Source organism: Pseudomonas sp. NPDC089407 (genome assembly GCF_044900445.1).
In the GTDB taxonomy this organism is placed as follows: domain Bacteria; phylum Pseudomonadota; class Gammaproteobacteria; order Pseudomonadales; family Pseudomonadaceae; genus Aquipseudomonas.
Genome location: NZ_JBJDNB010000041.1, coordinates 1 through 54,774, shown reverse-complemented (window position 1 = coordinate 54,774; position 54,774 = coordinate 1). Strand labels below are relative to the sequence as shown.

The 54,774-nt window shown below is 63.0% G+C and carries 53 protein-coding genes, 1 tRNA gene, 1 pseudogene and 1 riboswitch (1 of these 56 only partly in view); of the genes and pseudogenes, 32 read left to right on the top strand and 23 right to left on the bottom strand.

Annotated elements, in window-relative coordinates; genetic code table 11:
* The 5 genes in view from ACI2KG_RS25260 to ACI2KG_RS25240 are tightly spaced (at most 40 nt apart) and all read left to right on the top strand, a layout consistent with a single transcriptional unit that may run on beyond the window.
* Window positions 1–114, top strand: the final stretch of a protein-coding gene (locus ACI2KG_RS25260; protein WP_404663717.1) for a monovalent cation:proton antiporter-2 (CPA2) family protein. 1,083 nt of this gene lie to the left of the window's left edge; 114 of the gene's 1,197 nt are visible here — the last part of the coding sequence; the start codon falls outside the window, past its left edge; it ends in the stop codon at window positions 112–114.
* 40 nt (window positions 115–154) lie between these two features.
* Complete coding sequence (locus tag ACI2KG_RS25255) at window positions 155–1,252, top strand: AI-2E family transporter (protein ID WP_404663716.1); 1,098 nt, start codon at window positions 155–157, stop codon at window positions 1,250–1,252.
* A gap of 13 nt (window positions 1,253–1,265) precedes the next feature.
* Window positions 1,266–2,780 (top strand): efflux transporter outer membrane subunit, encoded by a 1,515-nt coding sequence (locus ACI2KG_RS25250; protein WP_404663715.1) that lies wholly within the window; start codon window positions 1,266–1,268, stop codon window positions 2,778–2,780.
* Window positions 2,777–3,868, top strand: a complete 1,092-nt coding sequence (locus tag ACI2KG_RS25245) for an HlyD family secretion protein (RefSeq protein ID WP_404663714.1) — start codon at window positions 2,777–2,779, stop codon at window positions 3,866–3,868. Before ACI2KG_RS25250 ends, ACI2KG_RS25245 begins: the two co-directional genes overlap by 4 nt.
* Window positions 3,858–4,868 (top strand): DUF2955 domain-containing protein, encoded by a 1,011-nt coding sequence (locus ACI2KG_RS25240; protein ID WP_404663713.1) that lies wholly within the window; start codon window positions 3,858–3,860, stop codon window positions 4,866–4,868. Before ACI2KG_RS25245 ends, ACI2KG_RS25240 begins: the two co-directional genes overlap by 11 nt.
* 253 nt (window positions 4,869–5,121) lie before the next feature.
* On the opposite strand, the pseudogene ACI2KG_RS25235 reads toward ACI2KG_RS25240, so the two are convergent.
* The 9 genes and pseudogenes from ACI2KG_RS25235 to ACI2KG_RS25195 all read right to left on the bottom strand — a co-directional run.
* Window positions 5,122–5,927: pseudogene (locus tag ACI2KG_RS25235) on the bottom strand (SulP family inorganic anion transporter); the annotation flags it as partial.
* 496 nt (window positions 5,928–6,423) lie between these two features.
* Entirely contained in the window at window positions 6,424–7,524 is a 1,101-nt protein-coding gene (ychF, locus tag ACI2KG_RS25230) for a redox-regulated ATPase YchF (RefSeq protein ID WP_095115861.1), read from the bottom strand.
* 24 nt (window positions 7,525–7,548) lie between these two features.
* Window positions 7,549–8,133 (bottom strand): aminoacyl-tRNA hydrolase, encoded by a 585-nt coding sequence (pth, locus tag ACI2KG_RS25225; RefSeq protein WP_009686183.1) that lies wholly within the window; start codon window positions 8,131–8,133, stop codon window positions 7,549–7,551.
* Window positions 8,134–8,212: 79 nt separating this feature from the next.
* Entirely contained in the window at window positions 8,213–8,812 is a 600-nt protein-coding gene (locus ACI2KG_RS25220) for a 50S ribosomal protein L25/general stress protein Ctc (RefSeq protein WP_404663712.1), read from the bottom strand.
* A gap of 120 nt (window positions 8,813–8,932) precedes the next feature.
* Window positions 8,933–9,874, bottom strand: coding sequence for a ribose-phosphate pyrophosphokinase (locus tag ACI2KG_RS25215; RefSeq protein ID WP_003247410.1), 942 nt, complete (start codon window positions 9,872–9,874; stop codon window positions 8,933–8,935).
* A 48-nt stretch (window positions 9,875–9,922) separates the two neighbouring features.
* Window positions 9,923–9,997 (bottom strand) — tRNA-Gln (locus tag ACI2KG_RS25210).
* Between the two features lie 21 nt (window positions 9,998–10,018).
* Entirely contained in the window at window positions 10,019–10,879 is an 861-nt protein-coding gene (ispE, locus tag ACI2KG_RS25205; RefSeq protein ID WP_404663711.1) for a 4-(cytidine 5'-diphospho)-2-C-methyl-D-erythritol kinase, read from the bottom strand.
* 4 nt (window positions 10,880–10,883) lie between these two features.
* Window positions 10,884–11,501, bottom strand: a complete 618-nt coding sequence (gene lolB, locus ACI2KG_RS25200) for a lipoprotein insertase outer membrane protein LolB (protein WP_404663710.1) — start codon at window positions 11,499–11,501, stop codon at window positions 10,884–10,886.
* Window positions 11,502–11,505: 4 nt separating this feature from the next.
* Complete coding sequence (locus ACI2KG_RS25195; protein ID WP_404663709.1) at window positions 11,506–13,227, bottom strand: tetratricopeptide repeat protein; 1,722 nt, start codon at window positions 13,225–13,227, stop codon at window positions 11,506–11,508.
* A gap of 538 nt (window positions 13,228–13,765) precedes the next feature.
* Here ACI2KG_RS25195 and hemA point away from each other — a divergent pair.
* The 6 genes from hemA (at window position 13,766) to ACI2KG_RS25165 (ending at window position 19,115) form a co-directional block, all read left to right on the top strand.
* Window positions 13,766–15,043 carry a glutamyl-tRNA reductase gene (hemA, locus tag ACI2KG_RS25190; RefSeq protein WP_012270484.1) on the top strand — a complete coding sequence of 426 codons (1,278 nt, stop codon included), beginning with the start codon at window positions 13,766–13,768 and terminating at the stop codon, window positions 15,041–15,043.
* Window positions 15,040–16,122: a peptide chain release factor 1 gene (gene prfA / locus ACI2KG_RS25185; RefSeq protein ID WP_404663708.1), complete on the top strand. Its 1,083-nt coding sequence runs from the start codon at window positions 15,040–15,042 to the stop codon at window positions 16,120–16,122. The genes hemA and prfA overlap by 4 nt, the downstream gene beginning before the upstream one ends.
* A complete protein-coding gene (prmC, locus tag ACI2KG_RS25180) occupies window positions 16,122–16,952 on the top strand; it encodes a peptide chain release factor N(5)-glutamine methyltransferase (protein WP_404663707.1) in 831 nt (276 codons plus the stop codon). Before prfA ends, prmC begins: the two co-directional genes overlap by 1 nt.
* Window positions 16,946–17,701 (top strand): molybdopterin-synthase adenylyltransferase MoeB, encoded by a 756-nt coding sequence (locus ACI2KG_RS25175; protein WP_404663706.1) that lies wholly within the window; start codon window positions 16,946–16,948, stop codon window positions 17,699–17,701. Before prmC ends, ACI2KG_RS25175 begins: the two co-directional genes overlap by 7 nt.
* Entirely contained in the window at window positions 17,694–18,491 is a 798-nt protein-coding gene (gene murI, locus ACI2KG_RS25170) for a glutamate racemase (RefSeq protein ID WP_404663705.1), read from the top strand. The genes ACI2KG_RS25175 and murI overlap by 8 nt, the downstream gene beginning before the upstream one ends.
* 105 nt (window positions 18,492–18,596) lie before the next feature.
* Window positions 18,597–19,115, top strand: a complete 519-nt coding sequence (locus ACI2KG_RS25165) for an acyloxyacyl hydrolase (protein WP_400619120.1) — start codon at window positions 18,597–18,599, stop codon at window positions 19,113–19,115.
* Between the two features lie 160 nt (window positions 19,116–19,275).
* Here the strand turns inward: ACI2KG_RS25165 and ACI2KG_RS25160 are convergent, their stop codons facing one another.
* The 5 genes from ACI2KG_RS25160 to ACI2KG_RS25140 form a co-directional block, all read right to left on the bottom strand.
* Window positions 19,276–19,977, bottom strand: coding sequence for an SDR family NAD(P)-dependent oxidoreductase (locus tag ACI2KG_RS25160; protein WP_404663704.1), 702 nt, complete (start codon window positions 19,975–19,977; stop codon window positions 19,276–19,278).
* Between the two features lie 15 nt (window positions 19,978–19,992).
* The gene (gene phrB / locus ACI2KG_RS25155; protein ID WP_404663703.1) at window positions 19,993–21,417 is read right to left on the bottom strand and encodes a deoxyribodipyrimidine photo-lyase; all 1,425 of its coding nucleotides are present in this window, start codon (window positions 21,415–21,417) and stop codon (window positions 19,993–19,995) included.
* Entirely contained in the window at window positions 21,408–22,307 is a 900-nt protein-coding gene (locus ACI2KG_RS25150) for a MerR family transcriptional regulator (RefSeq protein ID WP_404663702.1), read from the bottom strand. Before ACI2KG_RS25150 ends, phrB begins: the two co-directional genes overlap by 10 nt.
* Window positions 22,297–23,265: a YbgA family protein gene (locus ACI2KG_RS25145; protein ID WP_404663701.1), complete on the bottom strand. Its 969-nt coding sequence runs from the start codon at window positions 23,263–23,265 to the stop codon at window positions 22,297–22,299. The genes ACI2KG_RS25150 and ACI2KG_RS25145 overlap by 11 nt, the downstream gene beginning before the upstream one ends.
* A 99-nt stretch (window positions 23,266–23,364) precedes the next feature.
* Window positions 23,365–24,351 carry an NAD(P)/FAD-dependent oxidoreductase gene (locus ACI2KG_RS25140; protein WP_400619107.1) on the bottom strand — a complete coding sequence of 329 codons (987 nt, stop codon included), beginning with the start codon at window positions 24,349–24,351 and terminating at the stop codon, window positions 23,365–23,367.
* 188 nt (window positions 24,352–24,539) lie between these two features.
* Here ACI2KG_RS25140 and ACI2KG_RS25135 point away from each other — a divergent pair, with 188 nt between their 5' ends.
* Together ACI2KG_RS25135 and hemH are read left to right on the top strand one after the other, a co-directional pair.
* Window positions 24,540–25,445 carry a TIGR01777 family oxidoreductase gene (locus ACI2KG_RS25135; RefSeq protein ID WP_404663700.1) on the top strand — a complete coding sequence of 302 codons (906 nt, stop codon included), beginning with the start codon at window positions 24,540–24,542 and terminating at the stop codon, window positions 25,443–25,445.
* A gap of 13 nt (window positions 25,446–25,458) precedes the next feature.
* The gene (gene hemH / locus ACI2KG_RS25130; protein ID WP_404663699.1) at window positions 25,459–26,472 is read left to right on the top strand and encodes a ferrochelatase; all 1,014 of its coding nucleotides are present in this window, start codon (window positions 25,459–25,461) and stop codon (window positions 26,470–26,472) included.
* Between the two features lie 115 nt (window positions 26,473–26,587).
* On the opposite strand, the gene ACI2KG_RS25125 is transcribed toward hemH, so the two are convergent.
* Together ACI2KG_RS25125 and upp are read right to left on the bottom strand one after the other, a co-directional pair.
* Window positions 26,588–27,862: a uracil-xanthine permease family protein gene (locus ACI2KG_RS25125; protein WP_400619099.1), complete on the bottom strand. Its 1,275-nt coding sequence runs from the start codon at window positions 27,860–27,862 to the stop codon at window positions 26,588–26,590.
* Between the two features lie 2 nt (window positions 27,863–27,864).
* Entirely contained in the window at window positions 27,865–28,503 is a 639-nt protein-coding gene (upp, locus tag ACI2KG_RS25120; RefSeq protein ID WP_201207388.1) for a uracil phosphoribosyltransferase, read from the bottom strand.
* Between the two features lie 162 nt (window positions 28,504–28,665).
* Between upp and ACI2KG_RS25115 the strand changes: the two genes are divergently transcribed.
* The 4 genes from ACI2KG_RS25115 (at window position 28,666) to ACI2KG_RS25100 (ending at window position 30,671) form a co-directional block, all read left to right on the top strand.
* Window positions 28,666–29,223 carry a hypoxanthine-guanine phosphoribosyltransferase gene (locus ACI2KG_RS25115; protein ID WP_404663698.1) on the top strand — a complete coding sequence of 186 codons (558 nt, stop codon included), beginning with the start codon at window positions 28,666–28,668 and terminating at the stop codon, window positions 29,221–29,223.
* Between the two features lie 2 nt (window positions 29,224–29,225).
* On the top strand, window positions 29,226–29,699 hold the full coding sequence (locus tag ACI2KG_RS25110; protein WP_404663697.1) for a WbuC family cupin fold metalloprotein: 474 nt from the start codon (window positions 29,226–29,228) through the stop codon (window positions 29,697–29,699).
* Window positions 29,700–29,841: 142 nt separating this feature from the next.
* Window positions 29,842–30,312, top strand: coding sequence for a hypothetical protein (locus ACI2KG_RS25105; RefSeq protein ID WP_400619089.1), 471 nt, complete (start codon window positions 29,842–29,844; stop codon window positions 30,310–30,312).
* Between the two features lie 68 nt (window positions 30,313–30,380).
* Entirely contained in the window at window positions 30,381–30,671 is a 291-nt protein-coding gene (locus ACI2KG_RS25100; RefSeq protein ID WP_201207385.1) for a PA4642 family protein, read from the top strand.
* Between the two features lie 334 nt (window positions 30,672–31,005).
* Here the strand turns inward: ACI2KG_RS25100 and mqo are convergent, their stop codons facing one another.
* Window positions 31,006–32,514: a malate dehydrogenase (quinone) gene (gene mqo, locus ACI2KG_RS25095; protein ID WP_201207384.1), complete on the bottom strand. Its 1,509-nt coding sequence runs from the start codon at window positions 32,512–32,514 to the stop codon at window positions 31,006–31,008.
* A gap of 600 nt (window positions 32,515–33,114) precedes the next feature.
* Window positions 33,115–33,348, bottom strand: coding sequence for a hypothetical protein (locus tag ACI2KG_RS25090; RefSeq protein WP_201207383.1), 234 nt, complete (start codon window positions 33,346–33,348; stop codon window positions 33,115–33,117).
* A 205-nt stretch (window positions 33,349–33,553) separates the two neighbouring features.
* Here ACI2KG_RS25090 and ACI2KG_RS25085 point away from each other — a divergent pair, with 205 nt between their 5' ends.
* The gene (locus tag ACI2KG_RS25085; protein WP_201207382.1) at window positions 33,554–34,138 is read left to right on the top strand and encodes a YajG family lipoprotein; all 585 of its coding nucleotides are present in this window, start codon (window positions 33,554–33,556) and stop codon (window positions 34,136–34,138) included.
* 118 nt (window positions 34,139–34,256) lie between these two features.
* Here ACI2KG_RS25085 and ACI2KG_RS25080 read toward each other — a convergent pair whose 3' ends face one another.
* Window positions 34,257–34,463: a hypothetical protein gene (locus ACI2KG_RS25080; protein ID WP_003247353.1), complete on the bottom strand. Its 207-nt coding sequence runs from the start codon at window positions 34,461–34,463 to the stop codon at window positions 34,257–34,259.
* A gap of 160 nt (window positions 34,464–34,623) precedes the next feature.
* Here ACI2KG_RS25080 and ACI2KG_RS25075 point away from each other — a divergent pair, with 160 nt between their 5' ends.
* The gene (locus ACI2KG_RS25075; RefSeq protein ID WP_404663696.1) at window positions 34,624–34,884 is read left to right on the top strand and encodes a hypothetical protein; all 261 of its coding nucleotides are present in this window, start codon (window positions 34,624–34,626) and stop codon (window positions 34,882–34,884) included.
* A 117-nt stretch (window positions 34,885–35,001) separates the two neighbouring features.
* On the opposite strand, the gene ACI2KG_RS25070 is transcribed toward ACI2KG_RS25075, so the two are convergent.
* A complete protein-coding gene (locus ACI2KG_RS25070; protein WP_404663695.1) occupies window positions 35,002–36,168 on the bottom strand; it encodes a 1-acyl-sn-glycerol-3-phosphate acyltransferase in 1,167 nt (388 codons plus the stop codon).
* Between the two features lie 124 nt (window positions 36,169–36,292).
* On the opposite strand from ACI2KG_RS25070, the gene ACI2KG_RS25065 reads away from it, so the two are divergent.
* From ACI2KG_RS25065 to ACI2KG_RS25050, 4 genes are all read left to right on the top strand, one after another.
* Window positions 36,293–36,475 carry a CPXCG motif-containing cysteine-rich protein gene (locus ACI2KG_RS25065; RefSeq protein ID WP_400619067.1) on the top strand — a complete coding sequence of 61 codons (183 nt, stop codon included), beginning with the start codon at window positions 36,293–36,295 and terminating at the stop codon, window positions 36,473–36,475.
* Window positions 36,475–36,735, top strand: coding sequence for a DUF2007 domain-containing protein (locus ACI2KG_RS25060; protein ID WP_400619064.1), 261 nt, complete (start codon window positions 36,475–36,477; stop codon window positions 36,733–36,735). Before ACI2KG_RS25065 ends, ACI2KG_RS25060 begins: the two co-directional genes overlap by 1 nt.
* Before the next feature lie 15 nt (window positions 36,736–36,750).
* Window positions 36,751–37,371 carry an SOS response-associated peptidase gene (locus ACI2KG_RS25055; protein ID WP_404663694.1) on the top strand — a complete coding sequence of 207 codons (621 nt, stop codon included), beginning with the start codon at window positions 36,751–36,753 and terminating at the stop codon, window positions 37,369–37,371.
* Window positions 37,372–37,516: 145 nt separating this feature from the next.
* Window positions 37,517–38,335: a M48 family metallopeptidase gene (locus ACI2KG_RS25050; protein ID WP_404663693.1), complete on the top strand. Its 819-nt coding sequence runs from the start codon at window positions 37,517–37,519 to the stop codon at window positions 38,333–38,335.
* Window positions 38,336–38,462: 127 nt separating this feature from the next.
* Here ACI2KG_RS25050 and ACI2KG_RS25045 read toward each other — a convergent pair whose 3' ends face one another.
* The 3 genes from ACI2KG_RS25045 to ACI2KG_RS25035 all read right to left on the bottom strand — a co-directional run bounded on the left by ACI2KG_RS25045 (window position 38,463) and on the right by ACI2KG_RS25035 (window position 41,333).
* Entirely contained in the window at window positions 38,463–39,047 is a 585-nt protein-coding gene (locus tag ACI2KG_RS25045) for a TMEM165/GDT1 family protein (protein WP_016484894.1), read from the bottom strand.
* An 88-nt stretch (window positions 39,048–39,135) separates the two neighbouring features.
* A riboswitch (yybP-ykoY riboswitch) is annotated at window positions 39,136–39,275 on the bottom strand.
* 39 nt (window positions 39,276–39,314) lie between these two features.
* Window positions 39,315–40,313: a methyltransferase gene (locus ACI2KG_RS25040; RefSeq protein WP_404663692.1), complete on the bottom strand. Its 999-nt coding sequence runs from the start codon at window positions 40,311–40,313 to the stop codon at window positions 39,315–39,317.
* A 54-nt stretch (window positions 40,314–40,367) separates the two neighbouring features.
* On the bottom strand, window positions 40,368–41,333 hold the full coding sequence (locus tag ACI2KG_RS25035) for a 2-hydroxyacid dehydrogenase (RefSeq protein WP_404663691.1): 966 nt from the start codon (window positions 41,331–41,333) through the stop codon (window positions 40,368–40,370).
* Between the two features lie 295 nt (window positions 41,334–41,628).
* On the opposite strand from ACI2KG_RS25035, the gene ACI2KG_RS25030 reads away from it, so the two are divergent.
* The 9 genes from ACI2KG_RS25030 to ACI2KG_RS24990 all read left to right on the top strand — a co-directional run bounded on the left by ACI2KG_RS25030 (window position 41,629) and on the right by ACI2KG_RS24990 (window position 54,596).
* The gene (locus ACI2KG_RS25030; RefSeq protein WP_404663690.1) at window positions 41,629–43,311 is read left to right on the top strand and encodes a fatty acid--CoA ligase; all 1,683 of its coding nucleotides are present in this window, start codon (window positions 41,629–41,631) and stop codon (window positions 43,309–43,311) included.
* Window positions 43,312–43,643: 332 nt separating this feature from the next.
* Window positions 43,644–45,530, top strand: a complete 1,887-nt coding sequence (locus ACI2KG_RS25025; protein ID WP_404663689.1) for a DUF1302 domain-containing protein — start codon at window positions 43,644–43,646, stop codon at window positions 45,528–45,530.
* Between the two features lie 25 nt (window positions 45,531–45,555).
* Window positions 45,556–46,920 carry a DUF1329 domain-containing protein gene (locus tag ACI2KG_RS25020; RefSeq protein WP_404663688.1) on the top strand — a complete coding sequence of 455 codons (1,365 nt, stop codon included), beginning with the start codon at window positions 45,556–45,558 and terminating at the stop codon, window positions 46,918–46,920.
* A gap of 586 nt (window positions 46,921–47,506) precedes the next feature.
* Window positions 47,507–50,224, top strand: coding sequence for a LuxR C-terminal-related transcriptional regulator (locus ACI2KG_RS25015; RefSeq protein WP_404663687.1), 2,718 nt, complete (start codon window positions 47,507–47,509; stop codon window positions 50,222–50,224).
* Window positions 50,225–50,383: 159 nt separating this feature from the next.
* Window positions 50,384–51,991 (top strand): response regulator, encoded by a 1,608-nt coding sequence (locus ACI2KG_RS25010; RefSeq protein ID WP_400619040.1) that lies wholly within the window; start codon window positions 50,384–50,386, stop codon window positions 51,989–51,991.
* Window positions 51,988–52,680 (top strand): sensor histidine kinase, encoded by a 693-nt coding sequence (locus ACI2KG_RS25005; RefSeq protein ID WP_404663686.1) that lies wholly within the window; start codon window positions 51,988–51,990, stop codon window positions 52,678–52,680. The genes ACI2KG_RS25010 and ACI2KG_RS25005 overlap by 4 nt, the downstream gene beginning before the upstream one ends.
* A gap of 223 nt (window positions 52,681–52,903) precedes the next feature.
* The gene (locus ACI2KG_RS25000) at window positions 52,904–53,083 is read left to right on the top strand and encodes a hypothetical protein (RefSeq protein WP_404663685.1); all 180 of its coding nucleotides are present in this window, start codon (window positions 52,904–52,906) and stop codon (window positions 53,081–53,083) included.
* Window positions 53,084–53,120: 37 nt separating this feature from the next.
* Window positions 53,121–53,765 (top strand): MBL fold metallo-hydrolase, encoded by a 645-nt coding sequence (locus tag ACI2KG_RS24995; RefSeq protein WP_404663684.1) that lies wholly within the window; start codon window positions 53,121–53,123, stop codon window positions 53,763–53,765.
* 108 nt (window positions 53,766–53,873) lie between these two features.
* Window positions 53,874–54,596 carry an OmpA family protein gene (locus ACI2KG_RS24990; protein WP_400619026.1) on the top strand — a complete coding sequence of 241 codons (723 nt, stop codon included), beginning with the start codon at window positions 53,874–53,876 and terminating at the stop codon, window positions 54,594–54,596.
* Window positions 54,597–54,774: the final 178 nt, after the last annotated feature.

The window sequence follows — 54,774 nt, the reverse complement described above, 5'->3', positions numbered from 1 at the left end:
TTGGTACTGGCCATCACCTTGTCCATGGCGGTGGTGCCGCTGGTGATGATGGCCCTGGCGCGGCAGTTGCGGGACGACAGCCCGGCGCAGGCCAGCCCTGAGACCGGTCACTGAATAGCGCCTGGCGGGCGCATTGAACAGGCGGAGGTGAAACATGCAGCCGAGTTTCAAGCTGGACAGCGCCCTGTCGCGGGGCTTGCTCGACGTGCTGATCAAGGCGGGCCTGGTGGCTGCCTTGGTGGTGTTCTCCTTCCAGGTATTCCAGCCGTTCCTGGAGTTGATGCTGTGGGCGGTGATTCTCGCGGTAACGCTGTACCCGCTGCATCGGCGCATCCAGCGCGGCACCGGGCTCAAGGATGGCTATGCGGCAACGCTGGTGGTGTTGATCGTGCTGGTGGTACTGCTGGTGCCGATCTACCTGGTGGTGATGTCCATCGGCGAATCGGTGGACAGCCTGGTGACGCTGCTCAAGAGCGGCGCCTGGAGCGTGCCAGCGCCGCCTGAGTCGGTGGCGACCTGGCCGCTGATCGGCCCCAAGGTGTATGCACTGTGGCTGTCGGCCTCGGAAAACATGGCCCAAGTCCTCAACCAGTGGATGCCGCAGCTCAAGGGGGCTGGGCGGACGATGCTCGGCGCCGCGGCCAGCGCCGGTGGCGCGTTCTTGCTGTTTATCGCGGCGATCATTGTCTCGGGCATCATCATGGCGTTCGGCAAGCACGGCGAAATCTCGGCCCAGCGCATCGCCATACGCGTGTCTGGCGAGGAGCGCGGCAAGCCACTGGCCAAGCTGTGCACTGCCACCATTCGCGCGGTGGCCCAAGGGGTGATCGGTATCGCTTTCATCCAGATGCTGCTGATCGGGGTCGGCTTCGTCATCAAAGGGGTGCCAGGCGCCGGGATGCTGGCCATCGTCATCCTCATGCTGGGGATCGCCCAGGCCCCTGCGACGCTGGTCACGGTGCCGGTGATCATCTATGTGTTCAACGTTGAAGGTTTCACCGTGGCGACCATCGTATTTGCCATCTACACCTTTGTTGCCGGGCTGGCCGACAACGTGCTCAAGCCACTGCTGCTGGGGCGCGGGGTGGATGTGCCGATGCCGGTGGTACTGATAGGGGCGCTGGGCGGCATGGTGGTCAAAGGCATCATCGGCCTGTTCATCGGCCCGGTGATCCTCGGCGTGACCTACGTGCTGTTCTGGCAATGGGTTGCCCTGCAGGTGCCGGAGCAACCGGCACCACCCGCTGCCTGAGCCAGGGCCTGCCATGCCCAACCGCTGCTATGGCCTGGGGCTGCTGATGGTGCTGGCCGGCTGCACCCAGGTCGGCCCGGGCTTCGAGAAACCTCAGGACCCATGGCTGAGCAACTGGAGCACACCATTATTGGAGCAGGCCGGGCGCAGCGCCGCGGCACCGGACCTGCGCCAGTGGTGGGCAGTGTTTGCCGACCCGACACTGGACGCGCTGATTACCGAGGGCGATGCCAACAACACCAACCTGCGCGTGGCAGGCCTGCGTATCGCCGAAGCCCGCGCCCAGTTGGCCATCGTGCAGACCGGGCGTTATCCACAATTGCAGCAGTTGCGGGCGCAGAGCCTGTACCTGAAGCAGGACCAGTCCGGTACCGCCACTGCCCGCGACTCGGTGTTCTGGCAGTCCAGCATCGGCTTCGACATTGGTTGGGAAACCGACTTCTGGGGCCGTTTCAGCCGTGCCATCGAAAGCGCCGATGCTACCTATTTCGCCTCACAGGCCAACTACGCCGACGCCATGCTGCTGTTGCGTGCGCAGGTGGCTGATACTTACTTTGCCCTGCGCACTGCCGAAGCACGGCTGGATATCGCGCAGGAAAACGCCAAGCGCCAGGCCCGCAGCCTGGAGATTACCGAGCGGCTGTTCCGTCATGGTGAAAACGACGAACTGGACTGGCAGCAGGCGCGCACCCAGTACCTGGCCACCCTGGCCACGATTCCTGAGTTCGAGAACCAGCTCAATGCCCTGCGCAATGTGTTGTGCTCGCTGCTCGGCCGGCCGCCGGGGCCGCTGCCACAGCTGGACGGCCGCCATGGCCGGTTGCCACTGCCGGACCGCGCCATATTGCAGGACGTGCCCGCCCGCCTGCTGCAGCGGCGCCCGGACATCCGCGCGGCCGAGCAGGCCGTGGCAGCCCAGTCGGCGCTGGTGGGGGTGGCCGAAGCCGACCTTTATCCGCAACTGAGCCTGCTCGGCAGTATCGGCTGGACCCTGCTCTCGGCCAATCATCTGCCCAACACCTTCGACCTGGCGGCAGGCCCGAGCCTGATCTGGAACCCGTTCGACTATGGGCGGCGCAAGAACGCGGTGCGGGTCGAGGACGCGCGCTTGCAGCAACTGATCGAGTTGTACCACCAGAGCGTACGCGAAGCGGCCCGTGAAGCCGACGACGCGGCCAGTGGCCTGGTGCGTTCGCTGCAAAGTGCAACCATTCGCGGCCAGGCCTCGCAGGCCGCACAACGTTCGCTGAACCTGGCCAGCTCGCAGTACCAGGAAGGCTTTGCCGACTTCCAGCGCGTGCTCGACGCCCAGCAACTGTTGTTGCAGCAGCAGGATGGTTACCTGGTCAGCCGCGGCAATGCGGTGAGCAGCCTGGTGAGCTTGTACAAGGCGCTGGGGGGCGGGTGGGATAGCACGCGCCAGCCGATCGACCGCGCTACCCGCCAGCAGATGCAAAACCGTACCGATTGGGGCGACCTGCTCGACGAGCCGGCCGCTGTCCACCCTGAACAAGGTGAGCCGAAATGAGCGACCCCGCTGAAGCGCCGCCAGCCCCCGACCGCGGCATGCGCTGGGTGTTGATATTGATCATCGTCAGCCTGGTCTGGTACCTGCTGGCTGACCGCTTTACGCCCTACACCCAGCAGGCCCGGCTGCAAGCCTACGTGGTGCCGGTGGCTGCCGAAGTGGCCGGGCAGATCAAGCGCGTAGCGGTGGGCAACAACCAGGAAGTGCGCCGGGGCGATGTACTGTTCGAGCTCGACCAGGCGCAGTACCGCATCGCCCTGGCCCGCGCCGAAGCTGACCTGGATACCGTGCGCCGGCAGATCGGCGCCGGCACGGCCGGTATCGACTCGGCCCTGGCGGCACTGGTGGCGGCCCAGGCCAACGAGCGCAAGGCCCGCCAGGACGCCGAGCGGCTCAAGCGCCTGATCGATGAAGACCCTGGCACGGTGTCGGTACGCCGCCTGGAAGGCGCCCAGGCCACCCGTGACCAAGCCATCAGCCAGGTGGCGGCGGCCCGTGCCGAAGTCGAGCGGGCGCGTGAGCAGCAGGGCGGGGCCGAAGCCGACAACGCACAACTGCGCAGCGCTGCCGCCAACGTGGAAAAGGCCCGCCTGGACCTGGCCCGCACCGTGGTGCGCGCCGATGCCAACGGGTTGATCACCGACTTGCGCACCGATGTCGGCCACTACGTGGGTGCCGGCAGCCCGATGATGACGTTGATCGCGATCCATGACGTGTGGATAAGCGCCGACATGACCGAGAACAACCTCGGCCGCCTGCGCCCGGGCGCCCCGGTGCTGGTGGTGCTCGATGCCCTGCCCGGCACGGTGCTGACAGGGCAGGTACGCAGCATCGGCTATGGCGTGAGCGTCGGCCAGCCGGCGCCTCCGGGCAGTTTGCCGACCGTGCAGAACAGCCGTGACTGGCTGCGCTCGGCGCAGCGCTTTCCGGTAATCGTCGAGCTTGACCGCGACCAGCTGGCAGACAAGTCCGGGTTACGGGTCGGCGGCCAGGCCGAAGTCATGGCCCTGCCCAGCGAAGGCAACCCATTGAACCTGCTGGGCCGCCTGTTCATGTGGCTGATGAGCTGGTTGTCGTATGCCTATTGAGCTACGCCGCCTGCGCGCCCTTCGCCTGGCCTGGGGCGTGGCGCTGTGCCTGGCGGTGAGTTTCGGCATCGGCCTGCCGGTGCCAATCCTGGCACCGGTGTTTGCCGTGCTGTTGCTGGCCATGCGCAGCCAGCCCTTGCCGCTGCGTGCGGCCCCGGCCCTGGCGGTGCTGGTGCTGCTCGCCTGCGGCAGCGGGTTGCTGCTGATTCCGCTGCTACGGCATGCCCCGGTGAGTGGCGTTTTACTGGTGGGCGTGGGGGTTTTCCTGACACTGCGCTACGCGCTGAGGGGCGGTAACGGCCTGTTGGCAAACTTGCTGGTGATCGGCCTGACCATGATCGCCGCTGCCGGTACCAGCAACTTCACCCTGGCGCTGTCGGTGGTCGAAGCGCTGGCCAAAGGCATGCTGCTGGCGGTGCTGGGTACGGCTGTGGCACATGTGCTGTTTCCCGAGCCTGCCGACGCTCCCCCACAGCCGGTGCCACCGCTGCTGGACAGCGAGCATGTCAGCTGGGTGGCACTGCGTGCCACGCTGATCGTGATGCCGGCCTTTCTGCTGGCGTTGATTGCCCCGGACCCGTACATGCCGCTGATCATGAAGGCTGTGAGTGTGGGGCAGCAGGCCGGTGAGACCCGCGCACGGCACGCCAGCCGCGAGCTGATCGGCTCGACCTTGCTGGCCGGGGTGTTGGCGATTCTGTTGTGGGGGGCGCTGAGCCTGTTCGTGCACCTGTGGATGTTCTTTCTGTGGGTGCTGCTGTTTACGCTCTGGCAGGCGCGGCGGCTGTATCAGGCGGTGCCCAACCGGCACAGTCCGGCGTACTGGGTCAGTTGCCTGACGACCCTGCTGATTCTGCTGGGGCAGTCGGTGCAGGACAGTGCCGGCGGGCAGGATGTGTACAAGGCGTTTGCCGTGCGCATGGCGTTGTTCCTGGCCGTGTCGGTGTATGCCAGCGCCATGCTGATCTGGATCGACCGGCGCCGGGTGCGGGTTGCCTAGTCCTTTTCATCTGCCGGTCGGCTAACGCGGTCAGGTGTAGGAGCGGCCTTGTGTCGCGATCGGGCTGCGAAGCAGCCCCAGGGATTCTGCACAAATGCACAAGTTGCCGGGGCTGCTTCGCAGCCCGATCACGACACAAGGCCGCTCCTACAAGGGCCTGCGAAGGCCAGTGAAAGCGAGCTAGGGCTGCCAATCAACCCCACTCTCTTCCAGATAAGCATCTACCGCCGCCCCCACTGTAGGGTGAAAAGCCCAGAGCCACGGCGATCCCGCCCAGCACCACCTCGACCAGATCGATGTCGGTGACCCAGGGAAGACGAAGCTGGGCAAGCCTTGCGGTAATTGCCCGAGAACCTTTACGCCCATCTGGTCAAGGTTGAACAGGCTCACGGCCAGCGTTGCCAGCACCACCGCGATCAGGATGCCCGGGATGCGCTTGAACGGTTTGAGCAACAGGATCAGCACCAGGCTACCGGCGCCGACGACAAAGCTTGGCCAGTGCCCTTGGCCGGCGAACAGCGCCTGGCCCAGGTGCCAGATGTCGCGTAAGGGGCCTTCACTGTCGACCTTGATGCCGAACAGCTTGGGCAACTGGCTGATCAGTACCGTGAGGGCGATGCCGTTCATGTAGCCATAGCGGATGGGCTTGGCCAGCAACTCGGTGATAAAGCCCAGGCGCAGCAGCCCGGCGATCACACAAAAAGCCCCCGCCACCAGGGCCATCAGGCTTGCAACGGCAATCGCGCGTTGCGGATCGCTGGCTGCGTATTGCACGACCACCGCCAGGATCGGCGCGGCCAGCGCCGAGTCCGGGCCCAGCACCAGGATGCGGCTGGGGCCGAACAGCGCGTAGGCCAGCAGCGGAATGATGGTGGCGTACAAGCCATAGATGCCCGGCACCCCGGAAGCTTCGGCATACGCGATGCCCACCGGTACCAGCATGGTGGTGAGCACCAGGCCGGCAGCGATGTCTTTGGCCAGCCAGGCGGGCTTGTAGTGGAGCAGGGTGACCAACCCGGGCAACCAGCGTTGCCAGTCGAAGCGGGGCGATTCGGGCATGCTGCCGGCTCCAGCGGGGAGGGTGCTGAGTCACAGCTTAGATGCTGAAAAGCGGGGCCGCTTTGCGGCCCACCGCGACACAAGGCCCACACAGGGACCGCGCCAGCCTGAGGCCTGCACAGTACCTGTGGGAGATCGCCCAGCCCTTTGGACTGCGCTGTCGCGCAGAGAACTGCGTTCGCAAGCAGTCCGCATACCCTGTGGGAGCGGCTTTAGCCGCGAAGAATCCAACGCGGTGCATGGCACCGGCTGCGCCGGTGTTCGCGGCTAAAGCCGCTCCCACAGTGTCCCTGCCAATTCAATGAGTTATGCGCAGTTCTATGAGAGCGGGTTCACCCGCGAAGAAGCCGACTCGGTACATGGCCCCGGCTTTGCCGGTGTACGCGGCGGTTCGACGCCTCGACCTGGGTGCGCGTCCCGCTTGCCAAAGGCCAGAAAAAACAAAACCCCTTGAGGCATTGGTCTCAAGGGGTTTGTGGGTACAGCAGGCTAACGCTTAGACGTTGAAACGGAAGTGCATCACGTCGCCATCTTTAACGATGTAATCCTTGCCTTCCAAGCGCCATTTACCGGCTTCCTTGGCACCGCTCTCACCCTTGAACTGGATGAAGTCGTCATAGGCCACCACTTCAGCGCGGATGAAGCCTTTTTCGAAGTCGGTGTGGATAACGCCGGCCGCTTGCGGTGCGGTGGCCCCGACGCGTACGGTCCAGGCGCGTACTTCCTGCACGCCGGCAGTGAAGTAGGTCTGCAGGTTCAGCAGCTCATAACCGGCGCGGATCACGCGGTTCAGGCCAGGCTCTTCCAGGCCCAGGGCCTCGAGGAACATGTCTTTCTCTTCGCCATCATCCAGCTCGGCGATTTCCGCTTCGATCTTGTTGCATACCGGCACCACCACCGCGCCTTCTTCCTCGGCGATGGCCTTGACCACGTCCAGGTGCGGGTTATTGTCGAAGCCGTCTTCGGCGACGTTGGCGATGTACATCACCGGCTTGCTGGTCAGCAGGTGGAAGCCACGGATAACGGCCTTTTCGTCGTCAGCCATGTTCTTCATCAGGCTGCGTGCAGGCTTGCCTTCGGTGAAGTGCGGAATCAGTTTTTCCAGGATGGCCTTTTGCGCCAGGGCTTCTTTGTCGCCGCCCTTGGCGTTGCGGGCAACCTTCTGCAGTTGCTTCTCGCAGCTGTCGAGGTCGGCGAAGATCAGTTCGAGGTCGATGATTTCGATGTCACGCTTGGGGTCGACGCTGTTGGAAACGTGGATCACGTTCTCGTCTTCGAAGCAGCGCACCACGTGGGCAATGGCGTCGGTCTCGCGGATGTTGGCGAGGAACTTGTTGCCCAAGCCTTCACCTTTCGAGGCACCGGCTACCAGGCCGGCGATGTCGACGAACTCCATGGTGGTCGGCAGGATGCGGTTAGGCTTGACGATCTCAGCCAGCGCAGCCAGGCGCGCATCGGGCATTGGCACGATGCCGCTGTTCGGCTCGATGGTGCAGAAAGGGAAGTTCTCCGCCGCGATGCCAGACTTGGTCAGGGCGTTGAACAGGGTGGACTTGCCGACGTTGGGCAGGCCGACGATGCCGCAATTGAAACCCATGGGTATTCCCCTCTCTAAAGGAAATCAGGCCTTCTGGCTGTGCAGCTCGCGCATCGCCTTGGCGAAGTCGCCGGCAAGCACGTCCGGCAGCACGCCGAGGGCAAAATCGATGCTGGCGTCGAGCTTCTCCTGCTCGGCGCGCGGTGCGCGACCCAGGACGAAGTTGGAGACCAGTTTGGCGTCACCCGGGTGGCCGATGCCAAGCCGCAGGCGGTGGAAGTCGTTCTGGTTGCCGAGCTGCGCAATGATGTCGCGCAGGCCGTTGTGCCCCCCATGGCCGCCGCCGCGCTTGAGCTTGGCAACGCCCGGAGGCAGGTCGAGTTCGTCGTGCGCCACCAAAATTGCTTCCGGCTTGATGCGGAAGAAATTGGCCAAGGCCGCCACGGCCTGGCCGCTACGGTTCATGTAGGTGGTGGGGATCAACAAACGAACGTCGTTGCCCTGATGGCTGAACTTAGCCGTCAGGCCGAAATATTTTTTGTCAGCGGTCAGCGAAACACGCTGGGCGCTGGCAATGCGTTCAACGAAAAGAGCCCCTGCGTTATGCCGGGTCTGTTCGTATTCGGGGCCGGGGTTACCCAGGCCAACGATCAACTGGATGGCGGTCACGTCAGGGGCTCTTCCTTGGAGTTGGTGGGTTACAGTGCGCGCGGCACTGTAACCCGATCAACGCCGGCGTGCGAGTGGATTACTCGGCAGCGCCTTCTTCAGCAGCTTCGGCGGAAACGCGCGGAGCGTGAACGTTGGCAACAGCTTTGTCATCACCGTGGGCCAGAGCTACGAACTCTACGCCTTTCGGAGCTTTCAGGTCCGACAGGTGGATGATGGTGCCGATTTCAGCGTTGGCCAGGTCGACTTCGATGAACTCAGGCAGGTCTTTGGCTTCGCAGGAAACTTCGATCTGCGATTCAACGTGCGAGATCTCGCCGCCTTTCTTGACCGGTGCTTCTTCGTTGATGAAGTGCACTGGAACAACAGCGGTCAGCTTCTGGCCAGCAACGACGCGAACGAAGTCGGCGTGCATGATGAAGCCTTTGGCTGGGTGGCGCTGCATGGCCTTGACGATGACGTTCTGCTTGGCGCCGTCGACGTTCAGTTCGATAACGTGGCTGAAGGCAGCTTCGTTTTCGAACAGTTTGGCGATTTCCTTGGCCACGATGGTCAGGGATTGGGCTTCTTTATCGCCACCGTAAACTACGGCAGGGATGCTCAGCGCGTGACGCAGGCGGCGGCTCGCACCTTTCCCCAGGTCAGTACGCGCTTGGGCGTTCAGGATGAAATCAGTCATTTTACTTCTCCAAAATAGCCTCCCGAATGGCGTTTGCGACCAGCGCCAGACGGGGATGGCAAAAAAGCCCCGCCCCAACACAGGTTGGGGCGGGGCGCTTCACATCAACACGTGTTCCGCTTAGCGGAACATCGCGCTGATCGATTCTTCGTTGCTGATACGGCGGACCGCTTCAGCGACAACCGGTGCGATATCCAGCTGGCGGATACGGTCACAGGCTTGAGCAGCGGCGGACAGCGGAACGGTGTTGGTCACCACCAGCTCGTCCAGTACCGACTTCTCGATGTTCTCGATCGCGCGGCCCGACAGGACAGGGTGCGTGCAGTAGGCGTAAACCTTGGCAGCGCCATGTTCTTTCAGGGCTTTGGCCGCGTGGCACAGGGTGCCGGCGGTGTCGACCATGTCGTCTACCAGGATGCAAGTGCGCCCTTCGACGTCGCCGATGATGTGCATAACCTCGGAGTGGTTAGCCTTTTCGCGGCGTTTATCGATGATACCCAGGTCGACGCCCAGGGACTTGGCGACGGCGCGTGCACGCACAACACCACCGATGTCCGGGGAGACGATCATCAGGTTCTCGAAACGCTGGTCTTCGATGTCGTCAACCAGTACGGGCGAGCCGTAGATGTTGTCGACGGGGATATCGAAGAAGCCTTGGATCTGGTCAGCGTGCAGGTCGACGGTGAGTACACGGTCGATACCTACGACAGTGAGCATGTCAGCAACCACTTTGGCACTGATGGCTACACGTGCCGAACGCGGACGGCGGTCCTGGCGGGCATATCCGAAGTAAGGAATCACGGCGGTGATTCGGGATGCTGAGGAGCGGCGGAAGGCGTCAGCCATCACTACCAGTTCCATCAGGTTATCGTTGGTCGGGGCACAGGTCGGCTGAATAATGAAAACGTCTTTACCACGAACATTTTCATTGATCTCAGTACTGATCTCACCGTCGGAGAATTTACCGACAGAGACGTCACCGAGAGGGATATGCAGCTGACGTACGACACGCCGAGCCAGATCGGGGTTAGCGTTCCCCGTAAAGACCATCATCTTGGACACGCGCAGTACCTGAAGGCTGAGGGTATACCTGGATGAGTATAAGGAAAATGGCAGGGGCGGCTGGATTCGAACCAACGCATGGCAGGATCAAAACCTGCTGCCTTACCGCTTGGCGACGCCCCTGTATCTGTTGCTTGCGAACGCTTATGCGCTCGACTTCTTGACCAGACTTTGCAGCTTGCGATGCAACATCGAAATATTGCTTCCTTTCGCCACAAACCCTGTTTGGGTCGCTGAAAGAAGGGCCAGAACTTTATCAGCTTCGGCTTTGCTTGGGAAGGCCCCAAATACACAACTTCCAGTGCCAGTTAGTCGAGCCTCAGTGAATTTTCCCAGTGAATTCAACGCATTGCGAACTTCAGGGTAATTCTGCTCTACCACTGGTTGGCAGTCATTTCGACTGTTTCCCTTGGGAACGGGGCGCATCTTAAGGGGGAGTGAATCACGTGTCAACTGCGGATGCGAAAAAATTTCTACTGTGCTGACAGACACTTGCGGCACCAGCACGACATACCAGGGCTCGATCGGGTCGACCGGGGTCAGTTGCTCGCCCACGCCCTGGGCGAACGCTGCATGGCCGCGCACGAACACCGGCACGTCGGCGCCCAAGCTCAGGCCCAGTGCGGCCAGGCGGTCTTCGTCCCAGCCCAGCTGCCACAGGTGGGCGAGGGCCAGCAGGGTAGTCGCGGCATCCGAGCTGCCGCCACCGATGCCGCCACCCATGGGCAGTACCTTGGTCAGCCAGATGTCGGCGCCAAGCGTGGTGCCGGATTGTTCTTGCAGCTTGCGCGCGGCCCGCACGATCAGGTTGTTGTCGTGTGGTACGGCCTCGATCTCGGTGTGCAGGCGGATCACACCATCGTCACGCAGGGCGAAACTCAGCTCGTCGGCGTGGTCGAGAAACTGGAACACGGTTTCCAGCTCGTGGTAGCCGTCGGCGCGGCGACCGATGATGTGCAGCCACAGGTTGAGCTTGGCCGGGGCCGGCAGGGTGAGCTTTTGCATGGGGTTAGTGCCCCAGCTGGCGCGGCTGCCAGTCCTTGACCACCAAGGTCACGTCCAGGTCCTTGCCGTGCAGCTTCAGGCGCTCGGGCAGCCAGTAGCCGTTCTGCTCGGTGTAGCTCAGGTACTGCACCTGCCAGCCGTCCTGGTCAAGGCTGGCCAGGCGGCTATCGCCGTCCAGGGTCAGCTTGCTCTTGCTGTCAGGGGCGGGCAGGCCGCGCACCCACCAGACCAGGTGCGAGACCGGCAGTTTCCAGCCTAGTTGTTCTTCCAGCAGGGCTTCGGGGCTGGTGGCTTCGTAGCGGCCCTGGTTGGCCACTTCCAGTACCACGCCGCCGGGGCGGCCGGTCAGGCGTGCGGCGCCACGGCCCAGCGGGCCGGCCAGGCGAATGTCGTAGTAGTCCTGGCGTTGCAGCCAGAACAGCGTGCCGCTGCCGGAGTCGCGTGGGGCGCGGATGCCGACCTTGCCGTTGATCTGCCAGCCGTCGAGGCTGCTCAACTGCTCTTTATGGGCGCGCCACTGCTGCGGGTCGCCTTGGCCCTGCAGGGCCTCACGGCTACCGAAGCCGGCACAGCCGGCCAGCAGGGCGATCAGGGTGAAGGTGATGCAATGGCGCAGGAACATGGCGTTAAAGGGTCTCGGATCCGGTCAGGCGCAGGAGGGTCTTGCGCAGAATGGGGCTGTCGGGCTGGGCTTCGAAGCCCTTGGCCCAAGCCTGGCGGGCTTCGCGGCGCTTGCCGTTGGCCCACAGCACTTCGCCCAGGTGGGCAGCCACTTCGTGGTCGGGGAAGTTGGCAAAGGCCTGGCGCAGGTAGGTTTCAGCCGCGTCGAGGTTGCCCTGGCGATAGTTGACCCAGCCCAGGCTGTCGAGCACCGCCGGGTCGTCCGGGGTCAACTGGTGGGCTTTGTCGATCAGCGCCTGGGCTTCGGCATAGCGGGTGGTGCGGTCAGCCAGGGTGTAACCCAGGGCGTTCAGGGCCATGGCGTTTTCCGGCTCGCGGGCGATGATGGCACGCAGGTCTTTTTCCATTTGCGCCAGGTCGTCGCGCTTCTCGGCCAGCATGGCGCGGGTGTAAAGCAGGTTGAGGTCGTCCGGGTAGCGCTGGATGGCTTGCTGCAGCACCTGGCTGGCCTGGGCATCCTTGTTGTTGTTGCTGTAGCTTTCGGATTCGATCAGGTACAGCTGGATGGCGTAGTCCGGCTGTGCTTCGCGGGCTTCGGCGAGCAGCCGCGAGGCCTCGCTGCTGCGGCCGTTGGCGATTAGGATGTCGGCCTGGCGCAGTTGCGCCGCCAGGTAGTCAGGGCCTGGGCCGACCAGGGCGTATTCACGCAGAGCGCCTGCAGGGTCGTGGCGCTCTTCGCGTATGCGGCCGAGGTTGAGGTGTGCGGCGTCGACGTTGCTGTCGCGCTCGACCAGCTCTTGCAGATAACCTTCGGCTTCGTCCCAGTCCTTGTTTTCCAGGCACACCAAGGCCAGCGAGTAGCGCAGCTCGTCATCATCGGGGTATTGCTGGACCAGGCTGAAGAACTCGGCCTTGGCGTCGGCGATGCGGTCCTGTTCGACCAGGGTGCGAGCGTAAGTCAGGCGCAGGCGCTTGTCGTCCGGGTTGTCACGAATGGCCTTGCGCAGCAGCGGCAGGGCCTCCGGGCCACGGTCAAGGGCCTGCAGCAGGCGGGCGCGCAGCAGTATCGGGGCGATTTCGCCGTTTTGCGGCGGGTTTGACTCCAGCAGCTCCAGGGCTTCTTCGGTCTTGCCGTCCTGGTTCAGCAGCAGGGCCTTGCCGAACACCAGCTGGCCGTTATCCGGGTATTTCACCAGCAGGCGCTCGAAGCTTTGCAGCAGGCCGTCGCGGGTGCTCTGGTCGGTTTCGGCGGCAGACAGAGCAAGGAAATCGAAGTGGGTGTCGCCCTGGCCCTGCAGCACCTTTTCCATGTAGGCCATGGCGTCATCATAACGGCCAGCGCGGGCCAGCTGGATGGCAGCGGCGCGCTGGGCGTCGAGGTTCTGTGGGTCGTTGCGGGCCCAGACCAGGGCGTTATCCAGTGCTGGCTCGTCGGCGCCGAGGTATTCGGCTATGCGGTAGGCGCGTTCGGAGACCCCGGGGTCCTGGGTTTTTGCGGCCTGGTCGGTGTAGTTGGCCAGGGCGATGTCGAAGCGGTTGCGCTGGCCGGCCAGCTCCGCGACCAGCAGGCTATAAAGTGTGTCCTGCTTGAACGAGCCATACACCACGGGCTTTTCCGCCTCGCCTTTGCCAGCTTCGGCGACGGGAAGCTCGTCCTTTTGCGGGGCGAGGCTCTGGCAGCCCTGGAGCAGGGCGAAGGCAAGCAGCAATGCGTATGGTTTGTTCATAGAAGGCTTATTGGAGGACTCACCGGCGGTCGGAGCATGATGACACAAGCGCGGTGGCAAACCCACCTGTGCTGTGCCTGGTTAACTGCGACCTTGGCGGGGGGGAAGGGTTCCGGAGGTGTTGGTTGTGCTGGGGGTATGGCTTGGTAGGTGTGGTGGGTGTGCCAAGTGCCTGGCTTGGCAGGTGTGGCGCCTGAGAGATCGAGCGCCGCCCGCGCGGCGCTTCGCGGCACAAGGCCGCTCCCTCATCTGTTTCGGGCCAGTCTCTTCTGTGGCTTCACCTTTGTCCGCCTTGTTTGTTCCCTTCGTCATCGAGGGTTGCACACCTGCTCTTCTGTCACGCGCTAAGGGGGCGCGCGCCTCTGTCACAGGAATAATTGGCCCGAAACAGATGTGGGAGCGGCCTTGTGCCGCGAAGCGCCGCGCGGGCGGCGCTCGATCTCTCAGGCGCCATAACTTCATCGGCATACACGGTGGTTGTCCTAAAACCTGCGAAAGAGGACAATTATCGGCTTCCCGTCACAACCAGCGACCTTGCATGGCCTTTCTTGCACTTGGTATCAACCATAAGACTGCCTCGGTAGACGTACGCGAGCGCGTGGCGTTTACCCCAGAGCAGCTGGTAGACGCCCTGCAGCAGCTCTGCCGACTGACGTCCAGCCGCGAAGCGGCGATCCTGTCGACGTGCAACCGCAGTGAGCTCTATATAGAGCAGGACCACCTGTCCGCCGACGCCGTGCTGCAATGGCTGGCCGATTACCACCGCCTCAGCCTCGACGAGCTGCGCGCCAGTGCCTATGTGCACGAAGAGCACGACGCCGTGAAGCACATGATGCGCGTCGCCTCCGGCCTCGACTCGCTGGTCCTCGGCGAGCCGCAGATCCTCGGCCAGATGAAGTCCGCCTATGCCGTCGCCCGCGAGGCCGGTACCGTCGGGCCGCTGCTCGGGCGCCTGTTCCAGGCTACCTTCAGCGCCGCCAAGCAGGTACGTACCGACACCGCCATCGGCGAAAACCCGGTGTCGGTGGCGTTTGCTGCAGTCAGCCTGGCCAAGCAGATCTTCGCCGACCTGGGCCGTAGCCAGGCCCTGCTGATCGGTGCCGGCGAAACCATTACCCTGGTCGCCCGCCACCTGCATGAGCAGGGCGTACGCCGCATCGTCGTCGCCAACCGCACCCTGGAACGTGCCAGCATCCTCGCCGAGCAGTTCGGTGCACATGCCGTGCTACTGGCCGACATCCCTCAGGAACTGGCCAACAGCGATATCGTCATCAGCTCCACCGCCAGCCAGCTACCTATCCTCGGCAAGGGCGCGGTCGAGAGCGCGCTGAAACAGCGCCGGCACAAGCCGATCTTCATGGTCGACATCGCTGTGCCACGCGATATCGAAACCGAAGTGGGCGAGCTGGACGACGTATACCTCTATACCGTCGACGACCTGCACGACGTGGTGGCGGAAAACCTCAAGAGCCGTCAGGGCGCGGCACAAGCCGCCGAAGAACTGGTGACAGTAGGGGCTGAAGACTTCATGCTGCGCCTGCGCGAGCTGGCGGCGGTGGACGTGCTCAAGGCCTATCGCCAGCAAAGCGAGCGCCTGCGCGACGAAGAACTGCAAAAGGCCCAGCGCCTGCTGGCCAACGGCGGCAACCCCGAAGACGTACTGGCCCAACTGGCCCGGGGGCTCACCAACAAACTTCTGCATGCGCCCAGCGTGCAGCTGAAAAAGCTCTCGGCCGAGGGGCGCGTCGATGCGCTGGCCATGGCCCAGGAACTCTTTGCCCTCAACGAGGGCTCGACGGACAAATCCCCGCAATGAAAGCGTCGCTGCTGAACAAACTGGAAATCCTCCAGGACCGCTTCGAAGAACTCACCGCCCTGCTCGGTGATGCCGAGGTCATTTCCGACCAGACGCGCTTTCGCGCCTATTCCCGCGAATACGCCGAAGTAGAGCCGGTCTACGCTGCTTATAAAGAGTGGCGCAAAGTCCAGGACGACCTTGAAGGTGCCCAGGCGCTACTCAAGGACAGCGACCCGGACCTGCGCGAAATGGCCGTGGAAGAAGTGCGTGAAGCCAAGGAGCAACTGCTGACGCTGGAGGCAAACCTGCAGCGCATGCTGCTGCCCAAAGACCCCAACGACGGCCGCAACGTGTTCCTCGAAATCCGCGCCGGTACCGGTGGTGACGAGGCTGCGATCTTCTCCGGCGACCTGTTCCGCATGTATTCGCGCTACGCCGAGAAACGCGGCTGGCGCCTGGAAATCCTGTCCGAGAACGAAGGCGAGCACGGCGGCTACAAGGAAATCATCGCCCGCGTCGAGGGTGAGAACGTCTATGGCAAGCTCAAGTTCGAGTCCGGCGCGCACCGCGTACAGCGTGTGCCCGAGACCGAATCCCAGGGCCGTGTCCACACGTCTGCCTGCACGGTGGCGGTACTGCCCGAGCCGGACGAACAGGCCGCCATCGAAATCAACCCGGCCGACCTGCGCGTCGACACTTATCGCGCATCCGGTGCCGGGGGCCAGCACGTCAACAAGACCGACTCGGCCATCCGCATTACCCACTTGCCCACCGGCATCGTGGTGGAGTGCCAGGAAGAGCGGTCGCAGCACAAGAACCGCGCCCGCGCCATGTCCTGGCTGTCGGCCAAGCTCAACGACATGCAGACCAGCGCTGCGCAGAGCGCCATTGCCAGCGAGCGTAAGCTGCTGGTGGGCTCCGGCGACCGCTCTGAGCGCATCCGCACCTACAATTATCCACAGGGCCGGGTGACTGACCACCGTATCAACCTGACCTTGTACTCCCTGGACGACGTCCTCAGTGGTGGCGTGGAGGCGGTCATCGAACCGCTGTTGGCCGAATACCAGGCCGATCAACTGGCCGCCCTGGGGGACTGATGACCATTATCGCCAGCCTGCTGCGCAACGCGCAGCTGCCCGAATCGCCCACCGAGCGCCTGGACGCCGAACTGCTGCTGGCCGCGGCCATCGGCAAGTCGCGCAGCTACCTGCACACCTGGCCCGAGCGTATTGTCAGTAGCGAAGATGCCCAGACCTACGCGGGCTACTTGCAGCGCCGCCGTGGCGGCGAGCCGGTGGCTTATATCCTCGGCCAGCAGGGTTTCTGGAAGATCGACCTGGAAGTCGCACCGCATACGCTGATCCCGCGGCCGGATACCGAGCTGCTGGTCGAAACAGCCCTTGAACTGCAACCTGCCTCGCCAGCCAAGGTTCTCGACCTGGGCACCGGCACGGGCGCTATCGCCCTGGCCCTGGCCAGCGAGCGCCCGGCCTGGCAGGTAACAGCGGTTGACCGGGTGGAGGAGGCCGCGGCCCTGGCCGAGCGCAACCGTCAGCGCCTGGGCCTGGGCAACGCCCAGGTGCGGGTCAGCCACTGGTTCGACAGCCTGGCCACTGAACGTTTCGACCTGATTGTCAGCAACCCGCCCTATATCGCTGCGGCAGACCCCCACCTGGCGGCGGGCGATGTGCGCTTCGAACCCAGCAGTGCGCTGGTGGCCGGTGCCGATGGCCTGGACGACCTGCGCGTGATCGCCGCCCAGGCCCCCGCGCATCTGTTGCCGGGTGGCTGGCTGTTGCTGGAGCACGGCTACGATCAAGCCGCAGCGGTACGCGCGCTGCTGGCCGAGCACGGCTTTGTCGAGGTCGCCAGCCGTACCGACCTGGGCGGCCATGAACGTATTACCCTGGGGCGTCTGCCATGCTGAGTGATCAGGAACTGCTGCGTTACAGCCGTCAGGTGCTGCTGGCCCAGATCGACATCGATGGCCAGCTGCGGCTCAAGCACAGCAAGGCGCTGATCGTCGGGCTGGGTGGGCTGGGCTCGCCGGTTGCCCTGTACCTGGCCGCTGCCGGGGTCGGCGAGCTGCACCTGGCCGACTTTGACACCGTCGACCTGACCAACCTGCAGCGCCAGGTAATCCATGACAGCGCCAGCGTCGGCATGAGCAAGGTTGACTCGGCCCTGCAACGGCTGGAGGCAATCAACCCGGAAATCAGCCTGGTTGCGCACCGCCAGGCACTGGACGAAGACTCGCTGGCAGCCGCCGTGGCAGCGGTCGACCTGGTGCTGGACTGTTCCGACAATTTCTCCACCCGCGAGGCGGTCAACGCTGCCTGTGTCGCGGCCGGCAAACCACTGGTCAGTGGCGCGGCAATCCGCCTGGAAGGGCAACTGTCGGTGTTCGACCCGCGCCGCGACTACAGCCCTTGTTACCACTGCCTGTACGGGCATGGCAGCGAGGCCGAGCTGACCTGCAGCGAGGCCGGTGTGATCGGCCCGCTGGTGGGTCTGGTAGGCAGCCTGCAGGCGCTGGAAGCGATGAAACTGCTGGCCGGGTTCGGTGAGCCGCTGGTCGGCCGCCTGCTGTTGATCGACGCCCTTGGCACCCGTATTCGAGAGCTACGGGTCAAACGCGACCCGGCTTGCGCGGTCTGTGGCAAACGCGATGGCTGAGCGCTCGGCGCCGGTCGGCGTGATGGACTCGGGGGTCGGCGGCTTGTCGGTACTCGCCGAGATCCAGCGCCTGCTGCCCAACGAGACGCTGCTGTACGTGGGCGATTGCGGCCACATACCTTATGGCGAAAAGTCGCCAGACTATATCCGTGAGCGCTGCCGACGCATTGCCGGGTTTTTCCACGAGCAAGGCGCCAAAGCCCTGGTATTGGCCTGCAACACCGCCACCGTAGCGGCGGCGGCTGACCTGCGTGAACTGTACCCGAACTGGCCGTTGGTGGGGATGGAGCCCGCAGTGAAGCCCGCGGCGGCGGCAACCCGTTCCGGCGTGGTGGGAGTGCTGGCGACCACCGGCACCTTGCAGAGCGCCAAGTTCGCCGCATTGCTCGACCGCTTCGCCAGTGACGTCCAGGTGATCACCCAGCCTTGCCCGGGGCTGGTCGAGCTGATCGAAACCGGTGACCTGGGTAGCCCGGCGCTGTGCCAGATGCTGCTGGGCTATGTGCAGCCGCTGCTGGCCGCCGGCTGTGACACACTGATCCTCGGTTGCACCCATTACCCCTTCCTGCGCCCGCTGCTGGCCGGCATGGTGCCTGCGGACGTCGCCATCATCGACACTGGTGCTGCCGTGGCGCGTCAACTGCAACGCCTGCTGGGCGCGAGTGACCTGCTGGCCGACGGCCCGGCGCGGGACACCCGCTTCTGGACCAGCGCCGATCCGCAATCCCTCAGAAAAATCCTGCCTGTGCTGTGGCATAAGTCCGACGATGTGCAAAGCTTTGCTTTGTGAAAAAAACGTGAAAAAAGCTGAACTATCGTCCCACTGCCGCTTTCTACCGCTTTGCCTGAGATGAGGCGGACACTAATAACAGCATCAGGAAGAAGGATGTTTCTCATGAAGAAACTGCTGGGCTTGGCGGCGGCTGCCGTCTTTGGGTTGGGGCAAGCGGTATCGGCGCAGGCGGCCGATGTTTCGTTTTCGGTAGGCCAGACCGGTGACTCGACCATGGTCTATCGGCTGGGGTTGCAATCGAACTGGGACGCGAGCTGGTGGCAGACCAGTGTCGGGCGCGTGACGGGCTACTGGGACGGCGCCTACACCTATTGGGATGGCGACGAGACCTCGAGCAACCATAGCCTGTCGTTCGCACCCGTGTTCGTCTATGAATTTGCCGGGGAATCAGTGAAGCCCTACATCGAGGCGGGGATTGGTGTGGCGGCATTCTCCAGCACCAAGCTGGAAAGCAACGACCTGGGCTCGGCCTTCCAGTTCGAAGACCGCATCGGCTTCGGTCTGCGCTTTGCCGGCGGGCATGAGATTGGCGTGCGGGCGATTCACTATTCCAACGCGGGTATCAAGCAGCCCAATGATGGCGTGGAAAGCTACAGCCTGCATTACCGCATGGCGCTCTGAGTCAGCAGAATCAGGTTATTGCCCTGTAGGAGCGGCCTTGAGTCGCGATCGGGCTGCAAAGCAGCCCCAGCAATACTTGCCTTGGTGCTGAAACCCTGGGGCCGCTTTGCGGCCCGATCGCGACGCAAGGCCGCTCCTACAGGGGGGCATGACATGTCAGTTATCTCGGTGGAAAAGGCCAAAGGCTGCTGAGGTCCAAGGTTTCCAGCACCAACTCCGGCTCCCCCAGGGGCCAGCGGTGCAGCAACTCTGCTGCTGCACTCTCCGGTGTCCATGCCTCCGGTATCGCCGGCGCCGACGTCACCGGTGTTTTCAGCGACTGCGGCCCCACTACCGTCAACGTAACCCCATGCGCTTTAAGTGTGTTGCGCTGCTCGCGCAACCACTGGGGAATATTGTTCCATCCCGCAGTCGTCTGCGTCGGCGCATACAGCTGCAACGCCGAATAGCGGTTGAACACCGCCATCACCTGCGGCGAATCACCTTTGGCGAGCAACGGCAACGCACTGGTCAGGCAGTATTCGGCAGCCAGCTGGTTGCTGGTGACGATCGCCTCAATCAGCTCACTGTCGGCCACATCGTCAGCCAGGTAGTCACTGGTACCGGCGTTGATGACCAACCCGTCCAGCCCACACCAGGCATGACAGATCTGTTGGGCGGCACTCGCCGCCTGCTGTTCTTCATGCAAGTGCCACGGCAAGCGCAACAACAGGCTGCGGTGCTTCGCTACCAGTCCATCAAGCGCCCGGTCATCCTTGCCACTAACGGCAACCCGATGCCCTTGCTCCAGCATCCGTTCTACCAAAGCCAAGCCTAGTCCATTGCTTGCGCCTGTAACCCAAAACCTGCGTGAGTTAGTCAAGACGTTGTTCCCCTGTTACTGCCGGCGTGGCAAGCCTTTGAAGGCCTCCAGGGCACGCTGGCGACTGCTGCTGAGATCGACCATTGGACTTGGATACAAGCTATTACCAAAAAGGTCATTCGACTTCACGGGTTGGTGAACTGTTTTTTCATCAAGCGCCTGTAATTCCGGCACCCAGTGGCGAATGAAGCGCCCCTCCGGGTCGAACCGCTGCGACTGCGATACCGGGTTGAAGATACGGAAATAGGGCACTGCGTCAGTGCCGGTAGACGCGCTCCACTGCCAGCCGCCGTTGTTGGCAGCCAGGTCGCCGTCTATCAGGTGGCGCATGAAATGCCGCTCACCCTTGCGCCAGTCGATCAGCAGGTTCTTGCTGAGGAACATGGCCACGACCATGCGCAGGCGGTTGTGCATCCAGCCTGTGTGCAACAGTTGGCGCATGGCGGCATCGATGATCGGGAAGCCGGTACGGCCCTGTTCCCACGCCTGCAGGTCTGCTGGAGCGTCACGCCAGGGCAGCGCCTCGGTATGGGCGCGGAAAGCGCGATGGCGCGAGACCTGTGGATAACCCTGCAGGATGTGTTTGTAGAATTCGCGCCAGAGCAGTTCGTTGATCCAGGTCTGCACGCCGGTGCTGCCGCTGTCGAATTCGCCGCGGTTGCTGGCCAGGGCGCCATGCAGGCACTGGCGCGGCGAGATCACGCCGGCCGCCAGGTAGGCGGAAAGCTGGCTGGTGCCGGGCTTTGCCGGCAGGTCGCGCAACTGCTGGTAGTCGTCAATGGTTTCGTCGAGAAAGCGCGACAGCCGCCTCTGCGCCTCGGCTTCGCCCGCCGGCCAATGCTCGCGCACGGCAGGCGCGGTTTTTTCGAACCCCTCGATGTGGGGGGGGATCGGGTCGCTGTCGATCTTGAGCGGTGCCTGGCGCTTCACTCGATGGGCCAGCGCAGGCAGGCTGCGGTGCAGGTGTTCCAGGCAGGTCTTCTTGAACTGGCTGAACACCTGGAAGTAGTCGCCACTGCGGGTCAGGATGGTGCCCGGGCGGAAGAACAACTGGTCGAGGTGACTGTGGGCCTGGATTGACGACTTTTCCAGCAGCGCGCGGGTAGCATCGTCGCGCTGTTGTTCGTTGATGCCGTACTCCTCGTTCCAGTGCACGCTCTGCACATGATGCTGGCGACAGACATCAAGCACCGCCTGGGGTGCCTGGGCCCAGGTATCGACGTTGCGGATCAGCAACGGGATATTCAGTTTTTCCAGCGCTTGACGTAGATCGCGCAGGTTGCGCAACCAGAAGTCGACCTTGCAGTCGGCATCGTCGTGGGCCTGCCATTGCCCGGGGCTGACCAGCCACAGGGCCAAGGTCGGGCCGCGCTCGGCCGCAGCGCTGAGCGCGGTGTTGTCATCGATGCGCAGGTCACTGCGCAGCCAGGTCAGGTGCATGAGGCATTTATCTCTACAGGCTGGCGGTCATGGGCTTGAAGCAAGCGCAATGCCGCCTGCGGGGTATCGAACAGGAAAAGTTCAGGCAGCTGCGCTTGCTTCAGGCTGGCTTCATGCAGGGCAACCATGTTACCGCCCAGCAGCTTGGGGCCTGGTACGCCCTGCAGGGTGCGCAGCAGCGCCTTGTCGTCGATGCGCGCCCCCAGATGCAGGAGTACGGCGCGTGGTTTGAAGGTACTGATGGCGCTGAGCAGTTGCGGGCCGCTGACAGGTTGCTCGAGCACCTCCACCGGGAAGCCATTGCCAGTGAACAACCAAGCGCACAACCACAGCCCGGGGCTGAAGGTGCGCTCGCTGTCTTCGGCCAATAACACAGGGGGACCTTGCAGCAACTGGTTGTCGTGGTACACGCGGGCGCCGAGCTTGCTGCGCAGCCAACTGTGGAAAAACACCTGCTCCAGCCGCGCATTGAAGTAGTTGTGCCAGCGCAGGTCGAGCAGGTCGAGCAACGGCAGTAGCAACTGCTCACAGAGGGTGACGGCGGGGTACAGGGCCATGGCCTGGTTGAGCTGTTGGTCGAGGGTGCGCTGTGACAGGTTGGCGATGGCTTCGACCAGCTGCAATTGCCGGGTCTGCCAGTCGCCTTTGGGCGGTGTGCTGGCTGGCTTGTCGAGCAGCTCGCGTACCTGGCCGACGGACGCGCCACGCTGCAGCCAGGCCAGGATCGCCTCGACCCGTTCGACCTGTTCCTGCGGGTACAGGCGATGCCCCTTTGCGGTGCGCTGGGGTTTGAGCAAACCATAGCGGCGCTCCCATGCGCGCAGCGTAACAGGGTTCACGCCGGTGCGGCGGGCCAGTTCGCCGATGGGCAACAGCGCTTCAGACGGCATTGCGCAGGCCCAGGCTTTCAGGGTGTGGCTGCAGGTAGGCCTGCTGCTGCAGGTATGGGTCGGGGTGCTTGCGCAAATGGTGCTTGAGCAGGGTCAACGGCACCACCAGCGGTACCACGCCCTGCTGGTACTGGCCGATGATCGTTTGCAGCTCGGCCTTGTCCTGCGGTGTGAGGGCATCCTTGAAATAGCCGCTGAGGTGCTGCAGCACGTTGCAATGAGTGCCGCGGCTGGCACAACGGCGCAGTGCCTGCATCAACTGGCTGAAGTAATGCGGGCCGAGGGTGTGCGGGTCGGCGTCCTTGCCCATGCTGCCAAGCAGGCGCCCGAGGGTGCGATACGCCAGGGGATTGTTGGCCATCAACAAGTATTTGTAGCGCGAGTGGAAACGCACCAGGGCACCACGGCTGAGGCCTTCGGCCAGCAGGCGTTGCCAGTCGGCGTAGGCATACACACGGCTGATGAAGTTCTCGCGCAGCACGGGATCATGCAGGCGGCCTTCCTCTTCAACCGGCAGGTCCGGGCGCAGTGCGCAGAACGCCTGGGCATAAACCCCGCGGCCACCGTGCAGGGCAGGGTGGCCATTGTCCTGGTACACCTTGACCCGCTCAAGGCCGCAGGAGGGGGATTTCTGCATGAAGATGTAGCCGCAGATGTCGTCGAGCTGGCTGGCCATCTGCTCGCCATAGGTGCGTAGCGGGTCGGTCAGGTCCGTATCCGGTTTGCGGGTGCCGACCACTTGCGGTTGTTCAGGGTTGCCGACCAGGCGGATCGGGTCGCGTGGCACGCCCAGGCCGATGGCCACTTCCGGGCACACCGGTAACCATTCGAAGTGTTCTTCCAGCTGCATACGGCACAGGTCGGAGGCTTTGTGGCCGCCGTTGTAGCGCACGCTATGCCCGGTCAGGCAGGCGCTGATGGCGATACGCGGCTTGATGTGAGCGGACGGGTCGTGCATGGCTGCCTCCGGAAACCTGTACGTGACTAAAATCTTGTACAGGTTTATTCCAGCACAGCGCTGACGTTATGCAAACCCCTTTTTTTGTATAGCGCTACATCACTCCAGGTGTTCGAGCAGCCGCCGTGCCGCTTCCTGACCGCTTAGCCAGGCACCTTCGACACGCCCGGACAGGCACCAGTCCCCGCAGGCGTACAGGCCTTGGTCGGCATCGGCCAGCGCACCCCATTCATGGACGGCGCTGGGGCGGGCGTACAGCCAGCGATGGGCCAAGGCAAAGGTAGGGGCCGGTACCACGCAGCCAACAAGTTCGGCAAACTCGCCCCACAGCTGCTCAATCACTTCTTCCTTGGGCAGGTCGATGTGCTGCCGGCTCCAGTCCGACGTAGCGTGCAGCACCCAAGTGTCGAGTTGCTCGTCACGGCCGGGCTTGCTGCGGTTGCGGGCCAACCAGTCCAGCGGGTTGTCCTGTACGAAGCAGCCTTGCATCGGCGTGTCCAGTGCCGCCTGGAATGCCAGGGCAACGGCCCAGGTAGGCTCCATTTGCACACCGGCAGCCACCGCCGCCAGTTTCGGGGTGGCGGCCAGCAAAGGCGTGGCCTGGGGGGCCGGTACGGCAATTACTACGCGGCTGTAGGGGCCGTGGCTGCAGCCATCGGTGTCCTGTAGGTGCCAGTACTGCTTGCCGCGGAACACCTCGGCGATGCGGCAGCCGAAGTTGACGGTCACGTCCTTGAGCAGGCCGCGGGTGATGGCGCTCATGCGGGGTACACCGACCCAGCGTGTCTGCTCGTCGGGGGAGGGGCTGAGGGTGCCGCCGTGGTAGTTGTAAAGCTGTGGTTTCCACTGTTCGGCCCAGCCGGCAGTGACCCATTGCTGCACTTGTTCGACAAAGCGCCGGTCACGGGCGGTGAAGTACTGGGCGCCGAGGTCGAGCGCACCGGCCTCGCTGCGCTTGCTGGCCATGCGCCCGCCACTGCCGTGGCCTTTGTCGAACAAATGCACGGATTGCCCGGCCTTCTGCAAGGCCTGGGCGGCTGACAAGCCGGCGATACCGGCCCCGATGATGGCAATAGGTACTGTCATGATGGCCTCTTCAAACCTTGCTGTGAGCAGACTACGCTGTCAGGCAAACCTGTACAATGCACAAATTTTGTATAAGGTTATTCCCTGTTAACGGGTAGGTTGGCCTATTGTTTATCCGAGAGCGTCGGGTCAAGAAAGTGCCTTGTTGTTAAAAATAGACCACCGCCGCATTCTGCGAGGACACACCTATGCATATATTGCTGACAGGCGGCACCGGGTTGATTGGCAAGCACCTGTGCCGGTACTGGCTCGGCCAGGGCCATCGGCTGACGGTGTGGAGCCGGCGACCTGAGCAGGTGCCGAAAATGTGCGGTGCGGGCGTACGTGGCATCGCCCGCCTGGAGCAACTGGACGCTGACGATCACCTCGATGCGGTCGTTAACCTGGCGGGCGCTCCGATTGCCGAGCGGCCCTGGACGGCAGCCCGGCGCAACCTGCTGTGGGCCAGCCGTATCACGCTTACTGAGCAGTTGCTGGCCTGGCTGGGTACCCGTGAGCAGCGCCCGGAAGTGTTGATATCCGGCTCGGCAGTGGGCTGGTACGGTGATGGTGGCGAGCGTGAGCTGACCGAGGCCGCAGCGCCCGTGCGTGAGGATTTCGCCAGCCAGCTGTGCATTGCCTGGGAAGAAACGGCACAGCGCTCCCAGGCCCAGGGCATCCGCGTGGTGCTGGTGCGTACCGGGTTGGTGCTGGCCAGCGATGGCGGCTTTTTGTCGCGCTTGCGTGTGCCCTTCAAACTGGGGCTGGGCGGGCCGTTGGGCAATGGTCGGCAGTGGATGCCGTGGGTCCATATAGACGACCAGATCGCCCTGATTGATTTTCTCTTGCAGCACAAGGATGCCAGCGGTCCTTATAATGCCTGCGCGCCCGAGCCCGTGCGCAACCGCGAGTTTGCCCGGTGCCTGGGCCGCGCCCTGCATCGGCCGGCGCTGCTGCCGGTACCGGCACTGTTGCTCAAGGCTGGCCTGGGCGAGCTGTCGACCTTGTTGCTGGGCGGCCAGCGGGCGCGCCCGGTACGCTTGCTGGCGGCAGGCTTCACGTTCCGCTTCAACGATCTGCAATCGGCTCTGGACGATTTGTCCAACCGCCTCTGACATAGGACGCTGCATGACCGATCACGCCCTGCTGCTGGTCAACCTGGGTTCCCCGGCTTCCGCTTCGGTGGCCGATGTACGCCGCTACCTCAACCAGTTCCTCATGGACCCCTACGTGGTCGACCTGCCGTGGCCGGTACGGCGCCTGCTGGTGTCGCTGATCTTGATCAAGCGCCCGGAACAGTCGGCACATGCCTATGATTCGATCTGGTGGGAGGAGGGCTCGCCACTGGTGGTGCTGACCCGTCGGCTGCAGGCCGCGATGGTCGGGCACTGGCCACATGGCCCGGTGGAGATTGCCATGCGTTATGGCCAGCCAGCCTTGCCCGAGGTGCTGGAGCGCCTGGCAGCGCAAGGCGTGCGCAAGGTGACCCTGGCGCCGCTTTATCCACAGTTCGCCGACAGCACGGTGACCACTGTAGTGGAGCTGGCAAAACAGACCATCAGCCAGCGCCAGCTGCCGTTGCAGATGCGCGTTCTGCAACCGTTCTATGAACATCCGGATTACATCGAAGCCTTGGTGGCCAGCGCCAGGCCTTACCTTGAGCAGGACTACGACCACCTGCTGCTGAGCTTCCATGGGTTGCCGGAACGGCACCTGAAGAAACTGTACCCGACCGGCAAGCATGACCTGCGCGCAGCGGACTGTTGCAAGGACGCCAGTGCCGAGGTGCGGGCGGTGTGTTATCGCGGGCAGTGCCTAGCCACGGCCAAAGCGTTCGCGCAACAAATGGGCATACCGGACGGCAAGTGGTCGGTATCGTTCCAGTCGCGGCTTGGGCGTGACAAGTGGATCGAACCCTACACTGAAACGCGGCTGGACGAGCTGGCCAAGGCGGGGGTGAAGAAGCTGCTGGTGATGTGCCCGGCATTTGTTGCCGATTGCATCGAGACCCTGGAAGAGATCGGCATGCGCGGCAGCGAGCAGTTTGTCGAAGCCGGCGGGCGGGAGCTGGTGCTGGTGCCGTGCCTGAATGATCACCCTGAGTGGGTGAGGGTGTTGGCTGATATGTGCGAAAAGGCCTGAATGGCCGGGGCCGCTTTGCGGCCCAATCGCGACGCAAGGCCGCTCCTACAGGAGACCGCGATCATTTGTAGGAGCGGCCTTGTGTCGCGATGGGCTGCGAAGCAGCCCCAGGATATCAAGGCAGCAGATCATCCTGCTGCTTGTGCTTCCAGCCATCATTGCCCGGCAAGATCAGGTTCAGCGCAATCGCGACGATGGCGCACAGGGCAATACCCTTCAGGCCCCAGTCATCCGGGCCATCACCGCTGCCGATCAGCACACCACCGATACCGAACACCAAGGTCACCGAAACGATCACCAGGTTGCGTGCCTCGGCGAGGTCGATCTTGTGGCGGATCATGGTGTTCATGCCTACCGCGGCAATGGAGCCGAACAGCAGGCACAGGATGCCGCCCATCACCGGTACCGGAATGCTCTGCAGCAGCGCGCCGAACTTGCCGATGAACGCCAGGGTGATGGCGAACACGGCGGCCCAGGTCATGATCTTCGGGTTGTAGTTCTTGGTCAGCATCACCGCACCGGTCACTTCGGCGTAGGTGGTGTTGGGCGGGCCACCGAACAGGCCGGCTGCGGTGGTGGCCAGGCCGTCACCCAGCAGGGTGCGGTGCAGGCCGGGCTTTTTCAGGTAGTCACGGCCCGTGACGCTGCCAACCGCAATCACCCCGCCGATGTGCTCGATCGCCGGTGCCAGGGCTACCGGGACGATGAACAGGATGGCCTGCCAGTTGAACGCTGGCGCGGTGAAATTGGGGATCTCCAGCCACGGTGCTGCAGCAATCTTCGCGGTGTCGACCACGCCAAAGGCGAATGACAGGGCAAAGCCCACCAACACCCCAGAGATGATCGGTACCAGGCGGAAGATGCCTTTGCCGAACACGGCGACGATCAACGTCGTCAGCAGCGCCGGCATGGAAATCAGCATGGCGGTCTTGTAGGGCATCAGCGCAGCGCCGTCACCCCCCTTGCCCATCGCCATGTTGGCGGCGATCGGTGCCATTGCCAGGCCGATGGAGATGATCACCGGGCCGATGACCACCGGCGGCAGCATGCGGTCGATGAAGCCGGTGCCCTTGATTTTCACCATCAGGCCCATGAAGGTGTACACGAAGCCTGCGGCCATCACGCCGCCCATGGTCTCGGCCAGGCCGAACTGGCCCTTGGCGAGAATGATCGGGGTGATGAAGGCAAAGCTCGATGCCAGGAACACCGGTACCTGACGGCCGGTGACCAGCTGGAACAGCAAGGTGCCGATGCCGGCGGTGAACAGCGCGACGTTCGGGTCGAGGCCGGTGATCAGGGGCATCAGCACCAGCGCGCCGAATGCCACGAAGAGCATCTGCGCGCCCGAAACGACCTGGCGCCAGAGCGGGTCGTTGAAGCCGTCCTGCATGGTCAGGCGTCCTTTTGCTTGGTGCCGAAGATCTTGTCACCGGCATCGCCCAGGCCCGGCACGATATAGCCGTGTTCGTTCAGGCGCTGGTCGACCGAGGCGGTGTAGATCTGCACGTCCGGGTGGGCTGTTTCCACCGCGGCGATGCCTTCTGGCGCGGCGACCAGGACCATGGCGCGGATCTCTTTGCAGCCGGCCTTTTTCAACAGGTCGATGGTGGCGACCATCGAGGCGCCAGTGGCCAGCATCGGGTCGATGATCAGGGCCAGGCGCTGGTTGATGTCCGGCGCGAGCTTTTCCAGGTAGGTGTGGGCTTCGAGGGTTTCTTCGTTGCGGGCAACGCCGACGGCGCTGACCTTGGCACCCGGGATCAAGCTGAGCACGCCGTCGAGCATGCCGATGCCGGCACGCAGGATGGGTACTACAGTGATCTTCTTGCCGGCGATCTTTTCCACCGAGACCTTGCCACACCAGCCGTCGATCTCGTAGGTTTCGAGTGGCAGGTCCTGGGTGGCTTCATACGTCAGGAGCGCGCCGACTTCCTGGGCGAGTTCGCGAAAATTCTTGGTGCTGATATCGGCACGGCGCATCAGGCCGAGCTTGTGGCGGATCAGCGGATGGCGGATCTCACGAGTGGGCATAGGGGGGCTCCGAAAGGCGGGCAAAAAAACCGCGCTAGATTAATCTATTCAGCCTGTGCTGTCGTCTGGTCATTCTGGACGTTAGTCCATAAATGCTTGATCTGTGACGAGCGGATGCGTACCTTTGCCCGCTTTTCCAAAATGCACCCCCCGGAGAGCGCCATGTCCGCCGATCTCGAGCATATCCGTCAAGTCATGCGTGAAGCTGACTGCCTGTACACCGAAGCCGAAGTCGAAGCGGCCATCGCCAACGTCGGCGAGCAGATCTGCAAAGACCTGCACGACAAGAACCCGGTGGTGTTCTGCGTGATGAACGGCGGCCTGATCTTTGCCGGCAAACTGCTGACCCACCTGCAGTTCCCGCTGGAAGCGTCCTACCTGCATGCTACCCGCTACCGCAACCAGACCAGTGGCGGTGAGCTGTTCTGGAAGGCCAAGCCGGAAGTGTCGTTCATCGACCGTGACGTGCTGATCGTCGACGACATCCTTGACGAAGGCCACACCCTCAGCGCCATCATCGAGTTCTGCAAGCATGCCGGCGCGCGCTCGGTGCACACTGCCGTACTGATCGACAAGGACCATGACCGCAAGGCCAGCCCGGACCTCAAGGCCAACTACGCAGGCCTGCCTTGCGTCGACCGCTACATCTTCGGTTACGGCATGGACTACAAAGGCTACTGGCGCAACGCCAACGGCATCTTTGCCGTCAAGGGGTTGTGACCATGCGCCAGCCTGCGTTCATCGACCAATCGCTGTTCGCCGGGCTGGCCGAAAAGGCTGCTGCCAACCCGCGTGGGCGGCAGCACCACAATTTCCATGAAATGGAAGAGCCCTGCCACCGCATGGCGGTCGGGCTGCAGCCGAGCACCTACATCCCGCCGCACCGCCACCTGAACGATGACAAGGCCGAAGCACTGATCGTACTCAAGGGCCGCCTTGGCCTGCTGATCTTCGATGAACAGGGCGCGGTGACCGACAAGCGGGTGCTGCAGGCCGGTGGTGAATGTTTGGGGGTCGACTTGGCGCCGGGCACCTACCATGGCCTGGTGGTGCTGGAGCCGAACAGCATCTTGTTCGAGTGCAAGGCCGGCCCGTACCGGCCAGTGGGCGAGGGCGAACATGCACACTGGGCGCCGCGTGAAGGCGAAGCCGGCGTGGCCGAATATCAGGCCTGGATGCTCGCGCAGTTCGATTGATCTTGCCTGTACTGGCCCCATCGCCGGCAAGCCAGCTCCCACAAGAATAGCGCCGAACCTGTGGGAGCTGGCTTGCCTGCGATGAGGCCGGTACAGCCCAGATACAGCGTGCTAGAGTGCCCCTTCATACAAGGAGCCTCACATGCGTGCGATTCTTCCCCTCCTGCTGGCCGTCAGCCTGCCACTCGCCGCCGCCCCGCTGCATAGCCAGTTTCTGCCGCCCGACGATCAATCGCTGCGCCAGGAAGCGCCGACCAGCCAGCAACTGCTGCAAGTGACCGACTATTCGGTGGTTGTTGGCGCCCAGCGTCAGTCCGACCAGCAACCGATCCCGATCACGTCGTCGCTGCAGGTGCGGCTCAAAGGCAAACCGCTGAGCAAGGGCGCGACCATTGCGCAGGTGCTGCTGACCTTTGACGGCGAAGCCGCCAAGAGCCTGAAGAAGCCCGTATACGACGAGAAGGCCCGTACCCTGAGCCTGAATTACCCGCTCAGCGATTACCGGGTGATCATGGACCTGCTGCGTAACGAAACCCTGTATGTACAGTTTCTTACCTACAGCAACGGCCACATCTGGGCCGACCTGCACACCGGCACCGTACGTACGCGTTGAGGCGCGCGGCCTGCGGGGGGTAAACTGCCGGCCTTCGAAATTCCGTGATGGTCCAGTTGGAGTCGGCAATGCGTAAAGACAAGAAACAGGTAATCGGTGACGAAATCAGCGACGACTACATCAAGTCGTTCCTTCAGTTCGAGCCGGCCGATGGCGTGACTTCGCCGTCGTTGCACAAGCTGGTCAAAGCCTACCGCGGCCTGCGCGTCGACGACTTCGAGCGCTTTGTCGGCTTCTTCGTCGAAGCGGGCCTGGACCTGGATGGCAAGGACGAGCACGGCAAGACCTTTGTCGAGCAGATTGCTGACCAGCGTAATGCGCCTGAGTATGTCGAGATCATTGCTAACGCCCGTGGCTGATTTGTTAGCCTGTTCCGGCCTCTTCGCGGCTAAAGCCGCTCCTACAACGGACGCATTCCCTGTAGGAGCGTGTTTACCCGCGAAGGGGCCGGCACAGGCTGACAAAGATCCAGGCATAAAAAACGCCCCGAGGGGTAATGCCAGTCAGTTAAGACTGCCGGGGCTGCTGTGCAGCCCATCGCCGGCAAGCCAGCTCCCACACCGACCGCATCGGATTCAAGCCATGCGCCATATCTGTGGGAGCCTGGCTTGCCGGCGATGGGCCGCAACGCGGCCCCAAATTGCTTAACTGACCGGCATTACCCCGAGGGGCGTTTTTTCATTACTGGCCAGTTCAGGCGTAATGCTTGGCCGCCGGGCTGCTTTCTGCCAGGTCCAGCGCCACGTCGTTGTCGGCACTGATCTTGTGGTACAGGGCCGCATCGGTCGCCAGGGTCTTCTCGCGTGCCGGGAAGATTTCCTTGAGCTTGGCAGCCCAGGCTCCCTTGGCCTGCTCAGGGAAGCAGCGCTCGATCAGTTCCAGCATGATCGACACGGTCACCGAAGCACCCGGTGAAGCGCCGAGCAGCGCAGCCAGGCTGCCGTCCTGGGCCGAGACCAGCTCGGTACCGAACTGCAGCACGCCGCCTTTCTTCGGGTCTTTCTTGATGATCTGCACGCGTTGACCGGCCACTTCCAGGCGCCAGTCTTCGGCCTTGGCCTGTGGGTAGAAGCGCCGCAGCGCTTCCAGCCGTTGCTCCATCGACTGCATCACTTCGCTGACCAGGTACTTGGTCAGGTCCATGTTGTCGCGGGCCACGGCCAGCATCGGGCCGATGTTGCCCATGCGCACCGACAGTGGCAGGTCCATCAGCGAACCGTGTTTGAGGAACTTGGTGGTGAAGCCGGCATACGGGCCGAACAGCAGCGAGGTCTTGCCGTCCACGACGCGGGTGTCCAGGTGCGGCACCGACATCGGTGGGGCACCCACTGCGGCTTGGCTGTAGACCTTGGCTTGGTGCTGCTTGACGATTTCCGGGTTGTCACAACGCAGCCACTGGCCGCTGACCGGGAAGCCGCCGAAGCCCTTGCTTTCCGGGATGCCGGACAATTGCAGCAGCGGCAGGGCCGCGCCACCAGCGCCGAGGAATACGAAGCGAGCGTCGACTTCACGGCTACCGCCGCTGTTGACGTCCTTGATACTCACGGTCCAGCCGCTGCCGTTACGGCGCAGGCCGACGACCTTCTTGCTGTACTTGACCTGCGCGTCCGGCGAGTCGCCCAGCAGCTTCAGCAGTTTGTTGGTCAGGGCGCCGAAGTTGACGTCGGTGCCCTTGGCCACGCGGGTGGCGGCAATGTGCTGGTCAGCCGGACGGCCAGGCATCATCAGCGGCATCCAGTCGTTCATCACCGCCTTGTCTTCGGTGTATTCCATGTCGGCGAAGGCGTGGTGCTGCTTGAGCAGCTCGAAGCGCTTCTTGAGGAAGGAAACACCCTTGTCACCTTCGACGTAGCTCAGGTGCGGGACAGGGTTGATGAACGCACGCGCCGAGCCGAAATTGCCCTTCTTGCTCAGGTAGGCCCAGAACTGGCGCGAAACCTCGAACTGGGTGTTGATGTGCACGGCCTTCTTGATGTCGATGCTGCCATCGGCGGCCTGCGGCGTGTAGTTCAGCTCGCACAGGCCGGCGTGGCCGGTACCTGCGTTGTTCCAAGGGTTGGAGCTTTCCGCGGCTCCGGAGTCCATCGCCTCGACGACCTCAAGCTTCAGGGTCGGGTCAAGCTCCTTGAGCAGTACGGCCAGGGTGGCACTCATGATGCCCGCGCCTACCAGTACTACATCAACCGATTCGTTCTGCGCCATTTAACGCGTCTCCACAATCTACAGCTACCTAATTGACAGCATAGGACCTGGGTTCGCCAGGGTCGCCATGTCCGACTTTTCGCAGTTCTTGCAACTTCCGCGGACACCGCCAACCAGTCTTCGGGTTCGGGTATTGAACGCCGTTTGCCACGGGTGCGGCAATTCGACTTATGGTCAAGGTGTCGTGCGTGCGTTATGGAACGGTTCAGACACTCATACGGGATGAGCGCATTTGCCGCCTGTTCAGGGCTGTTCGGGACACATCTGCCGCTTTTGCACATGCCAGACTGTTCATTTGCTCGCCACACTCTTGTGAAGTTGTGAAAACCGTTTTTTCACGCTCTTTTGGAGACGTGAACCTCAAAAGGGGACTGCGCGATGGCAACCCGCAGGTTCATGCAGTGTGAAGGGCCGGAAAAGCAGGCACGACAGCCGATGCAAGACCTGAGTGGAAGGCTCTCTGTGGGCGAAGCGGTGAAGTTGCCGGGGTCAATCGGCGAATGCGGGGCCCGATCAGGAGACGTCCTTATAATCGGGGGGAGATTATAGCGATGTCGCGGGCAGAAATGTCGCCATTCGTGGTTTTTATTGCAGCGTTTGTCAGGCTGCGAGGATGCGCTGGTGCCAGCGGCGGCTTGCGCGGGCGCAAACCCGGGCGCTGGCGGGCAGTTCGCGACCCAGCCAGGCCAGCTGGATTTCGTCGATCTGCACCCAGCCGCTACCGCTTGGCGCCTGGCTGCATTGCTTGAACGCCAGGCATTTGCCTTCGCCATCAAGGCGGGCATAGGCGTTGTGGCGCGGGCGTTGGAAGAGCAGAGTCCAGAGCGAGGCCATGGCGACGAGTCCTTTGCGTTAGGGCTTGGCGCAAGGATAAGGGCATGGCCATGAAACGATTGTGACAGCGAGCTTGAAGCTGCAAGCTGCAAGCAAATGCCTGCTGCCCGCGCGATCTGCTTTTTCTTGCCGCTTGCCGCTTGCCGCTTACAGCTTGCCGCTAGGTATACTGTGGGCCTTTGCCGCATTTTCTGGAGAAACGCGCATGTTGCAACGTCTGTTGTTCGGTTTGCTTGCCGTGGCCAGCCTCAGCCTGGTCGGTTGTGCCCACAGCCCGCAACAACTCAACCCGCAACCCACCCTCAAGGCCCAGCTCGCCCCGGTTGGTCATGGCCAGCCTGTGGTCGTCCGGGTAGTTGACGGTCGTCCTTCGCAGTCGCTGGGCACTCGCGGTGGCATGTACCCCGAAACCAGCACCATCAGCGTCAGCGGTAACGACATCGTGCCCAAGCTGCAGGCCCAGGCTGAAGCCGCCGTGCGCCTGCTCGGCTTCACCCCGACGCCGAACGCCGGCAACGCCCCGCAGCTGACCGTGACCCTGGCCGAGCTGAAGTACCAGTCGCCGAAAGACAACCTGTACGTGACCGAGGCGACCATCGGCGCAACCTTCCGCGCCGACGTCACCAACGGCGGCCGCAGCTACAACGGTCGTTACGGCGCTTCGCTGGACCAGCGTTTCGGCATGGCGCCGAACCAGGACACCAACACCCAGCTGGTGGGTGATGTGCTGAGCGATGCGCTGACCCGCCTGTTCAAAGACCCGACCATTGGTCAGGTGCTGGGGCAGTAAGCCTTAGGCTGGATAAAGAAAACCCGCTACCTGTATTCAGGTTGCGGGTTTTTTTTTGCCTGTGACGGCCTCTTCGCGGGTGAACCCGCTCCCACAGGTACTAAAGGGCCAGTGGGGCTCACGCTGCTTCTATATGGAAATCCAGCAAACTGAAGCCAGTCCCTGCATCCACCTCCGGCAAATCCTCATGCACATGCCCACCCAGTGCACAGTAAACCAGCCACTGGCGGTCCTGCACATTGATGGCAAAACCATCGATCAGCGCCTGTTGTTCATCGCTCTGGGCAACGAGATAGAGGCGGTCCTGGTTTTCGGCGTGCAGCATGAACGAGCTCCGGGTCATGAAAAGGCCGACAGGGTGGCCTGTTCAGATGACGAGCGAATGACAGATGAAATTTAATGACAGTTTGTCGCCAAGGCCGGGCGCCAGGGGGCGACTTGGGTAGAATGCGGGCCTTTGCCGTCGCTTACACCGAGGTTGCGTAATGTCCTTGCAAGTGCTCTGGGGGTTCCTGGCCGCCCATCCCACCAAGCTGATCAACCTGCTGGCGCTGCTGCTGACCTGCCCAGGCGGGTTGCTGCTGCACAGCGCACGGCGGCGTGAGGCCGAAACCCGCGAGAGCCTGGCGCTGGAGGAAGGGGTGGTGGACGCGTTCGATTTGCGGGTGCCCAAGTACTTTTACATTCTCGGGTTTGCTTGCCTGGCGATGGCGCTGCTGCTTTCCTGGTTCAGCACTTGGCTTTGAGATTTTGGGGCCGCTTCGCGCCCCATCGCGACGCAAGGCCGCTCCTACAAGGGATCGCGGTCTCCCTGTAGGAGCGGCCTTGCGTCGCGATGGGCTGCAAAGCAGCCCCAAAATCCATCAGGCAACCGGCGCCTGCTGCCTGACCTGATACTGGTTGCGCACCGGCGTCGCATACTGCAACACCAGGTACGGCCGCTGCTCCTCAGGGCAGGCATCCAGCCGGCGCTGCCATTCTTCCTTGGCCTTGGCCAATTCATCCGCCGGGAACACCTGCTCGGCACCCGGCACCTGCAGGGCCTCGTCCTTGCCTTCCCACATGGCATAGGCCAGATAGTGCACCGGGAACAGCCGGTAGCCCCCCAGAATCTGCCGGTCGATTTCCACTGCCAGTTGCTTGGTGTCCTCGTAATACTCGGTCACCGGTGGGGCGAAGTTGATGTGCACCCGGCCCTTGTAGCCGGTAATGCCTTTGGCAATGCTGTTGTCATCCTCGCCTGGCGCCTTCTGGTAGCTGCCGGTGGTGGCGCGTATGTACAGCTCGCGGGCCTTGGCCTGGTCGCACGGGTCGTACTCGTAGCTGATCGACACCGGGGTCAGGTTCAGGCTCTGGATCACTGCGCCGAACGCCTCGTCCTTGCGGCTCATGTGGAACATCTTGAGGATCGCCGAGTCGGTGCGGTCGTCACCGTCCTTGGCGCGGCCTTCGGCCTGGGCAATCCAGATCGAGGTGGCATCGTTGCGGATCGAATGGTTGATGTAGGCCGAGAGCAACTGGTAGGCGGCCAGCTTCTCGCGACGCCCGCTGATCGAACGGTGCACGATGAAGCTCTTGTTCAGGCGCATCATGTCGCTGACAAACGGCTTTTGCAGCAGGTTGTCGCCAATTGCGATGCGCGGCGTGGGCAGGCCGGCGTGGTACACCGCGTAATTGACGAAGGCCGGGTCCATGACGATATCGCGGTGGTTGGCCAGGAACAGGTAAGCGGTACCGGCCTTCAGTTGCTCCACACCCGAATAGGTGACGCCGTCGGTGGCGCGATCAATGGTCTGGTCGACGTAATACTCGACTTTGTCCTGCAAGGTGGAAACGCAGGTAACACCGGCGAATTCCTTGCGCAGGCGGCGGGCGATCAGCGGTTTGAGCAGCCAGCCAAGAGCACCGGCGGCACGTGGGAAGCGAAAGTGGGTGAGGATATCGAGGAATGCCGGGTCGCTGAGCAGGCGTGCCAGAACGGCAGGGACCTCAGCGTCGTCGTACGGTCGGATGGCATCGAATTCGCCCATCATGCTCTCTTGTTGGAAACGGCTAGGGTAATAGGTAGGGGCAGGCTCCGAAAAACGGCTCGGACGCACACAGGCCCTGTAATCAGACCGGCAATTATACGCATAAGTCACCCTGGAGGCCGCGATGCTGGAATCTGCGATCTACGATTGCCCTTATTGTGGCGAAGAAGTCGAAACTACGGTGGACTTGTCTGGCGGCGATCAGGAGTACATCGAGGACTGCCAGGTGTGCTGCAAGCCTATCCGCTTCGTGCTGCAGGTACATGGCGAGGAATGGATGCTGGATGTCTATGGCGAGAACGACTGATGCGACGGATCTACGAACCGGAAAACCTGCTCGAAGCCGAAATGCTGATGGGCATGCTGGCCAGTGAGGGCATTGACGTGCAACTGGTGGGCCGTGACCTGATGGGCGGCGTGGGCGAGCTGCCCATGCAGGGCCTGCTCGGGCTTGCCGTGGTGGATGAACAGGCCGAGTACGCACGGCAGCTGATCGATGCGTACAATGATGCCCAGCCACTGGTTGGCGACGAACCGGAGAGTTTCCCCGGTACCTTGATCTGCTAGGTTCTGAATTCCCCCATGTGTGGACGTTACGCCCTGTTTCGCTGGCCCCCGGCCCTTGCCAATCTGCCGGGTTTTCCGGTCGGCCAGCCGGCCCAATGGAATATCTCGCCCGGTGCTTCGGTGCTGATCCAGCGCCAGCTCGACGGCCAGCAGCAACTGGCCAAGGCCCGCTGGGGGCTGACGCCGGCCTGGCTCACCGACCTTTCCCGCACGCCCGCCCATGCCCGTGCCGAAACCCTGGCCGAGCAGCCAATGTTCCGTGACGCGTTTCGCCAGCGCCGCTGCCTGATGCCGGCCAACGGCTTTTACGAGTGGCGCGGCAATGTGCGCAAACGCCCGTATTGGCTGACCCCGGGGGAGGGCGCGTCGCTGTACTTTGCCGCGGTGTGGGAGGCCTACCCGGTTCAGGACCAGGTGTGGCTGAGTTGCGCGGTGGTGACCCAGGCGGCGATGAACCAGCGCCGGCCATTGATACTGGACGAAGCAGGGCAAGCGGCCTGGCTGGACCCGGACACACCGGTTACCCGCTTGCATGAAATGCTGGCCAGCCCGCCGGCGCAGTTGCGCGAGCGGGCCTTGGCGAATTTCGTCAATGATCCGAAGCTGGATGCGCCGGAGTGCCTGACGCCGGCTTGATGGGGTGGCTGTGGCAGAGTTGCCCCTGTGGGAGCGGGTTTGCCCGCGAAGAGGCCGGCCCAGGCAACGAAAATCTTCCCTGCGGCTATGGCGGCCCCCGGCGACTCGGCCTAGGATACGGCGCATGTAAAAAGGGAGTGTTTTCATGCGTAAGTCTTTTGTCGTCAGCCTGTTGAGTGCTGGCATCCTGCTAGCCGGCTGCCAGGCGGTGAACACCACCAGCGGCGGTGCTGTCGGCGTCGAGCGCCAGCAGTACATGTTCAGCATGCTCTCGACCGATGAGGTCAACCAGATGTACGCCCAGTCGTACCAGCAGACTTTGGGTGAGGCTTCGAGCAAGGGTGTGCTCGACAAGTCCAGCGCCGATGCCAAGCGTGTGCAAGCCATCGCCAGCCGCCTGATCGCCCAGGCGCCCAAGTTCCGACCGGATGCCGCGCAGTGGAACTGGGAAGTCAACGTGATCAAAAGCGATGAGCTCAACGCCAACTGCGGCCCAGGTGGCAAGATCATCGTCTACACCGGCCTGATCGATCAGCTCAAGCTCACCGATGCAGAAATTGCCGCGGTGGTAGGGCACGAAATTGCCCACGCCCTGCGTGAGCACAGCCGTGAAGCCATGTCCAAGGCCTACGGCGTGGAAATGGCCCGCCAGGGCGCCGGTGCCATCTTCGGCCTCGGCCAGAGCAGCATGGCCATGGCTGACACCGTGGTGAACTACGCCATGACCCTGCCCAACAGCCGCGCCAACGAGAACGAAGCCGACCTGATTGGCCTGGAGCTGTCGGCGCGTGCCGGCTACGACCCGAATGCCGCGATCACCTTGTGGAACAAGATGAGCAAGGCGTCCGAAGGGGCTCCGCCCGAGTTCATGAGTACCCACCCGGCGTCGGCCAGCCGCATTGCATCGCTGCAGGCGGCCATTCCGAAAGTGATGCCGCTGTATCAGGCTGCTGCCAAGCAGTAATTGCTTGAATTTTGGGGCCGCTTTGCGGCCCATCGCGACGCAAGGCCGCTCCTACAGGGGATCGCGTTCCCTTGTAGGAGCGGCCTTGTGTCGCGATGGGCTGCGCAGCAGCCCCGCTTCTTGCCCGTTACCCCACCCAGCCACTGGCCTTCATCGCCGAATAAACGGCCACGATCGCCAGCACGAAGAACGCCGTGGCCGCCAGGCGACGAATCAGCGTCAGCGGCAGTTTGTCCGCCGCAAAGTTACCCGCCAGCACCACCGGCACGTTGGCAATCAGCATGCCCAGGGTGGTCCCGATAATGACCATGATCAGGTGCGGATATTGCGCTGCCAGCATCACCGTGGCGACCTGGGTCTTGTCACCGATTTCAGCCAGGAAAAACGCAATCAGCGTGGTCAGGAACGGCCCGAAGCGGCGTGCCGGGTTTTCGTCGTCGTCCATCTTGTCCGGTACCAGGGTCCACAGCGCGGTGGCGGTGAAGCTCGCGGCCAGGATCCAGTGCAGTGCCGAATCACTGAAGAAGCTGCCGAACCACGCGCCCACGGCACCGGCTGCGGCATGGTTGGCCAGGGTGGCGGCGATGATGCCGGCGATGATCGGCCACGGCTTGCGGAAGCGGGCAGCGAGAATGAGCGCGAGCAGTTGCGTCTTGTCGCCGATTTCGGCAAGGGCAACGATTGCGGTGGGGACCAACAGAGATTCCAGCATCAGGGTTCCTACGGGGGCGGGTCGACACGGCTATGACACGTACAGCCTCCCCGCCCCGGGTAAGGTGTGCGTGTCATAGGTCTTGTCAAACCCGGGATCCGTCTCTGCGGATCTCGCCATGCAGGCTGGCATGGTGGGTCGCACGCGCCATGGTCTGTGGACCAAGTATGTTGACGCGTACCGGGCGAGCTGGGTGCTCGCGGGAGACTACTCCCCTAGGACGGTGCGGATTCTGCCTAGCCGAAACGCTTTCGGCAAGCGGTGTTTTTATCCGCGTGTTGCCTGGTAGATACGGAAACCGTCAGCCTCGTCGCGGACCTGGCAGTTGCCCAGCGCCGCTTCCAGCAGCGGCCGGTAACGCAGGAAGCTGTTGGCAACCAAGCGGATTTCGCCACCTTTTCGTAGATGAATTGCAGAATTTTTCAGCAAAGTTTCCGATGCCTGGTAATGGGTATGTACGCCGGTATGGAACGGTGGGTTGCTTAGAATTACGCTCAAATCGGCAGGCGCCGCGTCAATGCCGTCACCGATGATTACCTCGCCCTCCAGGCCGTTGGCCGCCAATGTCAGGCGGCTGGCCGCTGCGGCGAAGGCATCCACGTCCAGCAGCGTTACCTGGCTTTGGGGATAACGGCGCTTGACCGTGGCGCCCAACACCCCGGCACCGCAGCCAAAGTCCAGCACGTGCCCGCTGGGCAGGCCATCGAGGTGCTTGAGCAGCAGGGCAGTACCCCGGTCGAGGCGGCCATGGCTGAACACGCCGGGCAGGCTGACCACTTGCAGCGGGCCATCTTCCAGGGCCAGTTCGAAGCGCTCTGCCAGGCTTTCCAGTGGTTTCGCCTGCGGTGCCTGGTGAATGGTCACCTGCCACAGCTGGCAGTGTCGGGCACTGTCGAGCTTGCGTGGTTTGCCAAAGGCCTGCAGCTGTTTGGCTGCACCTTCGATGCCGCCGCGCTTCTCACCGACCAGGTACAGCTCGCGGCCTGCCAGGCGCGAGGCCAGGGCATTGAGCAGGTAGGCGGCCAATTCACGGGACTTGGGCAAAAACAGCACGGCGCTATCGAAAGCCACCTGAGGGGCTTCGACGCCGAAATGGCTGCGGCCGGCGAAGCGGCTGTCGAGCATGGCCTGGTCGCCGGCATGCCAGGTCCAGGCCTGGGCCTGGGGCAACTGGCCGAGCAAGTCGTCGGCGGGGGCGCCGGCGAGCAGCAGCGGCCCCTGGAACAGTTCTGCCTGGCGGAGCAACACTTCACTGCGCGGGTCCATGGACGACGCCTCCTGGAAAAAAGTGGCGCAGTGTAGCAGAGGCAGGCGCCGGGCTCAGCTGACGACGCGGCGGGGCTGACCGGCGAAGAAGGCCAGGGCGTTCTCGCTGAGCTGGCCGACGATACGCTGACGCGACTCCACCGCACCCCAGGCGCTGTGCGGGGTAATGACCAGGCGCGGGATGCCGGGTTCGAGCAGCGGGTTGCCGTTGACTGGCGGCTCCACGCTTAATACATCGGTGGCGGCGCCGCCCAGGTGGCCGCTGCGCAGGGCGTCGGCCAGCGCCTGTTCGTCGATCAGGCCACCACGCGCGGTGTTGACCACCAGCGCATTGGGCTTGAGCAGGGCCAGTTCGCGGGCACCGAGCATGTGCCGGGTGTGCTCGTTCAGCGGGCAGTGCAGGGTCAGGGCGTCGACTTGCGGCAGCAGCTCGTCCAGTGGCAGCCGGTCGGCGCGCTCCGGGCGGCCAGGGATCTGCCCGCTCAGCACGCGCATGCCGAAAGCTTCGGCCAGCCGCGCCACTGCGCCGCCCAGCTCACCGTGGCCGAGCAGGCCGAGGGTCTTGCCTTCCAGCTCGACGATGGGGAAGTCCAGCAGGCAGAACTGGCTGGCCTTTGCCCACTGGCCATCGGCAACTGCCTGGTTGTAGTCGCACAGCCGGGTGGCCAGGGCCAGCAGCAGGGCGAGGGTGTGCTGGGCGACGGACGGCGTGCCATAGCCTTGGCAATTGCACACGGTGATGCCCTGGGCGCGTGCGGCTGCCAGGTCGACATTGTTGGTACCGGTGGCGGCCACCAGGATCAATTTCAGTTGCGGGTTGGCGGCCAGGGTTGCGGCGTCGAGCATGACCTTGTTGCTGACCACTGCCACCGCGCCGTGCAGACGTTCGGCGACCTGCTCGGGGCGGGTGGCGGCGAACAGCTCGAATTCGTCGAACTGCTGCTGCAGGGGCGAGAGGTCGAGGTCGCCAAGGTCCAGGGACTGGTGATCGAGAAACACGGCGCGACGCGGGCTGGGCATGAAGTTCTCCGGTGCAGGGTGTGGGGTATCGGTGTTACGGCCATTCGCGGGTACTGCACAATTTTCATGGGCATTGAAGACCCTGTGGGAGCGGGTTTACCCGCGAATAGGCCCTCAGCTTCAACTCATGACAGAAGCTGTCGCCGCAGTGTCTAGCTCAACCTTGCCGCCCGTCAACGCCCGCCGCTCATACCTTCGCCAGGCAAATCATTCCTTTGGCTGATTTGGCCGTCACATTCACCCACTACAGTAATCCCCAGACTTGTCCGGCCCGCTTTTCAGAAAAGGGATACCCATGCTGCAGACCCGCATCATCAAGCCCGCCGAGGGCGCCTACGCCTACCCCCTGCTGATCAAACGCCTGCTGATGTCCGGCAGCCGCTATGAAAAGACCCGCGAAATCGTCTACCGCGACCAGTTGCGGCTGACCTACCCACAGCTCAACGAGCGCATCGCCCGCCTGGCCAATGTGCTGACCGAGGCCGGGGTCAAGGCCGGTGACACCGTGGCGGTGATGGACTGGGACAGCCACCGCTACCTGGAATGCATGTTCGCCATCCCGATGATCGGCGCCGTGGTGCACACCATCAACGTGCGCCTGTCGCCCGAGCAGATCCTCTACACCATGAACCACGCCGAAGACCGCATGGTGCTGGTCAATAGCGACTTCGTCGGCCTCTACCAGGCCATCGCCGGGCAATTGACCACGGTCGACAAAACGTTGCTGCTGACCGACGGCCCCGACAAGGCTGCCGACCTGCCCAACCTGGTTGGCGAGTACGAGCATCTGCTGGCTGCCGCCAGCCCGCATTACGACTTCCCGGACTTCGACGAGAACTCGGTCGCCACCACCTTTTACACCACTGGCACCACCGGCAACCCCAAAGGTGTGTACTTCACCCACCGGCAACTGGTACTGCACACCCTCGCTGAAGCCTCGGTCACCGGCAGTATCGACAGCGTGCGCCTGCTGGGTAGCAACGATGTGTACATGCCGATCACGCCGATGTTCCACGTGCATGCCTGGGGTATTCCGTATGCCGCCACCATGCTCGGCATGAAGCAGGTGTACCCCGGTCGCTACGAGCCGGACATGCTGGTCAGGCTGTGGCGCGAAGAGAAGGTCACCTTCTCCCATTGCGTGCCGACCATCCTGCAGATGCTGCTCAACTGCCCGAACGCCCAGGGCCAGGACTTCGGCGGCTGGAAGATCATCATCGGCGGCAGCTCGCTGAACCGATCGCTATACCAGGCTGCCCTGGCGCGCGGTATTCAACTCACCGCCGCGTATGGCATGTCCGAGACCTGCCCGCTGATATCCGCCGCCCACCTGAACGACGAACTGCAGGCCGGTAGCGAAGATGAACGGGTCACCTACCGCATTAAGGCCGGTGTACCGGTGCCGCTGGTCGAGGCGGCCATTGTCGACGGTGACGGCAAGTTCCTGCCCGCCGATGGCGAAACCCAGGGCGAACTGGTACTGCGTGCGCCATGGCTGACCATGGGCTACTTCAAAGAGCCGGAAAAGAGCGAGGAGCTGTGGCAGGGCGGCTGGCTGCATACCGGTGATGTCGCCACGCTCGATAACATGGGTTACATCGACATCCGCGACCGCATCAAGGACGTGATCAAGACCGGTGGCGAGTGGATTTCCTCACTCGACCTGGAAGACCTGGTCAGCCGCCACCCGGCCGTGCGCGAAGTGGCGGTGGTGGGGGTGGCCGACCCGCAGTGGGGCGAGCGGCCGTTTGCCTTGTTGGTGGTGCGCGACGGCCAGGTCATCGATGCCAAGGCACTGAAGGACCACCTCAAGCCGTTCGTCGAACAAGGGCATATCAACAAATGGGCGATTCCCAGCCAGATCGCCGTTGTTACTGAAATTCCCAAGACCAGTGTCGGCAAGCTCGACAAGAAGCGCATTCGCCAGGACATCGTCCAGTGGCAGGCCAGCAACAGCGCCTTCCTTTCCACGCTGTAACCGCCCTGCGGGTCGCGTATCTCAAGACGCGACCCGCAGGCTAGAGGGGCCGGCGCCTTGCCAAATGGCAAAAATACGCCATCCTTGAGCACTGCCAACGCGCAAATGCAGCATCTTTACACCGAGTTGGCGGCACGGAGCGCAAATCACACTTTAGAGGGATCAAGCGCCTGTGCCTTGCTGGCTATAGTCGGGGCCAGGGGATTTTCAGGAATGGGGGAGGGCGTCACGCGCAAGCCGTGTCGCCGCAGGTGCAAGCCTGCAAACCGGTCGCTCGGGCCGTTCTTGAAAGGACTCACTGCCATAACAATAAAGTACATGGAGTAGCGTCGATGAAATCTGCAAACCTGTTCTGGCGCCGGGCCAAGTTGCCCCTGGCCGTTAGCCTTGCTTCCACGCTCGCAAGTCCTGCTTTCGCTGTCAGTTTCAACATCGGTGAAATCGAAGGCCAGTTCGACTCGTCGCTCTCCATTGGCGCCAGCTGGTCGACCGCCAACCCCAACAAGAACCTGATCGGGGTGAACAACGGCGGCAAGGGCCTGTCGCAGACTTCCGACGATGGCCACCTGAACTTCAAGAAGGGCGAAACCTTCTCCAAGATCTTCAAGGGCATCCATGACCTGGAGCTGAAGTACGGCGATACCGGCGTGTTCGTGCGCGGCAAGTACTGGTACGACTTCGAGCTGAAGGACGAAGGCCGCGAGTTCAAGGACATCAGCGACTCCAACCGCAAGGAAGGCGCCAAGTCTTCCGGCGCCGAGCTGCTCGACGCCTTCGTCTACCACAACTACTCGATTGGCGATCAGCCCGGCTCGGTGCGCTTTGGCAAGCAGGTGGTGAGCTGGGGTGAAAGTACCTTCATCGGCGGCGGCATCAACTCGATCAACCCCATCGACGTGTCGGCGTTCCGTCGCCCAGGGGCCGAGATCAAGGAAGGCCTGATCCCGGTCAACATGTTCTACGTCTCGCAGAGCCTGACCGACAACCTGTCGGCCGAGGCCTTCTACCAGCTTGAGTGGGACCAGACGGTTGTCGACAACTGCGGCACCTTCTTCTCGCAGCCGGACATCATTGCCGACGGTTGCACCGACAACCTGCGCGTGCTCAACAGCAGCCGTACGGTACCGGGTGCGGCCCAGCAGTTCCTCGCCACCCGGGGCGTGAACATCAACGAAGAAGGCGTCATGGTGCGCCGTGGCGCCGACCGCGATGCACGCGACAGCGGGCAATTCGGTGTGGCCATGCGCTACATGTTCGAGCCGTTGGACACCGAGTTCGGTGCCTACTTCATGAACTACCACAGCCGGGCGCCGATCTTCAGCGCTACAGGGGCTGCGCCTTCGGTGTTCGCCGGGCTGAGTGCCCTGCCTGCGCAACTGCGCGCATTGGCGCCGCTGATCGTGGCGGGTAACTCCGAGTACTTTGTCGAATACCCCGAGGATATTCGCCTCTACGGCTTGAGCTTCTCCACCACATTGCCTACCGGCACTGCCTGGAGTGGCGAGATCAGCTACCGCCCCAATGCACCCGTACAGCTCAACACCACCGATATCCTGTTTGCCGGGGTTCGTCCGATTGGCGGTGCCTTGAGCAATGCTTCGCTGCTGACCGGCACGCCGGGCCAGGACCTGCACGGCTACCGCCGCAAAGAGATCACCCAGTTCCAGACTACCCTGACGCACTTCTTCGATCAGGTAATGGGCGCCAGCCGCATGACCGTGGTGGGTGAGGTGGGCGTTACCCACGTCGGCGGCCTGGAGAACGCACACGACACCCGCTACGGCCGTGACCCGGTGTTCGGCCCTGGCCCGTTGCCTTCCACCGGCGGCGCAGATACCTGCCAGACACTCAACGCCAGCACCATTGCCGGCGCCGGTGCCGGTGCTTCGACCACCAACCTGAACCGCAAGTGCGAGAACGACGGCTACACCACCAGCACCTCGTGGGGCTACCGCGCCCGTGTCATCTGGGATTACAACGACGTGTTTGCCGGCATCAACCTCAAGCCGAGCGTGGCCTGGTCGCATGACGTGTCCGGCTACTCGCCAGGCCCTGGCGCCAACTTCGAGGAAGGCCGCAAGGCGGTCAGCCTGGGCCTGGACGCCGAGTACCAGAACACCTACACGGCGAGCCTGTCGTACACCAACTTCTTCGACGGCAAGTACAGCACCGTGGATGACCGCGACTTCGTCGCCCTCAGCTTCGGCGTGAACTTCTAAGCACACAGATCCAGGACGACACGACATGAACAAGACCAGAAGTCTGCTGCAAGCCGGTGTGCTGGGCCTGTCCCTGCTCGCGACCAGTGTCATGGCTGCAGTATCCGCCGACGAGGCGGCCAAGCTGGGCAGTACCCTGACCCCGATGGGCGCCGAAAAGGCCGGCAACGCCGATGGCTCAATCGGCCCGTGGGAGCCTCTGTCGAAAACCGCAGGCAGTGTCGACGGCAAGGGCTTCCTGTCCGACCCGTACGGCAGTGACAAGCCGCTGTTCACCATCACGGCGCAAAACGCCGAGCAGTACAAGGACAAGCTCTCGCCAGGCCAGCTGGCCATGCTCAAACGCTACCCGGACACCTACAAGATCCCGGTGTTCAAGACCCACCGCGGCTCCACGGCGCCTGCCGATGTGTTCGCCGCCATCAAGGAAAACGCCACCAAGACCACCCTGGTAGAGGGCGGCAACGGCCTGAACAACTTCCGCACGGCGGTGCCGTTCCCGATCCCGAAAACCGGCCTGGAAGTGATCTGGAACCACATTACCCGCTACCGCGGCGGCAGCGTCAGCCGCCTGGTGACCCAGGCCACGCCACAGCAGAACGGCTCTTTCAACCCGGTGTACTTCTCTGACCAGTTCGTCTTCCGCGACAAGATGAAGGACTACGACCCGAACAACCCGGGCAACATCCTGTTCTACTTCAAGCAGGAAGTGACCGCGCCTGCGCGCCTGGCCGGTACCGTGCTGCTGGTGCACGAAACCCTCGACCAGGTGAAGGAACCGCGCAAGGCTTGGATCTACAACGCTGGCCAGCGCCGTGTGCGCCAGGCGCCGCAGGTATCGTATGACGGCCCGGGCACCGCCGCCGACGGCCTGCGTACTTCGGACAACCTGGACATGTTCAACGGCGCGCCAGACCGCTATGACTGGAAGCTGGAAGGCAAGAAGGAGCTGTACATCGCGTCCAACGCCTTCAAACTCGATGACCCCAAGCTCAAGTACAGCGACATCATCAAGGCGGGGCACATCAACCAGGACCTGACCCGTTACGAACTGCGCCGCGTCTGGCACGTGGTTGCAACCCTGAAACTGGGCCAGCGGCACATCTACGCCAAGCGTGACTTCTACATCGACGAAGACACCTGGCAAGCTGCGGTAATCGACCAATACGACGGCCGTAACCAGCTGTGGCGCGTGTCCGAGGCCCACGCCCAGCCGTATTACAACAAAGAGGTTCCTTGGTACACCCTGGAAGCCATCTACGACCTGCAGTCGGGCCGTTATCTGGCACTGGGTATGAAAAACGAAGAGAAGAAAGCCTACGACTTCGGCTTCACTGCCAGCAAGGCCGACTTCCAGCCTGCAGCGTTGCGCCAGTCGGGTATTCGTTAAGCACTGCGCAGCCCAACAACGCCCCGGCTTGCCGGGGCTATTTTTTGGGGGCGTTTTAGAATGTATCAGGGCTGCCAGATGTTCGTCGTGACATGTTCGGCGCCTACCAAATCGAGCGCCGCCCGCGCGGCGCTTCGCGGGGCAAGCCCGCTCCCACAGTCTGTTTCGGGCCAATCATTCCTGTAAGGTCACCTCTATCCGCCTTGTTTGTTCCCTTCGATATTGAAGAAGGCGCCGTTGCTCTACATCAATCTCCAGCCATGCACCAAGGCGGGCACCGGTAATAGCACAGGAGAGATTGGCCCGAAACAGACTGTGGGAGCGGGCTTGCCCCGCGAAGCGCCGCGCGGGCGGCGCTCGATTTGTGCCCCACCTCCAAACCTGAGGCAGGCACTTCTGCGCCCCGAATAAACCCCCTGAATACCTCCCCAAACCCCCCGCCCCAGCGCCCGTCCATCAGCCAAGTTGCTTTTTGTCGCAGTCTTTTCCACGGCAATTGTGCCCATCATCTTCAAATGCGCAGCGTTACCGGCTAGTCTCGCAAACATCCATATCGCCGTAGTCTTCCACCCAGAACGAGCCGGCCATGACAGATCTGTCCCGTACGCATGGATTCGCGACCCAGGCCCTTGGCCTGTTGGACGGGCGTTTCTTCCGGCCGCCGCTACCGGACGGGCACGTGCCGCGGCTGCGCTTGTGCCAGCGCTTGCACGCCGGCCTTGGCGGGCGGTTGCTGCTGGTCAATGCCCCGGCAGGTTTCGGCAAGAGTTCCATGGCCATCGAGTTTTGCGAAGCACTGCCAGAGCACTGGCGCAGCCTGTGGCTGGGCCTGAGCCAGCGCGATGCCGACCCTGGGCGCTTCCTCGAGCGCTTGCTCGAGGGCCTGCAGCAGTACTGCCCAGCCTTGGGCGGCCAGGCCATGGGCCTGTTGAAAATGCGCCAGCGCCATCAGCCATTCGCCTTTGAAGAGTGGCTCGACGGCTTACTCGACGAGCTGACGCTGTACCTGCGTGCCGACACGCCCCTGCTGCTGGTGCTGGACGACTATCACCTTGCCCAAGGGCCGGTGCTCGACCGTTGCCTGCAGTTTTTCCTCAATCATTTACCCCCTGGCCTGGTGCTGCTGGTCACAAGTCGCACAAGGCCGGACTGGCACCTGGCACGGCTGCGCCTGTCGCGACAGCTGGTCGAGCTCAACGAACAGGATTTGCGCCTCACCGCCGAAGAATCGCTGGCGGTGATCGGTCGCCAGCCCACCGGGCTGCGTGGCCAGGCCCTGGACAATCTGATCCAGCGCAGCGACGGCTGGGTGGCCGGGCTGCGCTTCTGGCAACTGGCCGCCAGCGAGAGCACTGACGAGCAGGCCTTGCCCCAGGCGTTGCACGGGGGTGAAGGCCTGATCCGCGACTATCTGCTTGAAGAAGTCATCGACATGCTGCCCGCCGACGTCCAGGCCTTTTTGTACGAAACCGCCTGCCAGGAGCGCTTCTGCGCCCCGCTGTGCGATGCCGTGCGCGGTCGCCATGACAGCGCCTCGATCCTGCGCTTCCTGCAGGCGCACCAGGTGTTCCTGGTGCCGCTGGACGAGCATGGCCACTGGTTCCGCTATCATCATCTGTTCTCCGACTTGCTGCGCAGCCGCCAGGCCAGTGAGCCGCTGGCGGCCCTGCACCTGCGTGCCTGCCGCTGGTTCGAGCGCCAGGGCCTGCTGGATGAAGCGGTGGAGCAGGCGCTGCGTGCCGGCCATCTCGATGTGGCCGCCGACCTGGTACAGAGTCTGTCCGAGGAACAGTTACTGGCCGAGCAGAATGTCGGCATGCTGTTGCGCTGGAAGATGGACTTGCCTGACAGCCTGCTGATCAGCACGCCGCGGCTGATCGTGCTGTACAGCTGGGCGCTGGGCCTGGCGTGTCAGTTGGATGCGGCCGAAGAACTGGCGGGCTACCTCAGCCGCTTCCTGCCCGCACCCTCGGCGACCGCGCAAAAGTCCATGCTCGCCCAGTGGCTGGCGCTGAGCGGGGTCATCGCCCGGGGCCGTGGAGACCGCGAGCGCACCCTGGCCTATTGCGGTGAAGCGCTACAGAGCCTGCCCGGCAAGCGCTATGGCCAGCGCCTGGTGTGTTTGTCGACGCTTTCCAACCTGGCCATTGCCGATGGCGACTTCTGGCGCGCCCGTGGCTGGAACCGTGAGGCGCTGGAGCTGGCCCAGCGGGTCGGCAACCCGTTGTTCGAAGCATTGGCCCATTACGACCGGGCACGTGTACTGCACGCCCGTGGCGAGGTATTGCGCGCATTGGACGAAGTGCGTCAGGGCCTGCAGCGCCTGCAAGGGCTATCGGCGCAGCGGCTGTATGCGGTACGTGCACGCCTGACGCTGTATGAAGGCTACCTGCTGGTCTCGCGCCTGCAACCGGCCCAGGGCCGTGCGCGCTTGCGTGCAGGGCTGGGCGAAGCGCGTGCCTGCCGGGATATCAGTGTGCTTATCGGCCATTGCGTGATTGCCACGCTCGATGGCCGGGAAGGGCACTTTGCCGAAGCGTTTGCCGAGCTGGCCGAGGCAGAACGGCTGATGCACATCTGGGACGTGCCCCCGGTCTATTACCTGGCCATGATCACCCTGGTCAAATGCGAACTGTGGTTGGCCCAGGGCCGCATCGACCTGGCAGAGTCCTGGTTGCTGCGCTTGGGCCAGGCCTATGGCGGCGAGCAGCCGGCGGCGGCGCCAGAATTCCACCCGCTGCTGCCGCTGCACATCGCTTTGCAGCAGGCACTGCTCGAACGCATCCAGTTGCATGGCGACGCCGCCGTGCAGCGCCTGTCCGGCCTGGTCGAGCGTGGCCGTGCCAGTGGCGGTATGATGCTCACGGTCAACGCCCTGTGCCAGTGGCTTGCGCTGTTGCTGCACGAAGGCCGGGAAGGGCAGGCTGCGCAGTTGCTGCCGGGTTTGCTGGAGGCTGCGGCGGGCGGCGTGCTGCAGCCGTTCCAGCCGCTGCTGGAGCAATACCCTCAGTGGCTTCACGATCAACTGCAGGCAGGTGCTGCCAGCCCGGTTCAGGCCGAACTGCTCAGGCGCCTGCCGCCGCTGCCAAGCGCCAGCATGGGCAGCGGCGAGGCGCTGAGTGGCCGCGAACTGGCGGTGCTGGAACTGATTGCCCAAGGCTGCTCCAACCAGCAGATCAGCGAGCGCCTGTTCATTTCGCTGCACACGGTGAAAACCCACGCCAGTCATATCAACAGCAAACTGGGGGTGGAGCGGCGTACCCAGGCGGTGGCCAAAGCCAAATCCCTGGGGCTGCTGGCATGAGGCTGGCCCTGCCGTTCCTGGCCCGTTAAAGTAATGGCCTGAGGCCATGGTTTGTGGCCGATAATGCTCTACCCTCATCTTTCCCGACCAGCTGCCGATACAGCGATCGGTGGCATCGCCTCGCGCGATTTTTCAATCATTCCAAGGCAGGTCGTGTTGATGCTGCAGTACGGGCAAAAGAGCTTTTTGATCGTCGACGACTTTACCGACTTTCGCACGTCGACCCGTTCGATGTTGCGCGAGCTGGGTGTGCGTGACGTCGACACCGCTGACAGCGGCGAGCAGGCGCTGCGCATGTGCGCGCAGAAACGCTATGACTTCATTCTGCAGGACTTCCACCTGGGCGACGGCAAGAAGAACGGCCAGCAAGTGCTCGAAGACCTGATCATCGACAAGCACATCAGCCATGAGTGCGTGTTCATCATGGTCACTGCCGAGAGCAGCCAGGCCATTGTCCTCAGTGCCATCGAGCACGAGCCCGATGCCTACCTGACCAAACCGTTCAACCGGGTCGGGCTGGCCCAGCGTGTCGAAAAACTGTTCCAGCGCAAGACGCTGCTCAAGCCGATCCTGCAGGCCTTGGACCGTAACCGCCCGGCTGAAGTGCTGGCGGCATGCGCCGAGCTGTGCAAGCGGGACCCGCGCCTGGCACCGCTGTGCTTGCGCTATCGGGCCGATGCCTTGCGCAACCTCAACCGCTTTGACGAGCTGGAAAAATTCCTCAAGGCTATCCTGGCCAGCCGCCCGCAGCCGTGGGTGTATGCCGCACTGGGTGCGCTGATGCAAAAGCGCGGGCAAAATGCCCAGGCCCAGGGTGTGTACGAGCAGGCGTTGAAGGCGTTCCCGATCATGCCGAGCCTGTACGATGGCATGGCTGAAGTGCTGGTCGCCCAGGGTGAAACCAAGCGTGCGCAGAGCCTGCTTGAAGAGGCCGTACGCCTGTCGCCACTGTCGGTGCGCCGACAGTCGACGCTGGGCAAGCTGGCGCTGGAAAACCAGGATTTCGAGAGCGCCTCGAAAGCTTTCCGCCATGCAGTGAACCAAGGGCAGAGTTCGCGTTACAAGGACGCCGAGAACAACCTTGGCCTGGTGCAGGCGTTGATGAGCAAGAACGCAGGCTTTGGCCTGGACGCCCGTACCCGGGTCGAAATCAACACCACGCTCAGTGAAGTGGCCAAGGAAAACCCAGAGGACCAGGGTTTGCAGGTGCGTGCGCGAATGATGAAAGCCGCCAGCCTGCAGCAGGCTGGCGACCCGGAAACGGCGGCCAAGCTGACCGAGCAGGCGATCCAGCGCCTGGACAAGATGAACCAGTTCTTCTCGGTCGATTCGGCCCTGACCGTTGCCGCGCAGTTGCAGGCAATGGGCCAGGACGCCGCCGCCATCGGCGTACTGAAGAACTGTGTGGAAAGTTATGGCGATGACCCCAAGGTCATGGAGAAAGTGGGCAAGCTGACCGACGACCCCAGCGTGCTCAACGCCATTACCGAAGCGGTCACCCTCAATCGCCAGGGTGTGCGCAGTTACCAGGGAGGGCAGCTCGGCGAGGCGTTGCAACTGTTCCGCAAGGCATTGGGTTTACAGCCGAAGAACATCAGCATCGCCCTCAACACCGCCCAGGCGCTGCTGCGCATTGGCGGTGAAAACCCTCCGCCCGCGATCATGCAGGAGTGCCGCGACGCCTTGACCAGCGTGGCCGGTATCCCTGTCAGCGACAATCGCTATGACCGTTACCGCAAACTGCACATCCGAGTGTTCGGCGCATGACTCAAGACAATCTGGGGCTGGATTTTTCCACGGTGATCGCCTCCACCGTGCACGACCTGAAGAATACCCTGTCCGCGCTGATCCAGTCCCATGACCAGTGGGTACAGCGCTTGCCCGAGGAACTGCGCGGTGGCACCGAGCAAGGTGTGATGGAGCACGAGTTTCGCCACCTCAACGGCATGCTGGTGCAATTGTTGGGGCTGTACAAGCTGGGTGTGAACCAACTGCCGGTGTGCCCCGACTATCATGAACTGGACGACTTCATCGAGGCCCAATTGGCCGCGCATGAAGAAGTGCTAAAGCACAAGGACATCATTGCCACCTGGCGCATCGACACTGACAACCCGTTGGGCTTCTTCGACCGCGAACTGGTGGCTTCGGTCATCTCCAATGTGATCACCAATGCTACCCGCTTTGCCGCGCATGCCTTGTTGATTACCATCGAAGAGGCCGACAACCAGCTGGCCATTTGCGTCAACGATGACGGCCCGGGTTATCCACAGCGCATGCTCGAGCGCCAGGAGGAGTACATCCAGGGTATCGATTCAAACAGTGGCAGTACCGGCCTGGGGCTGTACTTTGCGGCACGGATTGCGGCGCTGCATGAAAGCGGCGGGGTGCGCGGGCGGATCGAAATTTCCAACGGTGGGGCGCTTGGGGGAGGGTTGTTCAGGTTGTTCCTGCCGTAAGAGCGTCGTGTGGTTTCGTAGGGTTGGGCTTGGTTGTTGTGTCGCCAACAAGACCGAGCGCCGCCCGCGCGGCGCTCGATCTCGCAGGCGCCAAACATCCCAAGGTGCAAACCCGGCGGCCCCACATTCGTCGCCGCCCTACAGAAGCCGCCCAAGTTGGCTTGTGGGTCTGCAATGTACCCCATAAGATCAAAGCAGTCCCTAACTGCCGGTGAATCAGATCATGCATTCAAATCAGAAGCGCTATATGGCACAGGCCGTGGCCAGATTCGAAGCTGAAGCCCTGCGTCTGGCCGGTCGGGTTTCCGCTAATCAACTGCGATTCTTGCTGGTAGCCAAAACCAAAGGAAAGGAGCTCGAACCAGCAGGCCCGCTGGCAGGTGTTCCCGACCCGCGCCGTTGATACCTTGGCAAGTTTCACCATTGTTATCGAGTTCACAATGACCCAAACCCCGCCCGCACTCATCCGCGAAACCTTCCCCGTAGGCCCCTTGCAGTGCAACTGCACCTTGATCGGCGACCCGCTGACCAGGAAGGCCATCGTCGTCGACCCGGGCGGTGACCCGGACAAGATCCTTGCCCGCCTGCAGGCACACGGCCTGACGCTGGTAAGCATCATCCACACCCACGCGCACTTCGACCACTTTCTCGCCTCGGGCAAGCTCAAGGAACTGACGGGCGCCACGCTGCACCTGCACAAGGACGACCAGGTGCTGTGGGACAACCTGCAAATGCAGTGCGAGACGTTCGGCGTTCCCTACACCCCGGTGCCGGCTCCCGATCGCTGGCTGGGCGACGACGAAGAACTGGCCTGCGGTTGCGGCGTGGCCTTGCATACACCGGGTCACACCCCAGGCTCCATGAGCTTCTGGTTTGCCGATGCCAAGCTGTTGATCGCTGGCGACACCTTGTTCCGTCGTGGTATCGGTCGCACCGATTTGTGGGGTGGCGACCAGCGGGCTATCGTGCGCTCCATCAAGGAGCGGCTGTACCGGCTGGACGAGCAAGCCATCGTGGTGACCGGCCACGGGCCTGATACCTGCCTGGGTGACGAAATGCGCGAAAACCCCTTCGTGCGGGCCTGATGGCACATGAAGGCACTTTCATGGAATTTTTCATTGCCGGCGTGTTCCAAGGCTGGCATAGATCCGTTTGTGATCTGCCGCATTCATGAATTCAGTAGGAGCTTGTCCATGTTCACCATGCGTCGTCTGATTATCGTCGCAACTGCCGCTGCCCTGATGACCGGCTGTGCCGGCCAGAACCCTTATGACAGCCAGGGTCAGGCACAGGGCTCCACGGGGATGAGCAAAACCGCCAAATACGGCGGCCTGGGTGCACTGGCTGGTGCTGTCGCCGGTGCTGCCATCGACCACAACAACCGTGGCAAGGGTGCACTGATCGGCGCCGCCGCAGTGGGTGCCGCAGCTGCCGGTTACGGCTACTACGCCGACAAGCAGGAAGCCGCCCTGCGTGCACAAATGGCCAACACCGGTGTGGAAGTACAGCGTCAGGGTGACCAGATCAAGCTGATCATGCCGGGCAACATCACCTTCGCTACCGACTCGGCCAACATTGCGCCGAGCTTCTACCAGCCGCTCAACAACCTGGCCGGTTCGTTCAAGCAGTTCAACCAGAACACCATCGAAGTGGTCGGTTTCACCGACAGCACCGGCAGCCGCCAGCACAACATGGACCTGTCCCAGCGCCGTGCACAGGCAGTCAGCACCTACCTGACTTCGCAGGGTGTGGACGCCTCGCGCCTGTCGGTACGTGGCATGGGCCCGGACCAGCCGATCGCCAGCAATGCCGATGCCAATGGCCGTGCGCAGAACCGCCGTGTGGAAGTGAACCTGAAACCTATTCCAGGTCAGCAGTATGACCAGCAGCAGGGCCAGGTTCAGCAGTATCCCTGATTGACCGCCAGGGCCGCACAGCGGCCCAGCGCCGGCAAGCCGGCTCCTACAGGCCCTGCACAAGCCCCATGAACTGTGCAAGTCCCTGTGGGAGATCACCCAGCCCTTCCGGGCTGCGCTGTCTCGCAGAGAACAATGGCCATTGTGGGAGCGGGCTTGTCCCGCGAAGAAGGCAACC

What these genes read in the sequence shown, in the direction of transcription:
- ACI2KG_RS25010 (WP_400619040.1), top strand. Translation starts at nt 50,384, where the DNA reads ATGCTGCAGTACGGGCAAAAGAGCTTTTTGATCGTCGACGACTTTACC.
- ACI2KG_RS25060 (WP_400619064.1), top strand. Translation starts at nt 36,475, where the DNA reads ATGCGACGGATCTACGAACCGGAAAACCTGCTCGAAGCCGAAATGCTG.
- ACI2KG_RS25075 (WP_404663696.1), top strand. Translation starts at nt 34,624, where the DNA reads ATGTCCTTGCAAGTGCTCTGGGGGTTCCTGGCCGCCCATCCCACCAAG.
- ACI2KG_RS25240 (WP_404663713.1), top strand. Translation starts at nt 3,858, where the DNA reads ATGCCTATTGAGCTACGCCGCCTGCGCGCCCTTCGCCTGGCCTGGGGC.
- ACI2KG_RS25030 (WP_404663690.1), top strand. Translation starts at nt 41,629, where the DNA reads ATGCTGCAGACCCGCATCATCAAGCCCGCCGAGGGCGCCTACGCCTAC.
- ACI2KG_RS25045 (WP_016484894.1), bottom strand. Translation starts at nt 39,047, where the DNA reads ATGCTGGAATCTCTGTTGGTCCCCACCGCAATCGTTGCCCTTGCCGAA.
- ispE (WP_404663711.1), bottom strand. Translation starts at nt 10,879, where the DNA reads ATGCAAAAGCTCACCCTGCCGGCCCCGGCCAAGCTCAACCTGTGGCTG.
- ACI2KG_RS25055 (WP_404663694.1), top strand. Translation starts at nt 36,751, where the DNA reads ATGTGTGGACGTTACGCCCTGTTTCGCTGGCCCCCGGCCCTTGCCAAT.
- phrB (WP_404663703.1), bottom strand. Translation starts at nt 21,417, where the DNA reads ATGCACCTGACCTGGCTGCGCAGTGACCTGCGCATCGATGACAACACC.
- lolB (WP_404663710.1), bottom strand. Translation starts at nt 11,501, where the DNA reads ATGTTCCTGCGCCATTGCATCACCTTCACCCTGATCGCCCTGCTGGCC.
- ACI2KG_RS25195 (WP_404663709.1), bottom strand. Translation starts at nt 13,227, where the DNA reads ATGAACAAACCATACGCATTGCTGCTTGCCTTCGCCCTGCTCCAGGGC.
- ACI2KG_RS25150 (WP_404663702.1), bottom strand. Translation starts at nt 22,307, where the DNA reads ATGCCGTCTGAAGCGCTGTTGCCCATCGGCGAACTGGCCCGCCGCACC.
- ACI2KG_RS25065 (WP_400619067.1), top strand. Translation starts at nt 36,293, where the DNA reads ATGCTGGAATCTGCGATCTACGATTGCCCTTATTGTGGCGAAGAAGTC.
- ACI2KG_RS25100 (WP_201207385.1), top strand. Translation starts at nt 30,381, where the DNA reads ATGCGTAAAGACAAGAAACAGGTAATCGGTGACGAAATCAGCGACGAC.
- ACI2KG_RS25175 (WP_404663706.1), top strand. Translation starts at nt 16,946, where the DNA reads ATGCTGAGTGATCAGGAACTGCTGCGTTACAGCCGTCAGGTGCTGCTG.
- mqo (WP_201207384.1), bottom strand. Translation starts at nt 32,514, where the DNA reads ATGGCGCAGAACGAATCGGTTGATGTAGTACTGGTAGGCGCGGGCATC.
- ACI2KG_RS25040 (WP_404663692.1), bottom strand. Translation starts at nt 40,313, where the DNA reads ATGGACCCGCGCAGTGAAGTGTTGCTCCGCCAGGCAGAACTGTTCCAG.
- prfA (WP_404663708.1), top strand. Translation starts at nt 15,040, where the DNA reads ATGAAAGCGTCGCTGCTGAACAAACTGGAAATCCTCCAGGACCGCTTC.
- ACI2KG_RS25020 (WP_404663688.1), top strand. Translation starts at nt 45,556, where the DNA reads ATGAACAAGACCAGAAGTCTGCTGCAAGCCGGTGTGCTGGGCCTGTCC.
- ychF (WP_095115861.1), bottom strand. Translation starts at nt 7,524, where the DNA reads ATGGGTTTCAATTGCGGCATCGTCGGCCTGCCCAACGTCGGCAAGTCC.
- ACI2KG_RS24995 (WP_404663684.1), top strand. Translation starts at nt 53,121, where the DNA reads ATGACCCAAACCCCGCCCGCACTCATCCGCGAAACCTTCCCCGTAGGC.
- ACI2KG_RS25085 (WP_201207382.1), top strand. Translation starts at nt 33,554, where the DNA reads ATGTTGCAACGTCTGTTGTTCGGTTTGCTTGCCGTGGCCAGCCTCAGC.
- hemH (WP_404663699.1), top strand. Translation starts at nt 25,459, where the DNA reads ATGACCGATCACGCCCTGCTGCTGGTCAACCTGGGTTCCCCGGCTTCC.
- ACI2KG_RS25015 (WP_404663687.1), top strand. Translation starts at nt 47,507, where the DNA reads ATGACAGATCTGTCCCGTACGCATGGATTCGCGACCCAGGCCCTTGGC.
- ACI2KG_RS25255 (WP_404663716.1), top strand. Translation starts at nt 155, where the DNA reads ATGCAGCCGAGTTTCAAGCTGGACAGCGCCCTGTCGCGGGGCTTGCTC.
- ACI2KG_RS25000 (WP_404663685.1), top strand. Translation starts at nt 52,904, where the DNA reads ATGCATTCAAATCAGAAGCGCTATATGGCACAGGCCGTGGCCAGATTC.
- ACI2KG_RS25250 (WP_404663715.1), top strand. Translation starts at nt 1,266, where the DNA reads ATGCCCAACCGCTGCTATGGCCTGGGGCTGCTGATGGTGCTGGCCGGC.
- ACI2KG_RS25135 (WP_404663700.1), top strand. Translation starts at nt 24,540, where the DNA reads ATGCATATATTGCTGACAGGCGGCACCGGGTTGATTGGCAAGCACCTG.
- upp (WP_201207388.1), bottom strand. Translation starts at nt 28,503, where the DNA reads ATGCCCACTCGTGAGATCCGCCATCCGCTGATCCGCCACAAGCTCGGC.
- ACI2KG_RS25140 (WP_400619107.1), bottom strand. Translation starts at nt 24,351, where the DNA reads ATGACAGTACCTATTGCCATCATCGGGGCCGGTATCGCCGGCTTGTCA.
- ACI2KG_RS25110 (WP_404663697.1), top strand. Translation starts at nt 29,226, where the DNA reads ATGCGCCAGCCTGCGTTCATCGACCAATCGCTGTTCGCCGGGCTGGCC.
- ACI2KG_RS25245 (WP_404663714.1), top strand. Translation starts at nt 2,777, where the DNA reads ATGAGCGACCCCGCTGAAGCGCCGCCAGCCCCCGACCGCGGCATGCGC.
- ACI2KG_RS25115 (WP_404663698.1), top strand. Translation starts at nt 28,666, where the DNA reads ATGTCCGCCGATCTCGAGCATATCCGTCAAGTCATGCGTGAAGCTGAC.
- ACI2KG_RS25070 (WP_404663695.1), bottom strand. Translation starts at nt 36,168, where the DNA reads ATGGGCGAATTCGATGCCATCCGACCGTACGACGACGCTGAGGTCCCT.
- ACI2KG_RS24990 (WP_400619026.1), top strand. Translation starts at nt 53,874, where the DNA reads ATGTTCACCATGCGTCGTCTGATTATCGTCGCAACTGCCGCTGCCCTG.
- hemA (WP_012270484.1), top strand. Translation starts at nt 13,766, where the DNA reads ATGGCCTTTCTTGCACTTGGTATCAACCATAAGACTGCCTCGGTAGAC.
- ACI2KG_RS25165 (WP_400619120.1), top strand. Translation starts at nt 18,597, where the DNA reads ATGAAGAAACTGCTGGGCTTGGCGGCGGCTGCCGTCTTTGGGTTGGGG.
- ACI2KG_RS25025 (WP_404663689.1), top strand. Translation starts at nt 43,644, where the DNA reads ATGAAATCTGCAAACCTGTTCTGGCGCCGGGCCAAGTTGCCCCTGGCC.
- ACI2KG_RS25080 (WP_003247353.1), bottom strand. Translation starts at nt 34,463, where the DNA reads ATGCTGCACGCCGAAAACCAGGACCGCCTCTATCTCGTTGCCCAGAGC.
- murI (WP_404663705.1), top strand. Translation starts at nt 17,694, where the DNA reads ATGGCTGAGCGCTCGGCGCCGGTCGGCGTGATGGACTCGGGGGTCGGC.
- ACI2KG_RS25035 (WP_404663691.1), bottom strand. Translation starts at nt 41,333, where the DNA reads ATGCCCAGCCCGCGTCGCGCCGTGTTTCTCGATCACCAGTCCCTGGAC.
- ACI2KG_RS25105 (WP_400619089.1), top strand. Translation starts at nt 29,842, where the DNA reads ATGCGTGCGATTCTTCCCCTCCTGCTGGCCGTCAGCCTGCCACTCGCC.
- ACI2KG_RS25090 (WP_201207383.1), bottom strand. Translation starts at nt 33,348, where the DNA reads ATGGCCTCGCTCTGGACTCTGCTCTTCCAACGCCCGCGCCACAACGCC.
- ACI2KG_RS25125 (WP_400619099.1), bottom strand. Translation starts at nt 27,862, where the DNA reads ATGCAGGACGGCTTCAACGACCCGCTCTGGCGCCAGGTCGTTTCGGGC.
- ACI2KG_RS25050 (WP_404663693.1), top strand. Translation starts at nt 37,517, where the DNA reads ATGCGTAAGTCTTTTGTCGTCAGCCTGTTGAGTGCTGGCATCCTGCTA.
- ACI2KG_RS25005 (WP_404663686.1), top strand. Translation starts at nt 51,988, where the DNA reads ATGACTCAAGACAATCTGGGGCTGGATTTTTCCACGGTGATCGCCTCC.
- ACI2KG_RS25220 (WP_404663712.1), bottom strand. Translation starts at nt 8,812, where the DNA reads ATGACTGATTTCATCCTGAACGCCCAAGCGCGTACTGACCTGGGGAAA.
- ACI2KG_RS25145 (WP_404663701.1), bottom strand. Translation starts at nt 23,265, where the DNA reads ATGCACGACCCGTCCGCTCACATCAAGCCGCGTATCGCCATCAGCGCC.
- prmC (WP_404663707.1), top strand. Translation starts at nt 16,122, where the DNA reads ATGACCATTATCGCCAGCCTGCTGCGCAACGCGCAGCTGCCCGAATCG.